Raw genomic sequence first — 57671 nt, 5'->3', positions numbered from 1 at the left:
CCTTTCTTTTAGTGTGTTAGTTTACGAACCATTGTTAGTACTTAGGATATGAAGCACTTAAAAATTAAGAGAAAATGCTAACCCGTAGTCGAGCTGAATATTCGAGACAATGCTCTGGCGCTCCCAGCTACCAAGGCGAACTCAAAAAGCGTTCATAAGCATTCATACCCTTTGTAACAGATTGCAAGCAAACCTTCACAAACAGATCACTGCACCTGAGCCAGAGTTAGATTTTCTACAGGAGCAGAACCGGGAAGTGCCACCCTTACCTTGGTTCAGTTCGACTCCCAGGATCCCTATGAAGTCATTCACCGCTTCAAGCCAATTGCCGAGGTCCCTGAGCTGACCCGCGAGACCTACGTGCCGCGAGCTTCTACTCCCTTGCTGGATGCCATGGGGCGCGGCATCATCGACCTAGAAAAGAGCCTCAGCGAACTCAGCGAGGCAGATCGCCCGGCCAAGGTTATGATGGTTGTGGTAACCGATGGGCAAGAGAATGCCAGTCGCGAGTTCCGCAAAGAGCAAATTGAGAAGATGATCAAGGGCAAGGAAGAAAGCTAATCCCTCTGCGGATAGGGCTTTGTGGGCAGGTTGACACAGGAAGCCCCTCGGATCCAGGGAAAGGGGAAGTATCGCAATGACCTCTGGGCCAGGGGGGATCCCTTCAGCGCCGTCGTCTGGAGCAGCGACGCAGTAACCAACTGGCGGCGGCCCGGTCGCCTTCATCCCATGCCAACCGCTCCACGGCCACCATCACCATCGAGGTGATTACAGCTTCACTTAAATGGCGAGAACGCAAGTGCTGCACGGCTGAAGTGGCGGCCTCTAGGTCGCGTCTGCGGATGGCGCGGAGCAGCTCATCAGACATAGACCAAGTCAACGAGCCTCACTTCCTTTCTGCCCCCTTTCTACCCCAAGAGCCAGAAACTTCCCCTTTCCTTCACCTGCTTGTCAGATAATGCAAAAGTTCGTTTTACTTTCACGAAATATCTCACAAAATGTCTTAGGAATTGTTATACTTTTTGCCCCTGAGCCGACTAGGCATGTCAGACAGCAGGGAGGACCGCAGGGGAGCACGGGATCCCTTTGATAAGCCGCTCCATTTCTGCTTGTAAATCTTGGGTGAGGGCTTGTACGGCTTGTCGGCGGTTGGCCTGGTAGGCGGGCCAGCGTTCGGAAACCGAGAGGGGATCCCCAATGCTGAAACGCGCCAGGCGGGGGCCCAAGCGGGGGGGAGCAGTTCCGACGGGATTTTCTCCTTTGATCCAAGCCAGCAGACTCCAGAGGCGCAGGGCGGTTTCCGCCAACTCGTCTAGACTTAGACTGGGCTGCTCGGGCATGGGGCGCACCGCAAACACCATCAAGGTTTCCGCCAAGCGCATGTGCCAGAGGTGAAAACTGGCCTCAGCAGCCACTCGATTGGCCAGCCCCCTTTCCAAAGCCGAGAGAGCAGCAATATCGGCAATATCTTCGCGGTAGATCCAGGCCCAGCCCGCCTGTTCGATGCGGTGCCGCCGCTCGATGAAGTCTCCTTGAGGCTCCAGACCAAAATGCTGCTCGGCCACCCGCAGGGCCAGATCTGACAAGCTTTGAAGACGCGCCAACAGATCCCCCTCTTTAACCTGGGCTCTATCTGCAGCAGGAAGAGCAGGGGCATAAAAGCGCTCATAGAAGGTCTGCATGACCTGGAGCAGGTGTTCTCCCAAGCGAAGGATACGGGCCAGCAAAAAGGCTTGACCGGCGTGAGCCGAGCGCGTGGGCGGCAGCTTGCAATCGGCCTCCATGCGGCTGAGCAATCTATTCAGAGCGGCACTGGGATCCCGCAGGTAGGAATAGCGAAGGCCTACCGGCAAGATCAGCACCTGCTCTGGCCGTCCCGCCTTGTGCAGATCCTCCACCGCCCAAAAGCTCATCTGGGCTACCCCCGGCTCCAACGGGTTGAGAAGACTGCTCATACCGTTGATCGTTCCTTCTGGAGCTACCGCCAGCGGATATCGGCCCGATACAAACTGCTCACGAGAACTTTTTAGCCCTGCCCGATCCAGACGGCCTCGCAAAATCGGGATCCCACCCAAGCGCGGCAAGCCCCAACGGGCAACGGATCCCAGCCACAGAGGTAGGCCGCGGTCGTAGACAAACAAAACGTGGGGCCGGCCCCGAAAGCGGATCCCCTGGCGTTGGGCCACCTGCGGCAGGAGATGGGCAAACAAGTACATCAAGCAGGGGGGATCATCGAGGGTCGGGTGTCGAAACGCCACCAGCAGGCGAATCTTGCCCGCCTCAAACTGCTGATAAAGCTGAGCCAAACGCTCTCCCCCCTCTACTTCAACGCGAGGGATCCCTTTGGTCCATCGCAACCAAAAGGGCAAGCCTGCTTGAGCGAAATGAACGACCCAAGGCGTCAATCGCGGCGGCAAAAACTTGAGGGGTGGCTGAACCCTCTGTTGCATAGGGATCCTTATCTAGGGTCAGCAAGATCGGTGAACCTAGGCTTTGGATCCCATCTTAAAGAGGGCAAGGCAAGAAGAAAGCCACACAGTGACAGTTCGTCAACTGGATCCCTTCTCCTCACTCCCGGCCCGGCAGCGGCTCAAGCCCCAGCAGTTTTTTTCCGGCGACCGCGAGTCGCTTTGGGGGAAGCTTCTTTACTTGGGGTTGACTCCTCCACCACCTGGCCGTTTAGCACTTGCTTGAGGTGAATGTGCTTGTAACCTAGCTGAATCTCGAACTCATCCCCGGGTTTGAGATTCATTTTTTCGGTGTAGGCCGACCCAATGATCAACTGCCCATTTTTGTGAACGCTGACCCGAAAGGTTGGCTCACGACCGCGCTTGTCCCGGCTGGAACTTGGGCTGAGACTCAGACCTTTTGCCGCCAGCACCGCGTCATAGAACTCATTCAAGTTGACGCGAGGCTTGTTGGTCTTGGTCATGGTTACATAGCCACATCGCTTTGCCGTTTCTCGGCGTGGAAGATGCCCCAACGCTTCGACCTTCTGGAGCAGAGCCTTCCCGGTTAAAGGTTGTGGTGGTATATCTGACATTTTTTAATGTCCTACATCCTTCCCCTAAGATCATAGCCTTATGGTGTACCCCTGCAACCGAAAGTCGGAGGCTTTTTTGAAGACAGGTTTTTCTCCTGTTCCTTGAGCCGGCAGCTCGGAAGGAAAAGCCTCTTCTCACTCAAGAGATGTTCCCGCTCTTGCCAAAAGGTGATGGAGGCAAAAAGAACTCAAGCGCTGAAGGCTGCTGGGGTTTGCGTGGAGGGAGCTGACAAAAGATTGCCGTTGGAATAGGGGTGGTGCCGTGGCGCAGATGCAATTGACCGCCTTTGAGAGGGGAAAGCAATTGAGACTTCACCCCATGGCCGAAGGCGCGCAGGGGATAGGCATTGCTTGGAGACAACCTCATCCTCACTCGTCAGGTGCCCCGAACTCTGATCACGTCTTCTGCAACTTCCGCCAGAAAACAGGCTCGACTTTCCAAAAAACCGCCGCTGAGATGGTGATTGCCTTGCGCAAATCGGTCGAAAAGACAGCCAGAGCGGTGTGAAGCTGGATGCCATCAGACCTAGGCCAGCAGGCATTTTTATCTCTTGGCAGAGGCCGGCTACATCTGAGTAATGGCTGAGGGATCCCCTCTTCGGCACTTCTTCAGATGGGAGCGCAGTGAGCGCGAGTTGCCCAAAGCAAGTTATTCATTCAGGATCCACTCGATTGGCTACCGCTGAGACAACGATGAGTGGCAAGCTCACCAGCAAACAAAAGCCCCATTGCTCCCAAGACAGGGGTGCTGTGTCGAAGATAATGTTGAACAAGCTCCACTGGCTGAAGAGGATCTGCAGCAGGATGGCCGCCCCAATGCCGATGGCAATGGCTGCTGTATCCATGAGGCGCTCATGGTGCTCCAATTGGCTGGCACGTCCACGGCCCAACAGGGTAGGAATGGCCTGGCTGAGGCTGAGCAAGTAGAAGATGCGCCCGATCACCAACGCTTGGATGGCCATGGTGCGGGCCAGGTTAAGGTTGCCGGTGGTTTGTTCGATGTATTCAAAAACCCCGAAGATCAAGATCCAGTTGAACACGGACACCAGCAGGATGCGCTGCAGCAGCCTAGGAGAGAGCAAGTTGGCGTTCGGATCCCGCGGCGGGCGAGTCATCTCTCGGCCTGTGCTCGGCTCAAAGGCAAGAGGCACCGTCATGGTGATGGAGTTGATCATGTTGAGCCACAACACCTGGATGGCCAAAATGGGCAGTTTGCGGTTGAGGAGGACGCTGAGGAGAAGGGTCATTGACTCCCCTCCGTTCACCGGCAGGATGAAGGCAATGGCTTTGAGCAGGTTGTTGTAAACCGTGCGCCCCTCCTCAACGGCTGCCTCAATGGAGGCGAAGTTGTCATCGGTCAGGATCATGTCGGCAGCAGCTTTGGCCACTTCGGTGCCGCCTCGCCCCATGGCAATCCCCACATCTGCTTGCTTTAGGGCCGGAGCGTCGTTGACGCCATCGCCGGTCATGGCCACGATCTGCCCCCGCGCTTGCAGAGCTTCCACCAGGCGCAGCTTTTGCTCTGGCACCACCCGTGCGAAGACGGATCCCTCATTGGCGGCTGTAACAAACTTCTCGGGGCTGAGCCGCTCCAGATCCTGGCCGCTATAGGCTTTGACTGGTTTGCCACCCCCCAGGCCCATCTGCTCGGCAATGGCTTGAGCCGTGAGCACGTGGTCGCCGGTAATCATCTTCACCTGGATCCCAGCTGTTTGACAGGAACGCACGGCGGCAATGGCCTCTGGCCGCGGCGGGTCAATCATTCCCTGCAAACCGAGGAAGATTAAACCCTCCTGCAGATCTGGGTGATCCACCCGAGTTTGGCTGCTGGGGACGGTTTTTTGGGCAAAGGCCAGAACTCGCAGCCCCTGCTGTGCCAAGGCCTCCACCTGCTGGCGAATCCGCTCCTCTTCCAGAGGCTGGATCTCCCCCTGGGATCCCATCTGGCTATGGCAGCGGGACAAGAGAGCCTCTACGGATCCCTTGACGTAAATGCAATGCTCCTCCGGCCCCAATCTGTGTAAGGTAGCCATGTACTGAAACTCGGATTCAAAGGGGATGCTGTCCAGGCGAGGGCGGCGGCGCTGCAGTTCTTCCAGATCCAGACCCCCCTTCTGGGCTGCCACAATGAGGGCAGCTTCGGTGGGATCCCCTACCACCTCCCACTGGCCGTTGTCTTTGGGTTGCAGACGGGTGTCATTGCAGAGGCAGCCGGCCAAGAGACAAGCCTGTAACGCCAGCAGCCGCTCCACTTCCACTGGATCACCCCCCTCCTGGGCCAGGATTTGTCCCTGAGGACTGTAGCCACTGCCCGTAACTTGGTAGAGCTGGGATCCGGCGTAGATGGCCTGCACCGTCATCTGGTTTTCCGTGAGGGTGCCGGTTTTGTCAGAGCAGATCACCGTGGCACTGCCCAGGGTTTCCACTGCCGGTAGCTTGCGAATAATGGCGTGGCGTTTTGCCATGCGGGAAACCCCAATCGCCAAGGTTACAGTGACTACCGCCGGCAAGCCTTCGGGGATAGCACTCACCGCCAGCGCCACTGCCGCCTCAAAGACACTGGCCGCCCCCTGTCCCTGAGCCAATCCCACCAAAAAGGTGAGCCCGGCCAAGCTGAGGATGATCCTGAGCAGCATGAGGCTGAACTCCTCGAACTTGCGAGTCAGGGGGGTTTGCAGGGATCCCCCCTTTTCGACCAACTCCGAGATACGGCCTGTTTGAGTCTGGTTGCCAATGGCCACCACCACCCCCGCTCCTTGGCCGAAGGTAACAAAGCTGCCGGCATAGGCCATGTTCTGGCGGTCCGCAAGAGAAGTCTCCTCTGGCAGGGATCCCAGCCGTTTTTCCACCGGCACCGACTCTCCGGTCAGGGCCGATTCATCCACCTGCAAGTTGCGCACGCTCAGCAAGCGCAGGTCGGCGGGTACCTTATCTCCCGAGCTCAAGAGCACCACATCCCCCGGCACCAGCTCCCGCGAGGGCACCCGCAGTTTTTGCCCCTCCCGGATGACCGTGACCTCCGTCACCACCGACTGGGCCAGAGCGGCAATCGCTTCCTCCGCTTTGGACTCCTGGATGTAGCCGATGAGAGCGTTGATTACCACCACCGCCCAGATCACGATGGCATTGCGCCAGGATCCCAAGAACGCCTTGACCGCCCCGGCAACCATCAAGATGTAGAGCAAGGATTGGTTGAACTGCTGCAGAAACTTCACCCAGGCCGGGGTAGCTGCCTTGGCCTTTAGCTCGTTGGGGCCATATTGCTTCTGCCGCTGGATCACCTCAGCTTGAGACAGACCCCGTTCCAGAAGCGCCGCCAGAGGCAGATCCACTGCAACGATTTGGCGGGCAACTTCCTCTTCGGGCAGGGCGTGCCAGGGAGCAACCGGCAATGAGCCAGCAGGGATGGATTTTGCCATCGTGATGAAGGTCTCCAGTTGAATCGCAACAGAACTTGAAGGCCAGCCGTGAACCCAGCGGCAAATCCTTCGTACAGTCCACAGCCTAGCGGATGCTGCTCATCCTCCGAGATGCCACTGCTGCCACCAGCGTCAACAAAGCCTAAGTCCCAGGCTAAGATTTGCCTCAAATTCTCGACAGCTTGAAAAAATGGCTATATTCTTATCGGGTGTTATGATTACGCTTGTTTCCCAGCTGCAACTCCTGAAGGCTGGCAATCTGCAGAGTCTTCTACGGATTGCCAGTTCGGGGTTGTTGGCTGTCATTTAACAGGTTCTTCCGCATTAAACTAAACAGCTTCTTGAGCTCAAGTTCAGTTCTGTTTGAGGAAACTGCTGTGTCAACGACTACTAAGCCAATGGAACTCAAAACCCAATCCCCACCCGCCTCCACCCAAACGAACGGGCGCCCTGGCGTGGAGGGATCCACCTCCAGAACTTCGCAACCTGTCATTCACCATCAAATTGTTGTAGTGGGAGGAGGGGCTGCCGGCATCAGCGCAGCGGCCCAGTTGCTGGAGCGCAAGCGCAATCTTGATATCGCGATTGTCGAGCCCTCCGACAAGCACTACTACCAGCCCGGCTGGACATTGGTAGGGGGAGGTATTGCCCCCCTGGCCAAGTTTATCCGGGACGAAAAAACAGTGATCCCCAAGGGAGCCACCTGGATCCAAGCACGCGTGGCGGAGTTAGATCCGGATCACAACCGCGTGATCACAGAGAGCGGGCAGATCATTCAGTATGACTACCTCATCGTTGCCCCAGGGATCCAAATCGACTGGCACTTGATCGAGGGCTTGCCGGAGGCGCTGGGCAAAGGAGGAGTAACCAGCAACTACTCCAAGGACTACGCCCCCTACACTTGGGAGACCATCCGCAACTTCAAGGGGGGAACAGCCATCTTCACGTACCCGGCTACCCCAATCAAGTGCGGTGGCGCCCCCCAAAAAATCATGTACCTGGCCGACGATGTCTTCAAAAGCAAAAGTGGGGTTGGCGTCAACACCAAGGTTCTCTTTTGCACAGCCACTCCCACTCTCTTTGCCGTGCCGGAGTACAGTGCTGCCCTGGAGAAGGTGGTAGAGCGGCGAGGGATCCAGGTGAAATTCAAGCACAACCTCAAAGCCATCCGGCCTGAGACTCAGGAAGCCATCTTTGAAGTCACCACCGACAATGGCAAAGAAGAGGTGAGCCTGCACTACGACATGATCCACGTGGCTCCGCCCATGAGCGCTCCGGACTTTGTCAAGCGCAGCCCCCTGGCCGGGCCGGGAGGATGGGTGGATGTGGATAAGGCAACGCTGCAGCACACCCGCTACCCCAACGTGTTTTCCTTGGGAGATGCCTCTTCTCTGCCAACGTCCAAAACGGCGGCTGCCGCCCGCAAGCAAGCGCCGGTACTGGCCGAAAATCTCTTGGCTGCCATGCAGTCCAAGCCCCCGGTGGCCCAGTATGATGGCTACACCTGTTGTCCCCTGATCACAGGCTATAACTCCCTAATCATGGCGGAGTTTGCCTACGGGGGGAAACTGGCTCCCTCCTTCCCGCTGGATCCGACGCGGGAGCGCTACTCCATGTACCTAGCCAAGGTGCATCTATTACCCTGGCTCTATTGGAACCGCATGCTCAAGGGCAAAAAGTTTGAGGCAGACATCTTCAAGCCCATCAACAAGTTGGTGCATCGCTACTAAGGCTCTTGGATCCCTCGCCCCTGACCCCTCTCCTCTGGGAGAGGGGAGTTTTTTTAGAGGCAGGCTTTTAGCCTTTTCAGCATCGGCAGCGCCGTGCGCAGGCCGCCTGAGTATTCGCGGAACAGCCCACCGGCAGGTGATTTTTGGCCCTTCCAAGCCGGCTGTAAGCTCCCCAACCCCAGCCACTCACCCTTTTTCGCAAGCAGAACCAAGTCTGACTGCCTCTAGATTGTCCTGGGAATTACTGAGGAAGATCGCGGACAAAGCTACAAAATATTTCTTAGTATCAATGTTTTTTGAGATGTAAGGCTTTGCCGCATAACTTTCCCCTAGTCTCCGTAAAGACCGAATAGGCTAAGTGTGAAAGTCTCATCTAAGGATGTTATCATATGTCCGACGAAGAAGAGCTAGGGTATCTCATCAAGAGGCGAAATGAAATTATAGAGCAGCAGAGAAATATCCAAGCCATTATTCAGGCTCCAAGGAATTGGCGAAAACGGGATATTTTGCGTCAAGCAAAAGAGTGGGGCTGGGAAATTGTTCAGCGACGTGCCAGACATAGCACGCAGGCTGTTCGGGGTGATTTAAGAATTCCTATTCCCGGACACGGCGGCGGAGATACTTTGAAAGTAGGATTAGCTCACAAAGTCTTATCCGAACTAGCAGAGCCTGTACTCAGAGAGCTGCAGCTTCAAGAGCAAGAGTACAGCGACCTACTTATTAGCTTTCCAGCGAATAGAGGTATTAGCTTTAGGGTTGAGGCGGGTTTACTAACTAAGCAGATTGAGTTTCTGGAAGAGCAGAACCAAAAACTTGAATTTAAAATAGTCGAGACTGAGGAAGCAGCTCTTAGTTTGCTCACCGAGAAAGAACTTGAGAATCAGCGGCTAGCCAACAGAATGAGAGAGCTTGTGGAAGAGCAGCTTCAAGCGCAAGAAGTTCTCGGTCATGCTATCGTAGCTCTGAAGCAGCTCAAGCATCTCTTCGACCAGCTTCAGAATGCGGTAAACCAAATTCCCATCCTATGGGTTAAGAGCTTATTGCAAAGTTACCTGAACAACATCAAGTCTGTTTTTGAAACCAACTTGCTCTCTGCCGGTTCTAGAAAGTTGCTTCAGGAGAAAGAACAGGAGTCTTATCAAGGGAAGTTGCCTCAGGAGAACAACCATGGGTCTCATCGAGAGTCTTGAAACGGCAATCGCGACCTCGCGGCGCAACTATGCTGAGCTTGTTAGCTTGACAGACCAACTCATCACCGAGCAACAGCAGCAAGGTCAACGAAATTGGCTGCGGCTGAATGCCAAGCCCTGGACCGTAGCGACTCTTAAAAAAACCTTTGCTTCCTTTGCAGCAGCTCGAGCTTACTTTGGCAAATGTTATGGCTTAAAGGCAAGAGGGTGGAAAACTTTAGCAGAGCAGGTCAATACCGTTGAGACGGCATTGATTCACTTGGGTCTAGCTATTCGCGAAAACCCACAAGAAAAGAGCATCTCCCCTTTCAAGAATTGATGGCTACCCATTTTAGTCATTTCAAGCCAGGTTTTTTAGAAACAGGCTTTTAGCTTTTTCAGCACCACTCGATCCAGCGTCAGCAGCGCCGAGCGCAAGCCACCCGAGTAGCCCCAAAAAAAGCCGACAGGCAGATGTCCTGGCGGTGCATCCAGGCTGGTTTTGAGCTCGCCGTACCCCAGCCAGCGACCTTGGATCCGCCAACCCACGGCTTCCCCCATACACTCTTCGCGGGGCAAGGCGGAGAAGGATCGCGATCTGCCTATTGAGGTTCCTCCGGGGTCGCATCCTTGCCACAGTTGCTTTTGAACGCTAAAGCCAAAGCGCCCTTGGCTGGCCCGCACCCACAGTTGGTCGATCAAGCGCAGCATTGGGCAGGGGAAGGCTTGAATATCCTTGGGATCAAAAAAGCCCACCTGCGAGCGCCCGCTCAGTTTTAACATCAAGGCGGTCGTCCAGCGATCCGCTTCCCCCCACTGCCCCGCTTGCAGCCGATCCCACAAACCTTGCAAGGCAGGGGCTGCTTCCCCCACCCACTCTGGCCAAGAGAGGGTTCCGGGCAGGGATCCCTCTCGACTTCCCTGCCCTTCTGGACAGACTTCCGGGAAAATCAGGGATCCGGGCCCTGTCTCTCTTTTCACCGTCGGGGGGGTGGGAGGTGCCACCAGTTGCTCTAGCTCTTCCGCCGAGTGCCGGGACAGGAGCTGTTCCAGCTCGTCTTGGGGTTGTGGAGGCTGGGCCAAGATCTGCTCCAGCTCCCTCAGCTCTTGGGTGCGGATGGCTGGCTCAAAAGCAACCGGCTTCCTCCCTTGTTGAGAGGCTTCTGCCGGTAACAGTGCCAGCCACTCGGCCATGGTTTGCGGGCGCTCTTCTGGGTGGAGAGCCATCCCTTTGAGAATGGCAGCCTCCACAACCTCGGGAATGTTGGGGTTAAGGCTGCGAGGGGTATCCAACTGGCGGCCTGTGGCCCGCACTGGCGCACACATAGGCACCATCCCCGTCAGCGCCGTGTAGAGGGTTGCTGCCAAGGCGTAGACATCGGTGAAGGCGCCGCGGCGGCGCAAGCTGTCGTATTGCTCTAGAGGAGCATAGCCATCGGTGCCGTAGGAGGTGTGGCGTTGGATCAGACCTTGGGTGTAGCCGCGAGCTAGGCCAAAGTCGATCAAAACTGCCTGCCCGGATCCCTCCCGCACCATGATGTTGGATGGCTTCACATCCCGATGCAGGATCCCCTGTTCGTGCAAGGCCATCAGGGCGGATCCCACCTCCTGCGTCAGGCGCAGGGCTTCCGGCAGGGGCAACGGCCCTTTTTGCCGCAGAAGCTGGTGCAGAGTCTGGCCGCGGATGTACTCCATCACAATACACCAGCGCTCCTGCTCCCAAATCACTTCTTCCACCTTCACCACATGGGGGTGGCGGCAGCGGGCCAGTTGCAGCGCCTCATTCATGAAGTTCTGCTGGAAGTGGGGATAGTCGGGATCCTCACGAAGGCTGTCGTTCAAAACTTTGATAACCACCTGGTCGGCACGAACGCTATCCCAGGCCCGGTAGGTGATGCCGAAACCCCCCTCCCCCAAAACGGCCTCGATGCGGTAGCGTCCCCCTTGCAATTGTTCACCAACTGCCCAAGCCATATCTGACCCCCGCCTCTAGGGCCATTGTGTCACGGGGATCAGTAACACGGGGATCAGTAAATTGACGGCACATAAAACTGCTTAGAAGTCTACGGGCAGCACTCCAGTTTTCACCTGGAAGGTGCGCGCCTGTCCATTTCGGATGACCCGCAGCGTCAGCGTATTGCCCACCCCGGCGGCTTCCACCAACTGCTGCACCTGCTCGGCATCGCGGATGGCCTGCCCATTGATTTCAGTGATCACATCCCCCTCCCGCAAGCCAATCTCCTCAGCCGGGGATCCCGAAATCACCTGCCCGATCAAAACCCCTTCTTCCACCGTCAGCGTGGTGGGGCGAGCGGGGTCGCGGTTGAGGCGGGCCACAATGTCGGGGTTGAGGGTGATCATGCGAATGCCCAAGAAAGCGTGCTCTACCCGACCATTCCGGATCAATTGCTCGGCAATGTCCATGGCGCGGTTGATGGGGATGGCAAAGCCCACACTCTGGGCCCGCTGGAAGATGGCCGTATTCACCCCAATCACGCGGCCTTCCGCATCCAGCAGTGGACCACCCGAGTTGCCGGGGTTAATGGCCGCATCCGTTTGCAGGAAAGTCACCCGCTTGTTGACAGCCCCAATTTGCCCGGAGGAGCGCCCAACAGCGCTGATGATCCCGGCAGTCACGGTATTGTCCAGGCCCAGCGGGTTGCCAATGGCAATAGCCCAATCCCCTGGTCGCACCAAGTCAGAGTTGCCCAAAGTAACCGTGGGCAGATTCTCCCCCTCAATCTTGATCACCGCGATATCGGTAACCGGATCTGAGCCCTTCACCTCTCCTTCAAAGGTGCGCCCATCCAGCAGATGAACCCTGACTCGCTCGCTGCCTTCCACCACATGGGCGTTGGTGAGGATCAGGCCACTGGCGTCGATGATAAACCCCGATCCGGTGCCTTCTTGCCGAAACTCCTGCGGCAACTGCGGTAGTTGATCCCCAAAGAAGCGGCGAAACAGGGGCTGGTTGAACAGTTCTGGGTTGACCCCCCTCGACACGGTGCGGGTGGCATCGATGCGCACCACCGCTGGGCCGACCTTTTGGGCAACGGCGGCAATAAAATTAGAAGGCCGGACGGCATCGGCGGGAGGGGCAGAATTCGCAGCCTCAGGGCGGGACTCAGACCAGGGCAAAAGGGATCCTACTCCCTCACCGGCCCGTCGCGTCCAAGTGACCAGAGGAGTTTGCTGTAACCACTCCTGCCCCGCTCGAGACGATAGCCAGACCCCACCTGCGACGCCTCCACCAAACAGAGCCATCGCCAAAAGTGTATGCCGTAGAATCCGCGCCATGATCCCTCCCAAAGCTAAGCCGTATCGCCAAGACTCAAAAGGCGTGAACCCGCTCCCCCGACTTACGCCATCAAGACCCAGTTCACTCCTGGTCTATTCTATCTATTCCTACTCTTTACTTTTGGATGTTCGGGGTATGTGTGCTTACCCTAGCAAATCTTGCGGACAGAGGCAGTGCTCGAAACGCCCAAAATGATCGGGGATCCGAGTATGCTCCATTCCTCCGAGCCACAAGGGCGGGATCCGTGGCAGCGCCACCGCGCCTGGATGCAGTTGGCCTTGCGAGAAGCTGAGCAAGCGGGAGAAGCCGGAGAGGTTCCGGTGGCCGCTCTGGTGGTGGGGCCAGGGGAAAAGTTGCTGGCTTTGAGCAGCAACCGGCGGGAACGGGATCGGGATCCCACGGCCCATGCGGAGATCCTAGCCCTACGGCAGGCAGGGCAACGGCTGGGAGATTGGCAACTGCGGGGCTGTCGGCTGTACGTCACGCTTGAGCCTTGCCCCATGTGTGCCGGGGCCATCAGCCAATCGCGGCTGGCCCAGGTAATCTACGGCGCCGATGATCCCAAGGCCGGAGCACTGCGCAGCGTGCTCAATTTGCCAGCTTCTGCCGCCAGCTTCCATTGCCCGGAGGTTATCGGCGGAGTCTGCGAGGCCGAGTGTCGCCGCCTATTGCAGCAGTGGTTTTGCCACCGGCGCGGGATCCCCTCTGAGCCGGCTGAATCCTGACCGAGGGACTGGGGGCGGAAAATTCTGGGTTGAAGTCGTGCATCTGCAGGATGTTTTTGATACTGTCATAACGGGTTCGGCTGGCCCTTGCCCGGGATCCCGCACCAGCCTCAAAAAAGGCTTTCCGAGTGCGGGATCTCTTGAGCCCAACGGTGGCCGCTTGGGTTGTTGAGGGTGCGTCGGCCCTATGCCTGGATTCTCAAAACCCGACTTGTCTGGGATCCCTCGCTGGCTATGCCCAGCGGCGGGTAGTCTTTCACAGAGGATTGGTGTGTGACTATTGCCCTCTCCTTTTCTCCTCTCCCATCAGCTTGGCTTAGGAGTATTGCCCTTCTGGTTTGGGCTTGGCTGTGCTTGACCTTTCCAGTGCAGGCACGGGTGCTGCTGCGGGTAGGTATTGCCGTCAACAAGCCCCAGGTCACCGTCGGCAGCTCTACCGGAGCCCGCCTATTGAATGCCCAGGGACAGCCGCTGGCAGAGGTGCAGGCCATGCAACCGCTGCAGGCCAGCCGTTCGGGTTCAGCAGTCAGTTTGGCCGGCCAACAGGGAGAACGTCTTTACCTACAGCCCACCACCTCCGATGGGTTAGTGTTTATCGACCAGAATTGGTACCGTGGCTTGGTGGAGTTGATCCCCGGCGAGCGTGGGGTGATTGCCATCAACCAAGTTGGCTTGGAAGACTACGTTTCCAGCGTGGTGGGCAGCGAGATGGGACACCGTTTTCCCATGGAGGCTCTTAAAGCCCAAGCCGTGGCCTCCCGCACCTATGCCCTCTACCACCGCAGTCGCCGTTCCCAGCAGCCTTTTGACTTAGGAAATGGGATCGATTGGCAGGTTTACAAGGGGGTAGCTGCCGAATCCAGCCGTACCCAAGCGGCTGCCCGTGAGACCGCCGGGCAGGTTCTCATCCACCAGGGGCAGTTGATCAATGCGGTTTTCCACTCCTCTGCGGGGGGACATACAGATGATGCAGGCAACGTCTGGTTAGAATCGCGGCCCTACTTGCAGGGGGTGCCCGATTTCGATCACCACTCACCCGTGTTTAGCTGGACGGCCACCGTTCCTGCCCAGCAGATTCAGCAGTTGGCTGCCGGGATCGGTGCCATTCGTTCTGTGGAGGTACTGCGCAGCTCCCCGTGGGGACGGGCAATCACGGTGCGCTTGACGGGATCCCAAGGGATCAAAGATCTCAATGCCGGCGATTTTCGTCGGGCTCTTGGGTTGCGCAGCACAAAGATTGCCATTAGCCCGCGCGGGGAGGCCACCACTACGGCCAGCCTGGCTCCTGTGGCAGGGACATCCCCGGCTTTCTTTGAGATTCAGGGGCGCGGCTACGGACATGGCGTCGGCATGAGCCAGTGGGGAGCGGCTGGGATGGCCAGCCAGAACTACTCCTACCAACAGATCCTCAGCCACTACTACCGCAACACCACCTTGGCAGTGGTGGAAGGACGTTAGGGCTCAACTTCAGGGAGAAGCCAACAAAATCATCGATTGGTAGCAAAAGTAGCTGCAGTTTTTAAGAGCTTATGAGAAGCAGCATTTTAATTGAACCGGAGGGGTTCCCCAAGGGTTCGTTGGGGTTCTGTAGATTTTGTTAACTTTGAGTTAACTCTAATGTTGCACCATCTCTTACGATAGACGGGCAGCTTCTAGACGGGCAGCTTCTGCCGGAATCGAAAGCTGGCCTGCCTGTGAACGCTGCTTTTGAAGGCTCCGCGCTGCTGTGGCAAGATCGGGAGAAGCCCTGGAAAATTTGGGTTACGTCCCCTGAAGATTTTGTAGAGATCTTGAATTCCCCCCTCAGAATCCTCAGGATCGGCTCAATAATAATTGAGATACGTTTACCAGCATCGACCTCTACCTCTTCTTTTTCGAGCCCATAACTTTAACCCCAGGTATCTGTCCTATGTCCATTGCCACCTTAGCTCCTGCTTTTCCCGAACGTTGTCCGGTGCTGCCGGAAGCGCTCACGCCCCTGTGCGAGATCGCCCGTAACTATTGGTGGACTTGGAACCCGGATCACCTCACCATTTTCCGGGAAATGGATCCCGCCCTGTGGGAAAAAACCTCCCACAACCCGGTGCGCATGCTGGAGGAGGTTTCCTACTTGCGGTTGGCAGCCTTGGCCACTGATGTGAACTACCTCAACACGTTGAACCGGATGGTGCAGTCCTATCGGAAGTACATGGCGGCTGAGGATACCTGGGCCAAGCGCACCATGAAAACCTACGACTGGCAGCGTCCTATTGCCTATTTCTGTGCCGAATACGGCTTGCACGAGTCTTTGCCCACCTACTCTGGCGGGCTGGGTATGTTGGCCGCCGATCACCTCAAGTCGGCTTCAGATTTGGGGGTGCCCCTGGTGGCCATCGGGTTGCTCTACCGTCAGGGCTACTTCCAACAGCGCCTGGACAACAATGGCTGGCAGGGGGAGCTTTACGAAGACTCTGAGTTTGAGTCTCTGCCGTTGACTCTGGTGCGCCAGCCGGATGGCAGCCCTCTGTTGGTGGAAGTGGCGATGCGGCAGCGGTTGGTGAAGGCGCGGGCCTGGCGGGCGGACGTGGGCCGGGTACCTCTTTTTCTGCTGGACACCGACCTGCCGGAGAACGACCCCATCGATCGCTGGATTACCGCCCACCTCTACGGGGGCAGCACCGATACTCGCATTGCCCAAGAGTGCATCCTGGGTATCGGTGGGGTGCGCCTGCTGCGCCAGTTGGGTTTGGATCCCATGGTTTATCACATGAATGAAGGGCACGCTGCTTTCCTGACGCTGGAGTTGCTGCGGGAGGAAGTGGCGCGGGGCACCCCCTTCGAGACGGCGGAGGCCAAGGTGCGGGAAAAATGCGTGTTTACCACCCATACACCAGTGCCGGCTGGCCACGATGCCTTTAGCCCCAATGAAATGGATGCGTTCTTTGCCTCTTTCTGGCCACAACTGGGGCTGACGCGGGAACAATTTTTGGCTTTGGGAGCTCGGCGCACTGGGGATCCCTGGGAGCGCTTTAACATGACGGTGCTGGCTTTGCGGTACGCGCGGGCAGCCAATGGCGTAAGCAAGCTCCACGGACGGGTTTCTCGCGAAATGTGGCATGTGCTCTACCCTGAGCGATCGGTGGATGAGGTGCCCATCAGCTCCATTACCAATGGGGTTCACGCCCGTACCTGGGTTTCCCCCCTCTTCTGGAATCTCTACGACCAGTACTTGGGCCCCGATTGGCCGGAGCGGGTGTCAGACCCGGAACTGTGGGCCAAGGTGGAAGAGATCCCAGATGAAGAACTGTGGCGGCGCAAAGAAGCTCTGCGGGAGCGGCTGGTGTCTTTCACCCGTCACCGAGTGTTGCGGGCCCGGCGCAATCGCGGCGAAAGCAACGAACGCATCCAAGCGGTCAACCAGTTGTTGGATCCCAAGGTCTTGACGATTGGGTTTGCCCGCCGCTTCAGCACCTACAAGCGAGGAGATTTGATCCTGCGAAATCTGGAGCGAATTACCCGCATCTTCACCAACAAAGAGTACCCTGTGCAAATTATCTTCGCCGGCAAGGCCCATCCGCGGGATGAAGGGGGCAAGCGCCTGATCCAGCGGGTGGTGGAATGGTCGAACCGGCCTGAGGTGGCCAACCGGGTCGCCTTCATCGAAAACTACGATGCCTATGTCGGTCGCAATTTGGTGCAGGGGGTCGATGTGTGGCTGAACAACCCGCGACGCCCTCTGGAAGCCTCTGGCACCTCAGGGCAAAAGGTGGGCTTCAGTGGGGGATTGAATTTGTCGGTACTGGATGGCTGGTGGCCGGAGGGTTACAACGGTCGCAATGGCTGGGCTATTGGCCAAGAAATCGAAGGTCTGGATCCCGCTGCCCAAGACGACTTGGACGCCAACTCCCTCTACGACTTGTTGGAGTATGAGGTGATCCCCATGTTCTACGACCGGGACGAGCAAGGGATCCCACGTCGTTGGATTGCCCGCATGAAGGAGGCGATCCGCACGCTCAACCCCGTTTTCAACACCGACCGCATGGTAGCGGAGTACGTGCTGAAAATCTACGAGCCTCAGCCCCTGGAAGCAGAGGCGAGCCGGACTTTGTTGGGTTCGGCTGTTGCCGGCTAGGGTGGACTCCCCCTCTCCCAGCGCAAATCATACAAAACATTGGGATCCCTCTCTCCTCAAGAGGAAAAGCAGGGATCCCAAGTTTGAGCTTGGGGAAAAGAGACTAGGCGCCAGCGTTGACGGCCATAGGAAGCGTCAGCGGTTCTGGCTCCTCTTCGGGGGGCAGCATCACCACCTCAGAGTTGTCGATGATGGCCTGCAGCTCTTCCCCATCGATGGTTTCGGCCTCTACCAGGCGGCGGGCAATCCGATCCAAGAGGGCACGGTTTTCTCGAATCAAGTAGGTAGCCCGTTGGTAGGCCTCGTTCACCAGCCGCCGCACCTCTTCGTCGATGAGGGCCGCTGTTTCCTCCGAGAAATCCCGTTCTGCGGCGATTTCCCGGCCCAGGAAAATGTTGGTGTACTGGCGACCTAGGGCTACATTTCCCAGGCGATCGCTCATACCGAAGCGGGTCACCATGTTGCGGGCGATGCGGGCCACCTGTTGCAGGTCGCTGGCTGCCCCCGTGGTGATCTCCGACTCTCCGTAGACCACTTCTTCGGCCACGCGCCCACCCAAGGCAACGGTCATCATGTTCTTCAGATGGGCACGGGTGGTTAGTCCCATGTCGTCATCGCTGGGCATGAACCAGGTGAGGCCACCTGCTTGTCCCCGGGGGATGATCGTCACTTTTTGGATGGGATCGTAGTTGGGCAAGAGGGATCCCACCAGGGCATGGCCCGCCTCGTGGTAGGCCACCAATTCCTTGCGCCGCTCGCTCATCAGCCGATCCTTCTTCTCTGGGCCGGCCAACACCCGATCCACCGCGTCGTTGATCTCGTCCATGGAGATCTCGGTGAGGTTGCGGCGGGCTGCCAGAATGGCTGCTTCGTTCAGGAGGTTGGCCAAATCGGCACCGGTAAACCCAGGAGTACGGCGGGCCAATTTCTCCAGATCCACATCGGCAGACAGAGTTTTACCGCGGGCGTGCACCTTGAGGATCTCCAGGCGGCCTTGGAAGTCGGGGCGATCCACCGTAACTTGGCGATCGAACCGGCCAGGCCGTAGCAGCGCTGCATCCAGCACATCCGGTCGGTTGGTGGCCGCAATGACGATAATGCCGGAGTTGCCCTCAAAACCGTCCATCTCGGTGAGCAGCTGGTTCAGGGTCTGCTCCCGTTCGTCGTTGCCACCTCCCAAGCCAGCTCCCCGCTGGCGACCGACTGCATCAATTTCATCGATGAAGACGATGCAGGGAGCATTTTGCTTGGCCTGCTCGAACAGATCCCGCACGCGAGAAGCGCCGACCCCGACAAACATCTCCACAAACTCAGAGCCAGAGATGGAGAAAAAGGGCACACCTGCTTCTCCGGCTACGGCGCGGGCCAACAGGGTCTTACCGGTGCCGGGCGGGCCCACCAGCAGCACCCCGCGGGGAATCTTGGCTCCCAAAGCGGTGAAGCGCTCTGAGTTTTTCAGGAAATCCACCACCTCTGCCAGCTCCAGCTTGGCCTGATCGATGCCGGCCACATCGTTGAAGGTAATCTGGGTTTTCGGCTCCATTTGCACCCGCGCCCTGGATTTGCCAAAGTTGAGAGCTTGGCTGCCTGGGCCATTTTGAGCCCGCCGCAGCAGGAAAAAGAGCCCCAGCAAGAGCAAAACCGGCAGGAAGAAGGTGCTGAGAATGCGCCCGAGTAGCCCCTCCTCTTGGACAGGACGCACGGCCAGCTCCACCCCGTTGGCAACCAGGGTGTTCTCAAACTCGGGGGTAAGGGGGGGCAGATTCACCTGCACTTGGGTGGCGCGGTTGTTGATTTCTGCCTCGGCGATGGCAACCTGGCGACCATCCGGGGCCGTCTCCACCAAAACTTTGCTGACCTCGCCCCGTTCGACGCGGCTGATCAGGTCGGAGTAGCTGATCTCCAAACGCTCAGGCGGGCGAGTACCCAAGAAGGTGGTGGCTAAAGAGATCAAGACGATGGCCAGTAGCGCATATAACCCCGCGCTTCTCCATTTCTTGTTTTTACCTTTCTGACTCACGGAAGTGTTTCCTCCCAAAGGGTGTTTTTGAATCGAACTCGCAGATGGTGACCTATGGGTAACAATCTGGGGTCGGGTGGGTTCTTGCAGCAACAGACTGTTAATTAATATTAACCTGACTGAGAGGGTTGCCGGGGATCCCTGCAATTCCCCTCTTCTGGCCGGGAGTTTGGGGATAGGATTGAGAGACCAAGGCTGGACCGTCAGCCAGGATAGGTGGTGTTTTTTCCATTCTCATTCCAGCTTGCCCAGGGATCCCTATGCTGACTCAACTGCGCGAACTGAGCATCGCTGCCGACGGACGGTATCTCAGGGATGAGGAGCTGCAGTTCATGGAGACCTACCTAGCCTCCTTTGACCTTCGCCTGAGCGCCTATCGCAAGATCCAGGCGGCGGAAGCCCAGATCATCCGGGATGTGGAGATGAAAATGCGCGCGCTGGATCCCTACTTGCTCATGCGAGGGGTGGAAGACTTCAGCAACAAGTGGAAGGCTGACACCGTTCGGGTTCTGCGCCTTTCGGCCTTAGCCATGCTCTTGGATGATGAGCAGCGCTACAAAGATCGATTTCTCTACTGGTTCCAAACACTGATGCGAGCCTTCCGCACCCAACGCAGTTGCGAGGCCACCTATCGCTTCCTACAAGAAGTGATAGCCAATTACCTCACCCCCGAAGAAACCAAGTTGATCAGGCCGATTCTGGAAACCAACCGCACGCTGTTGGGCCTCAACTAGGCAGCCGTCTCAGCAGACTCTCCAGAACCAGCCGACTCCACCACCTCCAGCTCATCAGCCTGGAGATGGGCACGGAACTTGTTGTCAAACTGCACCTGAAAGGGAAAATTGGCGCTGATCGGGCGGCCATTCCAATCTCGAAGCACGGCCTTCAGCTCCCCTTCCATGCCTTTGAGGTCGAAAGGTTGATTGCGATGTTCCGGGTGGTGATAGACGATCACGCTGGTACGCACCCGCACCCGATCTCCAACTTTCATGTCTTGCCCTCCTAACAAGGCGGCCCACCACAGGAACCCACTGGAAACACTCTAGCTCAATCTCTAAGCAAACCTTCGAGATGTGGAGAAGTATGTGGAAACTGAAACAGTAGTTTGTATTTTCCTCAGGGTCATCTTCATGTTGGGAAGCCCCAGAACATCCCCTCAAAGTCAACCCAGAGAAAGCCCGTCTCAACCAATGGGATCCCTCTGGAGCCAACAGCGCCGCTCACTGGATCCCTGGATTGTATAGATGGGATCCCTATTGGGCAGGAGGCTGGTTTCGCCGGAAAAAGCTGCGTCTAGCCAATCTCAGCTTCCACCGGGATCTGGGAAAGAGAGAAGGCGACCTTTTGTTGCTCCACCAAGCGGTCGAATTCTCGCTCGAAGGTGACCAAGGCCCGGTTGGTTTTGCCCCCCAAGTAGAGCCCCGTCTCCGTTTGCAAGGCCCAGACTTGGCTGTAGCTGAAGTAGCTCATCACCACCCCCACCATCAACAGCCCAAATCCGAGATACACCGCAGGGATCCCCGGATCCGATTTAATTTGCAGTCCGGTAGCGCCGATCACCTCATCCAGATGCAGAGTGAGCGGGTTGGGGAAGCGTTGGGGAGCGATTTCGTCGAGGGCCAAGCTCATGCCTTGGCGCAGGGATCCCATCCATTGCCCTTCAGTGTCGTAGAGCAGGGCTGTCCCCTGCAAATCCGGCAGCAGCAGCGTGAGTCCCTGGCTCATGTCCGGCTGGGTGGGCACAAAAGCGCCCCAGAGTTTGTTGCCTGCCTCGGTACGCACCGGCACCACCGGGATTTGAAAAGTGGGGCTGTTGTTGATGCGGATGCGGATGCTGTCGATGCTCCAATCGGCTTGGTAAAGGGTCACACCCCGGTAGGAGAGAGGATGGTTGACGGAAATGGTCTGACGTTTGACCTCCTGACCCTGATCCAAGATCGAGAGGTCGGAATAAAACTGCTTGACACGGCCATCGGGAGCGTAGTCAATCCAGAAGCGATTGGCCCGAATTTGCCAGGTAGGCAAGTGAGCGCGAGCCAGATCCCCTGCTCCGGTCAAGTGTTGAATGGAAGCCACGCTGCCGCTGGGAATGAGTTCTTGGGCCTTGAAGCCGCCAATGCTGCCCCAAATGGCCCCCAGCAAGATCAGCAGCATGCTGACATGCACCAAGATGGGGCCGATCCTGCCGATTAACCCCTTGCGGGCGTAGAGGTAATGGCCCTCCTGAAACACCAGATAGCCCTGTCGACGTAACTGCTGCGGCAGCCCTTGTAAGGATTGTTGGGGCAGATAAGTCCAAAAGGGCAGGCGCTGAAAAGACTGCGGGCGGGTGAGATAGCTCCAACGGCGGGCCCCCTTCAACATCGGCCATTGGCGCGTCAGGGAACAGGCGGCAAGGCTGCTGCCGAACAGGATCAAAATGGCCAGAAACCAAGGGGTGCGGTAGACGTGATCCAATCCCAAGCTCAGGATCACCCGCCAGGTGAGAAAGCCAAACAGGGCCGGATGCTCTGGATAGTGAGCCTGATAAAAAGCCGCCGTTTCCTCTTGCTCGATCACCGTGCCGGTGGCGCTCAAGACCGCAATTGCCAACAAAAGGCCAATGGCCAGGCGCAGATCCGCCAGCAGCGGCAGCAGCTCATGACGAAAGTACCGCCGCAGCGAGGAAACCCAGCGGGCAAGCGGGAGAGAGTATATGACCATGAGAAGTTTGTCGGCTCAAGATTCAGATCGCCGTTTTTGCCAGGCAAGGCGCAGTTTTCAACAGGGTGCTGTAGGTGTAGCCCCATCTTAGCCTGCAGCAGCAGGGATCCCTTAGGCCCAAGCCGACAAGATTGTTACGCTGCCGAACCCCACCAACACCACCCCACTGGCATAAGTGAGCCAGCCCGACCAGCGCCGCAAGGCCAACAGTTGCTTCACCGCTCCGGTAAACACCCCCGCCAGGAGCAGGGGAAAGGCCAACCCCAGCCCGTAAGCCAGCAACAGCCCACCCCCTACCCATGGCTGCCCTGTGGTGGAAACCCAGGCCAGCAAAGCCACCAAAACCGGCGTACTGCAGGGAGAGGCCACCAGGCCAAAGGTTAACCCCAGCAACACTGCCCGGCCTAACCTGGGCCATTCTCCGGGAATCTCGAGGCGGTTAAACCCATCGGGAAAACGCAGGGGGATCACCTCTAACAAGTTCAGCCCCATCAAGATGGCAATTCCCCCCGCCACAACAGGCCCGAAGGATCCGGTTTGTCCGTAAACGCGACCCAGCAAAGCTGCCGACAAACCCAGCAGGGTCAGGGTAAAAGCCACCCCAGCCGCAAAACCCAAAGATTGAGCCCAAACTTGCCGCCGCCCTTCCCCAGTCGTTTCCTCAGAAGCGGGGGTGTAGCCGCCGATGTAGCCGATGGTCACCGGCAGCATAGACAGCGTGCAGGGGGAAAGACTGGTGAGCAAGCCGGCCAAGCCCACCACCAGCAGACTGACGGGAGAAAGGTGCTGCAGTTGAAACTGCACCAGCTCAGTTGCCCATTGTTCCAGTTGGTAAAGCCAAAGCTGAGCCGTGCTCAACATAAGCTCGATCTGTCCACATAAGCTCAAGGTAGCATGTAAGGATCCCCGAGCCCGTTCAAGATATCTTTGCTATCCATTCCCACCGCCCAGGTTGTGGAGAATTTCGCGAGGATGGTTGACCGGGAACTGCTGCCATTCTTGTTGAGTTCGTTGCAGCACCCGGAGCAATTCGTCCCACTTTTCGCCATCGATCAACCGCTCTATCTGTCGTAACTGGGCTTGGTAGCTGCTCAGGGCAGTCAGCAGCGCCTGCCGGTTGTGGCGGGCCATCTCCAAACCCAATTGCGGGATCCCTCCGCCAACACGGCTGGTATCGCGGAATCCGCTGCTGGCCAAAGTGCGGGCCAATTCCAGAATCGCGGGATCCCCTTCTTGGCTAACCGCTGCGATCAAACTGGCGCTGACCATAACTGGCAAATGGCTGATCCAGGCCACCGCTCGGTCATGGCGTGCGGGATCCGTGAGGACAGCTTCTGCGCCAACAGCAGCAATCAGTTCTTTCACCGCATCGAGAGCCTGAGGTTGGGTCTCGGCGATGGGAGTGAGCACGTAGGGCCGCCCCCGAAACAAGTCAGCTTCTGCCGCTTGGATCCCTTGCAGGCTTTTGCCGGCCATGGGGTGCCCCCCCACAAACAAGGGCCACAATTCGGTTGCCGGAGCAACGATGGGCTGCTTAACCGAGCCGACATCGCTCACCACGGTTTCTGCCGACAAATAAGGCAACAGGGCGGCTAGCGTGGTCAACACCTGCTCCAGAGGGGTACAGATCAGCACCATTTGCGGATCAAAGCGAGCCAACTGGGCCAACTCGGTTCCACAGCCTTGGACAGCACCCCGTTCCAGAGCCTGTTTGCAGGTGGCCGGGTTGCGGCTTATCCCCCAGACGGGATATCCCTTTTCGGTCAGTTTGAGGGCCAGGGATCCGCCAATCAACCCCAACCCGACAATGGCAATGCGCATAGTATCTCAGTAAGCCAGTGAAACTCCTTTTTGGACACCACCAACAACCGCTTCCAGGTGTAGTAGGAGGCTGCTCCCGTAGCTCAGCGATACTCGCCACCGGCGGGCAAGCCTAGTTCCTTCCGAAGCTCCCGCCGCAGCAGCTAAATTCTCGGCCAGGGACTGTCCACTTGTCCATTTTTAAGTCAATATAGGGGTAACATCCGGGCTTGCTTGCCCTGCGGATTCGTGGTAGCCAAACTGGCCTCCGACAGGAAAAACAAGGGCAGGCCTTGGATGTATTGGCAGGAGCTCGGCCCGCTGTAGACTGCTGTTGCGCCGAAGGGATCCCAGCCTTTCGTGCCGGCTCAGCGCAGTTCTTCTTCGCTTACTCAAGAGCAGGTGTCCCTCTTCTCAGCGATTCTCCAGAACTGTACCCATCGAGCCACTTTCACAGCGGGCTCGGCTTTTGGCCTGCGAGTTCCCGCTTTAACCCCCGTTGGGGAGCACTCTGTCGTTTAGGAGATTCTATGCCTAGTGAACCCAAAACCCGCAAGAGCCGTGAAAGCACTAACCCGCGCCCGCGCGACCGTCGTCGTGAATCGGCCAAAGGGAGCAAAGGGGCAGTCTCAGCCACCCATCTCTCCTTGCCGAAGTTAATTCAAGAGAATGCGGTGCTCCAATCTCGCAGCCAGTTGTTGTTGATGTACAGTGACTTCCAAACCGAAATGCCCAACGATGGCAAAACCGGTGTGGGCACCTGGCTACAGTCTCGACTCAAGGAGCACGGCATGCCCAGCCTGCTGCGTTTTGGCCCCCGCTCCCGCCCCCAGGTTTTCCGCCGCGATGAATTTTCCGAGTGGATTACGCTGGCTCTGGCCTCTGTTAACCCCAACAGCGATACTGCCCCCCAAGAGCACCTGAGCTAGGCCGGAAGGGGAAGTTGAGCGGTAGAAGCAGAGGTTGCTGGCCCAGGGATCCCGCCACGCCCGTTGAGGGAAGAGGGTGAACTGGGCTTTTCTGTATCCGGCAATAGCAGGTCGCGGATGAGGCGAGCTGCCGAGCGTTGCAACCAGCGGGAGGCCAATTGACGGCCCAGTTGTTGAGCTTCCGGTTTGGCAGCCACCTTGGCAACAATCGGCAGAAGCTGCAGCGGCTGAAAGCTCGGGTTGCTGCTGAGGAGTTCCCACAGACGCTGCAAATGAGCCAAGCCATCTGAGCCACCCTGGGATCCCGAGCTGGAAAAGAGCACATCCACTAGGCGCTCCCGCAGGAAAGCGCCCCGCTCAGAAAAGATAAAATCAACGGCCTTTTCCAGGGATCCCTGCAGGTCAAAATCCTCGCTGTTGACGGCGTTGCGCAGCAGGTTCTCCAGGCGGTTCCAGCGAAATTGCCCCTGGTTAAACAGCAGCTCCCGCAGAGATACGCGCAGCTCCGGGGCCGGGTCGGTGAGCAGGCGCTGAGCCACGTAGGGATAGGCCACGCTCAACACCTTAAAGTTGGGATCCAGGCCGATGGCAATCCCTTCCAGGGTGAGCAAAGAGCGGATGATCAAGGCGTAGTAGGCGGGAACTCGAAAGGGAAAGTCGTACATCACCCCCGAGAGCCGATCGGTGATGCTCTTGAAATTCAGTTCGGAGACCGATTTGCCCATCGCTTCGGCGAAGACAGCTTCCAGAGCAGGGATGATGGGAGTCAGGTCGGTATCTGGATCCAGGAACTCCAAGTCCACGTAGTCTTGGGCCAGCCCGGCGAAGTCTCGGTTCACCAAATGCACAATCGCCTTGATCAGGCCGTAGCGCTGATGGGGCGCGATGGTGCTCATCATGCCGAAATCGATATAGGCCAGCCGCCCGTCGTACATGGCCAAGAGGTTGCCCGGGTGGGGATCGGCGTGGAAAAAGCCATTTTCCAAAAGCTGCTTGAGGGAGCAATTGACACCGATCTCGATCAAGTGCCGTCCATCCAGCCCCGCAGCAGCGATTTTGTCAACCTGAGTCAGCTTGATGCCATCAATCCACTCCATCGTCAGCACCTTGGTGCGGGTGTACTCCCAGTAAATTCTGGGGGCATAGATGGAGGGGTGACGGTACAGGGCCAGGAACCGCTCGGCATTGCGGCCCTCCTGGGTGTAGTCCATCTCTTCGTAAAGGCGCCCGGCGAACTCATCGACGATGCCTACCAGGTCGCTGCGGATGCGGCGGAAAGTTTTTTTGGCCCACAGCGCCAAGCTGCGAACAATGTACATGTCGAGAGAGATGCGCCCGATCAAATCGGGCCGCTGCACCTTGACGGCGACTTTCTCTCCGGTATGCAAGTAGGCTTGGTACACTTGCCCCAAGCTGGCGGCGGCAATCGGTTCGGGGCTGATTTCTCGAAAGATTTTGTCTACGGGTTTGCCGATTTCCGACTCGATGAGGGCAAAAGCGATGGCATTGTCAAAGGGGGGCAGCTCATCCTGCAGTTTGGCCAGTTCCTCCAGAAACAGGGGCGAAACCAGATCGGGACGGGTGGAGAGGGCTTGGCCGATTTTGATGGCTGTCGGCCCCAATTCCGTGAGGATCTCCCGTAGCCGGGCCGCATGTTTCGGGCGATTCTTCAGTTCTACTCCCCGCCAGCGATCCCAAAACACCCAGGCCAACAAGCCCAAAAAAGGGGTGATCAACTGAAACAGGCGCCGCACCACCAGATCCCAGCGCCCTCGATATTGCTTGGCCAACTGTTCTGGGTCATAACGCAGGCTCAACTCCGGTGCCACTCCCAGATTTGCTGGCGGGATGGTCATAACCGGAGAGTCCGCCGCTGCGGAACCCAAGTTATGCTGCCTCGCTGCTGTTGTCACTACCGGTGTTGACGGTGTTGCGCCCATAGATGCCCCAACGGATTCCGTAACACATCTTAACTTGCTGGCTCAGCCTGGCGACTCTTGGAGGCGGCCACCGGCCTGCTCGATTGGGCTTGAAAAGGCCAGCCAAACCTTCAGAAAAGGATCTTCATCCTCTCCCGGAGAAGGTGACAGCAGCCCACCTACGGGGATCCCCGCCAAACCTAAAATGGGAAAACCGCGATCTCTGCCTTTGTGTCTGGATCCCCCCCTCTGCCGCCTGCCGAGCCGAGTTCGACCGGATTTGCAGCCCTTAAGGCGCGCCACCTGCTGTTGGCCTTCTTGGTGATCAACCTGGGCGTGGGTTTGGGAGCCGTGGCTTTGGCCCAGATGTTGCATCTCCCACCGGATGATCCACTGCTGGCCTACCTGGTCTATTGCTCCACTTTTGTCCTCACCTGTATTTGGAGCTGGCGGCGGGGGCAGCAAGCCCATCTGCAGATGAGGCGGCTGTGGGGCAACTGGCGGGCTGCTATTCCCTGGGGATCCCTGCTGCGGGTGGTGCCGGCTTTGCTGGTGCTCTCCCTGGGCACAACTTTGTTGATGCTCTACCTGGTATCCCTGCCTGCGCCGGAGCTGGCGGAGTCGATGCTGCACTCACTGGGGGAAGAGGATGGAGAAATGGCCTGGCCGCAGGTGTATCAGGGGTTGCGCTGGCTCTCGATTGGGGTGGTGGCCCTCATAACGGAGGAGTGGCTGTTTCGCGGCATCTTGCTACACCGCTGGGGCCTCAAGTGGGGCCTCTCCAGAGGGCTACTGGCTTCTTCTGTGGTGTTCGGCCTGCTGCACCCCAACCCAGTCGGGTTGACGGTGTTCGGCTTGGTGATGGGCCTGTTCTACTTGCAGACTCGCTCCCTGACCTTGCCTGTCTTGGCTCATGCCTTGAACAATCTCTTGGCCTTAGCGCTGGGATCCCTAGGAGGGGGAAGGATGGAACCAGCTGATCCAGTCGGGGCTTTCCACCTCTACTTTGGCCTGTTCTGTCTGGGGATAGCTAGGTTCATTTTGGTTCCCTTCGTCCGCTTCCATTGGCCGGAGCGTGGGGCTTGCTTGCCCTATTTCCTGAACCGCTGAGTATTGACTTCCTCACACTTTCCCTCCTGTCTGACGGACTTGTCTGACAGAAGAGCGCTGCCGTGGGATCCCCATGGGAAGTAGCGGAGGTTTGATTGATAAGGAATGCAAAGAAAACGCCAAAAACTGTCACTCGATCTCGGGAAAAAGCTGTGTGGATGGGGATATCCTGAAATAGGCAGCAACAGATTCCAGTGCAAAGTTTAGCTGTGGCTCGCTGGCCGATGGGGTAGTCGTTGGGCCGGGGGTCAACCCAGAGGGTCAACATGGAAAGGCGGTCTTTTCTGCAAAAACTCCTCCTGGTTGCTGCCGGTCTTGGCCTGTCCCCTGGCTGGTTGAGGGGCCGGGCTGAGCGATATGGGCAAGCTTTGGCGGCTGGCTCCCGCAAGCTGGCTGTTCTCATCGGTATTAACCGCTACCTTGGTGAGGGATCCGCGCTACAAGGGTGTTTGACAGATGTGGAGTTGCAGCGGGAGCTACTCCTCTATCGCTTTGGTTTTGACCCGGCAGACATTCTCACCCTTACCGATGGGGCAGCCACGCCGGCTGGGATCCAATCGGCCTTTGCAGAGCACTTGGGGGGTCAAGGTCACACGGCTGAAACGGTAGTGGTGCAGTTTAGCGGCTATGGCCAGTGGCGGCTGGGATCCGCGCCCAACTGTTGGCAGCCGGTGCTGCTGTTGTCTAGCTCTGAGGGAGTGGCAGCAATGGAGCTAGACAGCTTTTTCCGGCTTTTGGAAGGCTTGGGCACTGCCCAGATCACCACCCTTCTGGACTGTGGCTTTACCTATGTCTCGCCGTCGGTGCGAGGCAACTTGCAACTGCGTTCCCGTCCCCCAGCCGCGATCTCGGACTCCTCGGAGCCGCAGCGGGTTTGGCCGTCTCCGCCCAAGGGCTTGCTGATTTCGGCCACCACTCCCCAGGACTTGGCAGCAGAAGCCGCTTGGCCAGGATTCTATGCTGGGGTACTCACCTATCTGCTGACGCAGTACCTGTGGGAAACCACGCCTGCCACTCGTCTGCTGGTGGCCTTTAACCAAGTGGTTAGCCGGCGAGAGCTGGGCCTATTCGCCTGCCAACGCCCCACCTTGGAAGGCCAAGACACTGCCCGACGCATTCACCCCTATTTTCTTGCGCCCACGCAGGCAGGGGTGAGCGGGGTAGTCCAAGAAGTGAAGGGGAATCGGGCTCAGGTGTGGTTGGGCGGGATCCCATCGGCGGCCCTGTGTGGTTTGCAGCCGGGTACTCTTTTGGTTCCCATTCCCGCCGATCCTTCCGCCTCTTCGCCGACGCCGCTGCTCATGCGTTCTCGCAGTGGGCTGTTGGCTCAGGTTCAGATGGCCAGTCCGGAAGGGCAGCTTCCCCCTGTGGGCACACCTTTGCGGGAGCAGCTGCGCGGCCTCTCCAGCACGCTCAAGCTTTTGGTTGGCCTAGAGGAGAACCTGGGCCGCATTGAAAAGGTGGATCTGACCAATGCCATTGCCGGCTACAGCTGGATGGAAACGGCCAACCCCCGCGAGCGACAGGTGGACTGTTTGTTGGGCCGCATCACCCCGGAAATGGCCACTGCTTTTAGGACTCCGTCCCGCTGGCGCGAACGGTCGGATACCCTGCTCAAGCCTCTGGAAGTGAACAGCTACAGCCTGTTCTGGCCGGGGCGAGAATTGCTCCTGAATTCCTGTGGCCCAGCAGGAGAGGCTGCAGCAATGGCCGTCCAGCGGTTAGCTCCCCGTCTTGCCCATCTGCTGGCTGCCAAACGTTTGCGCACCACTCTCAATGCGGTTTCCTCTTCCTTGGCAGTGGTGGCGGAGTTGGCTGTCAAAGGTAGAGCTGCCAATCGCGCCAGCGGGACGGAGTCCTTAGCTCCCCCGTTGGCGGCACGCCTTGTCCAGTCCGCAACTTCCGCTCCTGCTGAGGTGGGTATGCAGCGGTTTACGCGAGGGGATCCCTTGCATCTCACCCTTTGCAACAACAGCGAGCAGGATCTCTACGGCTACCTGTTGCTGATCGACCCGACCGGACAACTGCACCTGCTGGCCCCCCTGCCTCAGGACAACTTCACCACACCTCTTCGCTTGGAAGCCAAGAGCAGTTTAACTTTGCCACCCTTGCCGGAGGTCGATGGCGAGCTGCGCTCTGCTGTGAGCTCTGACTTGCTCACCTGTCATGCCCAAGGGCTGACGGAGCTGTTGTTTGTGGCCAGCACCCGCCCCCTGTCCGCCAGCTTGGAAGCCCTCAAGGCTATGGCCCGCAAACTGGGGGTAGCCCGTTCGCCGATGTTGCTCAATGGGCCGCTGGAATGGACGCAAACGCTCCTCGAGGAGTTGACTCAGCGTGCCTCCGATCGCGCCAGCGGGACGGAGTCCTTAGGGGATCCCGACTTGCGTTGGCTGGATCCCGCCCAATCCATCACCCTTTCCCTTACCTATTTGCTGGTTTAGCTCAGCAGCAGGGCAAACAAGCCACAGAGGGCAATACCATCGAAAACCCCGGCCCCGCCAATGCTGAGAATGCCTGAGCAATTGCGCCGCAACACCTCCGGCAAGTGCAGGAGATCCGCCCCGATAAGGGTACCCAAAACCCCGCCGGCAAAGGCCACCGCTGGCGCCTGATCCCCAGCCCAGAACAAAGCGGCCAAGGCTGCTGTAGCTGGGGCAATTAGAGGATTCATCTGAATGCCGATCGCGCCAGCGGGACGGAGTCCTTTCCCGGGCACCACGTGGGAAGCATAGTAGCTGACCAAGGTTACCAGCGCCGTTACCGCCAGGATCAGCACGCTATCGGCCCGCCCAAATTGGTATAGGGCCAAGAGCACCGGGATCAGCCCCCCGCCCACGTTTAAGGCAATCACCGTCTCCTGGGAAAGCTTGGTCAAAGGGATCCCCCAGAACTGCCGCATCCACAAGCTAGCTAGGTCTTCTACCAGCGTCACCTCGCATTTCACTCGATAGAGGGGAATATTGACCGAGCTGCCCACCAGGATGGCCAGCAGCAGTAACAGCGCTCCCTCCCGCGAGAACCCCAGCTTTCCCACCGCCAGCGCCACCACATCCACTGCCAGCCCCAGCCAGAGGAAAGGCAGCAGCAACACCAGCATGAAAAACAACAGCAGCGAGACCGGCAGGTAGAACATGGCAGGGATCCCTGGCGCTCGGGTGTCAGCTCCAGCCTATCAAGACTGAGTGTGATTTTTTCGGGCAAGGTCTGTAACCAGTGGGATCTCTATCCTTTGAATGAGAAATAAGTCTGCAATCGGCTTTACTCAGTCTATAGGCCGAAGATTTTGTTGCGAATATCATGAGCGATTTCAAGACCGGCACGCCAATCTCCAGCAGTCTTAGACAGGGTAATCAAATAACGTCGATCCCCATAAAAGCAAATCTTGATGTGAGGGGATTCTGAAACAAGCTCAAAACCAAAATTCTGAAGCTCTTTTTCGGCACGATTACTCCATTTTCGGTAGTCACAAAACCAGTGGTCTACGAATTCTCTAATGCTTTGGCGGCAACTGTCGCCCTCACATGCATCGTTACTCTGGATTAAGTCTTTAAGGATATGCTGAACTCGACTTTCTTGGTGCACTTGGTTAATTGCCCTGCGTAGAATTTCCAGGATAAAGCTCTTAGCCTCTTGTGGGTAAAAGTCTCTCTCATTTTCTAGCCTTAATACTATATCACATTCTGATAAGATCTGCTCTCTGTAACGTTTATCCCCTTTGCATTGGTACTGCACAGACAGAGTCTTTTGAAAACCTTCTACACTTAAATTAAGAAAATCTCTCTCCTCTTCAAGACTCTTGATCTTTTGGTTCCGGTCTTCTAGTTCTATCTCTAATTCTTGTAGTTTTTCATCTTTCTGTTGAAGCTGGCGTCGCAGATCTGAAAGCTGCCTTTCGTAACTTTGCCGCCACTGTTCTTTCTCCTCAATTTGCTGAAAGAGATCCCTAGCTCTTTGCTCTTGGAGTTGGAGCTTCTCAATCAGGCAGTTTTGCTCAGCTACCCGAGCTTCCAGGCTTGTGACTTGCTCGTTCTTCCGCTGGAGCTGAGCTTGTAGTTCAGAGAGCTGGCTTTCGTAATTGCGTAGTTGCTGCTTCCTTTCTTCTATTTGCTGAGAGAGATCCCTGATTCTCTGCTCCTGGAGCTGAAGCTTTTCAATCGAATGAGCCTGCTGAGCCAGTTGCGCTTTCAGAGCCTGGATTTGCTCATTGCTCTGCTGAAGCCGAGCTTGTAGCTGTGCAAGTTCGTCTTGCTTACTACGCAGCAGATGCTCTTTTTCCTGAACTTGCTGAGACAAATTTGTAGCGGACTGCCGCCATTTTTGCAGATCCACTAACAGTCTTTGGATCTCTTCCTCTTTTTGTGCAGCTTGATTCCCCGGTTCCAGGTTCTCTGCCTGAGCGCTTCGTAGCTGCTCTGGTGCCTGTCTCTGGGTTTCCTCATCCTTCTGTAGAAGCTGATCCTCCGTTTCCTGAAATTGCTCAAAGGAAGGACGAGGCAGCTCTAAGACAACCTGACCTCTTTGAGCCTGGGATCCTGCCAGTGATTTGTTACGCTCTACTTTCTGAGCCGCTACACTGCCAGCTCCTGCTACAAGAGCCACCGTGAGAGCTCTCCTAAAAGCTGGCTGAGGCAGAGAGGCAATGGCGGCAGCCGCGAGAGCAGTAACGATGTGGACGTTAAAGGGCTTAGCCATGACAACAGAGAGCGTTGGGCGAGAAGGAGTTGGAACTAAGGATAACCGCTGATGCCAGAACCGTGAAAGAAATACAAAAATTCTATATAGTATAATATTTTGAGGAGGAGTCCTTTGGAGCTTTGTTAAGTTTCAAAAAATCAGAAGGAAAAACAACGAACTTCACCGTTGCCGCATTTGCGGATCCAAGGCATCTCGCAATCCATCCCCGACAAAATTGATGCTCAGCACGGTCAAAAAAATCATCAGTCCGGGGAAGAAGGCCATGTGGGGCGCTTGCTCCAGGTAATTGCGGGCATCGAAGAGCAATCTGCCCCAAGTGGGCACATCCGGCGGGAACCCCAGCCCCAAGAAGCTCAGCGTTGACTCGGTGATGATCGCCGTCCCTACTGATAGCGTCGCCGCCACAATCACAGGGCTGAGCACATTGGGGAAAATATGCACCCAGATCAGCCGACGGGCCGGAGCCCCAATGGCGCGAGCCGCCAAGACAAAATCCATTTCCCGCACGCTCAAGAAGCTGGCCCGTACCAGCCGCGCCACCGACATCCAATTCAAGCTGCCGATCACCAGCACCACCAGGATAAAAATCCCCGTTTCTGGCCCTGCCAAGCGTCGCAAGCTCTCTCGAAACAGAAAGATCACCAACAACAACAGCGGCAATTGCGGCAAGGAGAGAAACAAATCCGTAAACCGCATCAGGGCCACATCGATCCAACCCCCATAAAACCCCGATATCGCCCCGATCAAGGTGCCCATCGTAATGGCCACCAGCATTGAGGTAATGCCCACTGAAAGCGATACTCGCCCGCCGCGCAACACCCGCGCCAAGACATCTTGTCCCAGGTCGTTGGTGCCAAAGGGATGGGCCCAACTGGGGGGCAGTTGAGAACGAGAAAAGTCGATCTGGCTGGGGGAAGCTGTGTAGATCAGCGGGCCCACCACACATCCCAAGATGATGAGCAGCAAGGTGGCCGTCCCAAACAGGGCCAGCCTATCCCGACGAAAGCGCCGCCAGGCATCCCCCCACAGGGTACGCGGGGGGCGTTCCTGAACGTTGGCTTGAGGGGGAGCAGGGATCGAAGCAGACATCGGACACCTCTAGAAGTTTGAGGGTGAAAGATTGTTGAAGAGCCGGATCCCTAGCGGGTATACTGCACCCGCGGATCCAAAATGCTGTAGAGAATATCCGCCACCAAATTGAAAATCACGATCAAGATGGCGTAGATAAAGGTGATGGCCATCACCACCGGCGTATCGCCCCGGAAGATGGAATCCACCAACAAAGCGCCGATCCCAGGTACGCGAAAAATCTGCTCTGTAACCAGCGCTCCGGTAAACACGGATGGAATATCCAGGGCCACCAGGGTTACCACCGGGATCAAGGCATTGCGCAAAATGTGCCGATTCACCACCACCCATTCTTGCAAGCCTTTGGCCCTGGCCGTCCGTACGTAATCCCGGTTCATTTGCTCCAGCATTGAGGCTCGCACAAAGCGCATCAGCACCGCTGCCTGGAACAACACCAAGACTGTCACAGGCATGATCGATTGGCGCACCTGGGCCACAAAACTTGCCCAATCGGTTACCCGCAGCGTGCTGTTGTAGATGAAGGGGAACCAGCGCAGTTGCACACTGAAAATGATGATGAACAAAATACCCGTAAAAAAGGTGGGCAAGGAAAAGCCAACAAAAGCCAGCGTCGTCACCACTTGGTCGAAGAGGGTGTAGCGCTTCAGGGCAGAGATCACGCCCAAAGGCACCGCCAGCAATGCGCCGATAATATATGCAGTGCCAACTATCCAAAGAGTGGTGGGCAACCGTTGCAAAATCAAGTTCAACACGGGGCTGCGGCTGGTAAAAGAAAAGCCCATATCCCCCTGCATAAAAGCCCACAGCCACTTCACATAGCGGATGTAAATCGGCTGATCTAGCCCCAAAGAACGGCGAATGTTCTCCCGTACTTCCGCAGTGATGGCAGGATTGGTGGCAAATTCTGCCATGGGATCCCCAGGTGCCAAAGCCAAGATGGCAAACACCACGATGCTGATGGCCAGCAAGGTGGGAATGGAGATCAACAGGCGATTAATCAAGTAGCGCGTCATAAAAACAAAGAGACAAAAATGAAAGCAATGCCATCATGGTAGGGATGTTGGCAGCAAAATGTTAGGGGAAAGCCTTTCTTGCCCAGAGAGGAAAAAAAGAGGCAAGGGATCCCTCCCTCACCCCCTCCCCTCCCCGACAGGATCCCCTAGGACTTGCGAGTCCAATCTTTGATGTTCCAAGGTTCCAGATCCCAGGGGGTGAGATCGATCCCTTCCAGGCTGTTGGCCGCTGCCGCCGGGCTGGAGCGGTCGATCAAAGGAATCACCGCCACATCTTCTACTGTCAGGAAGTTGTTCATTTTCTTGATCTGCTCCTCCCGTTCTTTGGCATCGGTCATCGCCACCAGCTCGGCAAACATGGCGTCGTAGGTGGGGTTGCAATAGCGGGAGTCGTTGGACTTGGCCCAGTTGTTTTCTTTCTGGGCAATCTCCTCGCAAAGGTAACGGCGCAGGTAACTCGTCGGATCCGGGTTATCGTTGCCAGTGGTGTACATCTGTAGGTCAGCGTAGAAGTGGCCCAGGTTGTCGGGGTTGTTGGGTTCGCTGTCGAAGAAGATGCTGGCATCGATGCTCTTCAGCTCCAGGTCGATGCCGATCTTGCTGAAGTCTTGCTTGATGATCTCCTGAGTTTTCTGGCGCACCGGGTTAACAGAGGTTTGGAAAACCATGCGCATCTCTACACCACCTTTGTCCCGAATGCCGTTGTTGTTGCTATCTACCCAACCGGCTTCATCCAGCAGCGCTGCAGCTTTCTCCAGGTTGAATTCCCAGGGAGCGTTGGCCCGCAGGTTTTCGGGAGATAACACGTAGTCATTGGTGGGGGTACCGGCCACGCCGTAGATCTGATCGGCGATGGTTTGCCGATCCACAGCCAGGCTCAGGGCTTTGCGCACGTTCAAGTCCGTCAGGAACGGATGGGGCACATCCTTGTGGGAGCGTTGCCCGTCTTTCTCTACGTTGGGGTCGGAGAAATTGATAACGATCCGCTCCATGCTCGGGCCAGGCTTGGGAATGACCCGACCAATGCCTGTAGCCTCTAGCTGAGCGAGCACTGCAGCTTCTACCTGGGTGTTCCACGCATAGTCGGCATCGCCGGTTTGCAGCACCGCCCGTGCCGCAGAGGTGGCATCTCCACCTCCCTTCAATTCCACGCGCTTGAAGAAGGGCTTGCCCTCTTCCCGAAAGTTCTTGTTGGCCACATAGACGATCACATCCCCTGGCCTCACCTCTTCGGTAATGTAGGGGCCAGTGCCAATGGGGGCCAGGTTGGCAGGGGCCTCGCGGGAGTTAGGGCCGTTGTAGTCTTTGAAGATATGTTTGGGAATGATCATGCCGTTGCTGCCGACAAAGGGCACAAACCAAGCCACCGTCGGCTTTTTGAAGGTGATTTTCACCGTGGTCGGATCCACAGCTTCCACCGAGGCAACATCGGCATAGTATTCGGAGGTAATCGCTCCCACTTCTGGGTTGGAAACGTACTTGTAGGTGAAGACCACATCTTCAGCGGTGAAGGGTTCTCCATCCGCCCAAGTGACCCCGCTCTTCAACTTCCAGGTGACAGAGGTCAGATCTTTGGCAACGCCGCCGTTTTCAATGCTGGGGATTTCTGCTGCCAAAAAAGGCACCATTTCACCACGGGCATCAAAGCTGGCCAGAGGCTCATAGACCAAGCGGCTGGCTTCAAAGTCTTTGGTTCCTGTGGAGAGGTGAGGGTTAAGCAGAGTTGGCGCTTGCCAGTACAGCAACCGCAGGGTGTCGTCGGCTTGGGCCTGGACGGGTATCCAATGCTGGTGAACCAGCAACCCTCCCACCACAAACAGGGGAATCAACCACAGCCGCAGCTTGACCAGCCGCAGTCTCAGACGTTGGAAAGGATGAAAAGACATTTACACTTACCTCTTGTAAACAGACTCAGCTAGGGGACTGGCGCTATGGCCTCCAAGTCATCCCAGAGATTTTCAGCCTTTGACTGGCAAGAACCGGGTAAGGTTCCCCCCCGGCGGTCCGATTGAGGTCAACTTTGTTGGATGAGGGTTTGCCTCAATCAAGACCTCTTTTAGGTTTAGGTTTCAGCAGGGTAGCAGATGGACGGGATTTTTCTGTAATTCGTTACACAGTATTGCCAGATCCCGCTTGCAGAGCCCTAGAGGGTTGGATTGCTGGGAATGGGGTTCCCCCGTTTGGTGCAAATGGATACGCAAATGTCTGTAGAGATGAGCAAGAATGGTGGCAGGGTTTCGTCAACCCTTAGGTGCTGCTCCTCTTTAGGGTTGGACTTGAACTCGGTCGGGATTGAGCTTGAATTGGTTTGTGTCTAAATGGTTCTAAGGGATGCTGGATTTTTCTGGAAAAATTCGCCATATAAGGGGAAATCCTTTTCCTTTGCTGTAGCGGTGACAAGGATCCCAGGAGCATGGCGCGATTGTTAGAAGTATGGCGGCTGGAAACGCGGTTCTATACCCAGGATGGAGTGGTGAAGGCCGTCAACGGTTCCAGCTTTCACGTGGACGAGGGGGAAACTCTGGGCATTGTGGGGGAATCGGGATCCGGCAAAAGTGTCACCATGCTCTCGGTGATGCGGCTGATCCCAACACCGCCGGGCAAAATTGTGGGGGGCGAGGTGCTGTTTGCCGGCCAAGACCTGCTCAAGCTGAAAGAATCGGAAATGCGGCGCATCCGGGGCAACCAGATCGCCATGATCTTTCAAGACCCCATGACCTCCTTGAACCCTGTCTTGCGAGTGGGCCAACAAATTGCCGAGGCTCTGCAGTTGCACCTGGGCATGACTCCTGCCCAAGCACGGCAGCGGACTATTGAACTGTTACAAATGGTTGGGATCCCGGCAGCAGCCGAGCGGGTGGATCACTATCCCCACCAATTCTCCGGGGGGATGCGGCAGCGGGTGATGATTGCCATGGGCCTGTCCTGCCGCCCAAAGCTGTTGATTGCCGATGAGCCCACCACCGCCTTGGATGTGACGATCCAAGCCCAGATTGTGGAGTTGATCAAAGCCTTGCGCGAGGAGATCGGCATGGCGATTATCTGGATTACCCATGATTTGGCCTTTTTGGCGGGCCTGGCCGACCGGATCTTGGTTATGTACGCCGGCCAGATTGTGGAAGAAGCTCCGTTGCACCAGCTTTACAAAAATCCCCGTCATCCCTACACCATCGGCCTGCTGCAGAGCATCCCCCGCCTGGATGAGCGCCGCCGCGAAAAGCTGCAGCCCATTGAGGGCATGCCCCCGGATTTGGTCAACTATCCCAAGGGTTGTCCGTTTGCGGCCCGTTGTCGCTTCGTCATCGACCGCTGCTGGAGCGAAAATCCAGAGCTGGAGTCCGTTGGATCCCAGCATGCGGTGGCTTGCTGGGTAAAGCCGGAAGGAAAAGCCCATCTGCGGTCAGTGGCCGGTGTCGGCGGGGACGGTGAATCGCTGGAGAGGACGGCCCATGATTGACCCCCCTTCTTTCCCGGCCAGCGCCTCTGTCGATGCTTGCCCACCTGAGACCGGCCAAGCCACCTTGGTGCGCGTCGAAAACCTAAAAGTGCATTTTCCCATTCGGCGGGGGCTAATCCTGCAACGACAGGTGGGATCCGTCAAGGCGGTGGATGGGGTGAGTTTTGCGGTGCGGCGGGGAGAAACCCTGGGGCTGGTGGGAGAATCGGGCTGTGGCAAGAGCACCCTTGGGCGAGCCATTTTGCAGTTATATCGGCCCACCGCCGGGAACGTGTATTTTGGGGGTGTCGATCTGACCCAGCTCAGCCCGGAAGAGCTGCGCCGCATGCGGCAACGCATGCAGATGGTGTTTCAGGATCCCTATGCCGCTCTGAATCCCCGCCAGACGGTGGGGGCAATTGTGGGGGAGCCCCTGACAGTCTTTAGGGTGGCCGGGGGCAAAGCGCAGCAGGAGCGGGTCAGGGAGCTGCTGGAGGTGGTCGGCCTCAATGCCAACTTTGTCAACCGCTATCCCCACGAGTTTTCGGGCGGGCAACGGCAGCGGATTGTCATTGCCCGTGCCTTGGCTTTGAAGCCGGATTTTATTGTCTGTGATGAGCCGATCTCGGCTTTGGACGTGTCGATTCAGGCCCAGGTGATTAACTTGCTGCAGTCTTTGCAAGAGCAGTTCGGCCTCACCTATCTGTTCATCGCCCATGACCTGAGCGTGGTGCGCCACATTTCCGACCGGGTGGCGGTGATGTACTTGGGCAAGGTGGTGGAGCTGGCGGATCGCGACGAGATTTACCAAAATCCTCTCCATCCCTATACCCAGGCACTGCTCTCGGCAGTTCCCATTCCCGACCCGGAAGTGGAAGCCAGGCGCAAGCGGATCATCCTCAAGGGCGATGTGCCTAGCCCGGTCAACCCGCCCAAAGGATGCAACTTCCACACCCGCTGCCCTTGGGTAACAGAGGCGTGCCGTCAAGATCCACCCCCGGCCTTTCGCGAGGTGAGCGCGGGGCATTTTGTGGCTTGTCACCTGGTGCCCTAGGTAGCCCTCAAGGGATCCCGGCCACGCCGGTTTGGCGGGCAGCCTGGATTACCGCAGCGGCCACCTGAGGAACCACCCGCCCGTCGAAGACCGAGGGGATGATCCACTGGGGATCCAAATCCTCAGGTGGGATCAAAGCCGCAATGGCTTGAGCGGCAGCCAGGCACATCTCGGTGTTGATCTGCTTGGCGCGGCAGTCGAGGGCGCCGCGAAACACGCCCGGAAAGGCCAGCACGTTGTTGATTTGGTTGGGGTAGTCGCTGCGGCCCGTGGCCATCACTGCCACCCGATTGCCCACCAGCTCCGGCTGGATCTCGGGCACCGGGTTGGCCAGGGCAAAGACGATGGGATCCGGTGCCATTTTTTCTACCATCTCCACTGTCAGGGCATTGGCCACGCTCACCCCAATAAACACATCCGCTCCCACCAAGGCTTCCGCCAGGGATCCCTTCTCCTCGACGGCAATGGCCGCCTTCTCGGGGGTGAGATCGGAACGGGAGCGGCTGAGGATCCCTTGGCGGTCGCAGACCAGGATGTGGGCTGCCCCGGCCCGCCGCAGCAGTTGCGTCACGGCAATGCCAGCTGCCCCGGCCCCGTTGAGGACAATGCGCACCTCGTCTAGGCTCTTTTTCACCACTTTCAGGGCATTCAGCAGCGCCGCCAGCACCACAATGGCGGTGCCGTGCTGATCGTCGTGAAACACCGGCAGGTTGAGGCGGGCCTTGAGCTGAGACTCAATGGCAAAGCAGCGAGGGGCGCTGATGTCTTCCAGGTTAAAGCCGCCAAATCCCGGCGCCAGGCGCACCACCGTCTCTACAATTTCCCCCACCTCCTGAGTGGCCAGGCACAGAGGAAAGGCATCGATATCGGCAAAGCGCTTGAACAGCGCCGCCTTCCCCTCCATCACCGGCAAAGCTGCCTCCGGGCCGACATTCCCCAAGCCCAGCACCGCACTGCCATCGGTTACAATGCCTACACTGTTGCCCTTGATGGTGTACTCATAGACCGCGGCGGGGTTGGCAGCAATTTCCAGAGAAACCCGCCCTACCCCCGGCGTGTAGGCCATGGCCAGATCGGCGGCGCTCTCCAGGGGGCTTTTGGCCACCACTTGCAGTTTTCCCCCTCGATGCAGCTCAAAGGTGCGATCTACCACCCGCTCCACCTTCACATTGGCCAAGGAGGCAACGGCGGCGTAAATTTGCTGAGCATGCTCGCTGCTGACGGCATCTACACAGATTTCTCGCACCGTTTCTGCTGCCGATTGGTGGATGAGATCGATCTGGCTGAGGCTGCCTCCCACTTCCGCAATGGCCTGGGTGACGCGGGCTAGGGCTCCCGGCTGGTTGAGCAGGCGAATGCGCAGGGCAATGCTATAGCTAGAGCTGGGGGTAAGTTTTGTCATAGCTCCCTATGGTAGACGAAAAATCCGCTTCCGACTTGCACACCCTGGCCAACTGGCTGGAGGGCTACTACAGCAACCGCACCCAGGCGATGGCAGAGCCGGTGTGGTTTGTGCCGGTCAGCCTTTGGTACGTGCGCCTTCCCCACCTGTTCTCGGAGGGGATCGGCTTTTTTACCGAGCAATTTAACCAGCACACGCCGGGCCAGTTTTATCGCAGCCGGGTGCTCCAGGTATTGGGGGATCCCTTGCGGATCGAGAACTACAAATTGCGGGATCAAGCAGCTTGGGCAGGTGCCTCTCAGGATCCGCAGCGCTTGGCGCAGCTCTCCTTGGCCGACCTGGAGCATTTGCCCGGTTGTCGCATTTTGGTGGAAAAGCGCCCAGACTGCTACCACGGCGAAATGCTGCCAGGTGGAGAATGTCGTCTGAACCCCGGGGATAGCACCTATATCCACATCGAGTTCGACCTCACCCCCAGCGAATTCATCACCTGGGATCGGGGCTTTGACGCCGCCACTGGCCAACAAACCTGGGGATCCCGCGCCGGACCCTACCGTTACCGAAAAGGGATCCCACCGGCCTCTTCCCCTCGCCCTTGGGGAGAAAGGGACAGGGGGTGAGGGCCAGAAAACAGTCAGGGGAACAAAAAAGGCAACAGATCTCGAAATCCTTTGCGCAGCCTGAGCAAAAAGATCAGCCGTTCCACCTCGGGGGAGACGGATCCGGTTTCGGGCCGAGCTGCCAAGGCTTCCTGGAGTTCCAGAGCCTCGGCGGCGGCGAGGGGCTGATTATCGACCGGAGAGCGAGCCCGCAAGTCGGGCTGGGCCCGCAGCACCTCCTCAGGGATCTCATCGGCAGGGGGCAGTGCCCAAGCTTCCGGCCAAAGCAGCAGCAGACCCGCGCAGCAGCCCAGTCCTGCACTCCAGAGCCGTTGGCCCATCCGACCGGTTCTCCTAGCGTTGTCCACTGAACTCCACCCCTTGAAGGGATCCCTCCCAACCTTTCCCAACCCCTCGACCTGTTGCTGGGGGAAAGGGGGGGATCCCTTTAGCTGGCCATGGCTTCCGAGCGCTCTTGGATCACCCGATCCACGATGCCGTAAGCCTGAGCTTCCGTGGCCGAGAGGTAAAAGTCTCGCTCCACATCCCGCTCGATTTTCTCCAGCGGTTGGCCGGTGGTTTGCGCCAAGATCTCGTTCATGCGCCGTTTGACTCGCAGAGTTTCGCGGGCGCGAATTTCAATGTCGCTGGCTTGGCCTTGGATCGTGCCCAGCGAAGGCTGGTGCAGCATGATGCGGGAGTGGGGCAGGGCAAACCGTTTTCCCTTAGTGCCGGCAGCCAACAAAAAGGCTCCCATTGAAGCTGCTTGGCCCACGCAAACCGTAACGATATCTGGCTTGATGTGGTTCATGGTGTCGTAGATGGCCATGCCCGCCGTCACAGAGCCACCGGGAGAATTGATGTACATCACAATGTCCTTTTGCGGATCCTGCGAGTTGAGGTAGAGCATCACCCCCACGATGGTATTGGCCAAGCTATCGTCAATGGGCTCGCCGATAAACAAAATCCGCTCTTGGTACAGGCGATCGTCAAGGCTAATCCACTGGCTATAGGGCTCGCCGGGCAAACGGTAGGGAACCCGAGGCACTCCAATCGGCATAAGTTTCTCCTGGCAAAGTATGAAACACAGAACGACGCGCTTGTAAGATATCTTCCGCGCTCAAATCCAGCTGGGGCAAAACCGAGGAAACAATGCGTCCAGATCCAGTTTTGACCTCGCCTTCGTATTCTCCGCCAACCCAGCGCACCGCGGAAACGGACTGCTTGGCTGGATCCACTGGGATCCCACGGGCAGCGTAATCTTTGCGCTTGTCTTGATCATCGTGTTTTTCATTGTCTACTCCGGGGGAAACGACTTCCACCACCAACAGCGGCAGGGGCATGTGCAGGCAAGGATTCCGCAACCGTTTCCCAGCAAGCTCACATAGCGGGATGCAAAGCCATCACCTCTGGATTGCGCAACCGAGCCTTGGCTGCGGGCACTTCGACCTCAACTTGGCCCAAGCTCAGGCGTTGGATGGGCAAAAACTTGGGCAATTCCGCAACCAGAAACAGCTCAATGAGGGTGTTCATACGCTCCTCGGCTTCCCGAATGGACCCGTCTTCAGGTTCAACCCGTCCTTCATAAAGCCCGTCCGTGAGGTAGAGGTACTCCTCCGCCGTTAAAGGCTGTACGGGAACTTGAACCATGGACGGATCCCTCTGCTTCAGTTTTTGGCTGTTGCCAACTTCGGCACGCCTTTGGAACTGGTCAGCACCTGATCGATGAGGCCGTAGGCTTTGGCTTCCTCTGGTGTCATGAAAAATAGCCGCTCCGTGTCCTTCTTGATGCGCTCCATAGGCTGGCCCGTGCTGCGGGACAGTTGCTCCAGCATCATGTTGCGCAAAGTCAGAATCTCGCGGGTGCGAATTTCGATGTCGCTGGCCTGTCCACGGGTGCCCCCATAGGGCTGGTGGAGCACGATCGTGGCATTGGGCAGACTGGCCCGAAATCCTTTGGCTCCTGCTGCCAATAACATGGCCGCCATCCCAATGGCATTGCCGATGCAGATAGTATGCACAGGCGGCTTGATGTAGTTCATGGTGTCCAGAATGGCAAAGGCCGCTGTGTCGTAGTTATAGGTGCCCGTCGAGTTGATGTACATCTTGATCGGCTTTTCCCGATCCTCGTACTGCAGATACAGCAGTTGCTCGATGATCAGCTTGGTGACGTTGGCATTCGACTCCTCTGCAAGGGGCAAGCCCAGGTAGACAATGCGCTCCTGCAGCAGCAGCGAAGCCAAATCTGGGGGTGGGGTACGAACCGGAGCGCCGCCATAGTAGTAGTAGGTCGATTGCACCATGCCAGAGATCTCCTACGCCTGGGTCTGTTCAACTGAAAAACACCAGAAAAACAACACTTGAGGACCACAAGGGATCCGCAGCATCCCAACGGATCCCTTGCAGTCTGAGGACCTCTCAAAGCCAGCTTTACTCCGCCCCTTGAGGCAAGAGAACCCGCTCCGGCTCCGTGACCAGCACCTTGGGCTTGCGCTCCTCATCCACATCGATGAGCACCTCCGATCCCTCCCGGACATGCCCAGTCAGGATCTCTTCCGCCAGGATGTCTTCCAGCAGGCGTTGGATGGCGCGGCGCAGCGGGCGCGCCCCGTAGCTGGGGTTATACCCCTCCTCCACCACCAAGTCTTTGAAGCGGTCGCTGACCGTAAGGCGGATTTTCTTCTCCGTCATGCGGTCAAACACTTCCTTGAGCAGGATGTCGGCAATCTGCTTCACCTCATCCTTGGTCAGTTGCCGGAAGACGATGATCTCGTCCACGCGGTTGAGGAACTCCGGACGGAAGTACTGCTTCAGCTCCTCATTCACCAGGTTGCGGATGCGGTTGTAGTTGGCATCCTCGTCGTTGGTGTTGAACTCGAAGCCGAGGCTGCCGCCGCCCTTCTCGATGACCTTCGAGCCGATGTTAGAGGTCATCACGATCAGGGTGTTCTTGAAGTCCACCGTGCGGCCCTTGGCATCGGTCAGGCGGCCATCCTCCAGGATTTGCAGCAATAGGTTAAACACATCCGGGTGCGCCTTCTCGATCTCATCGAAAAGCACCACCGTGTAGGGGCGACGGCGTACCGCCTCGGTGAGCTGACCCCCCTCGTTGTAGCCCACATAGCCCGGCGGGGATCCGATCAGCTTGCTGACCGTGTGCCGCTCCATGTATTCCGACATGTCGAGGCGGATCATGGCTGACTCGGAGCCGAAGAAGTAGGCTGCCAAAGCCTTGGTCAGCTCGGTTTTGCCCACCCCTGTTGGGCCGGAGAAGATGAAGCTGGCGATGGGGCGGTTGGGATTTTTCAGCCCCACCCGAGCGCGGCGGATGGCCCGGGAGATGGCCCGCACCGCTTCGTCTTGGCCGATGATGCGCTGGTGCAGGGTTTCTTCCATGTTCAGCAGCTTCACTGACTCGCTCTCGGTCAGCTTGGCCACCGGCACCCCCGTCCAGGCGCTGACCACTTGGGCCACGTCCTCTTCGGTTACCTCAGGCATTTCGCTGCGGCTGCTCTCCTCGGCTTTTTTGGCAGCGGCAATGGCGCGGATCTGCTGCTTGATCTCCATCTCCCGATCCCGCAGCTCACCAGCCTTGTCGAAGTTCTGGGCCCGCACCGCAGCGTCTTTCTCCTTGAGCACTCGCCGCAACTCTTGATCCAGCTCCCGGGCCGCCGGGGGCAGTTGAGAGTTGATCAGGCGCACCCGCGAAGCAGCCTCGTCGATCAAATCGATGGCCTTATCTGGCAGGAAGCGGTCGGAGATGTACTGGTCGGCCAGCTTGGCTGCCGCATCCAAGGCGGCATCGGAGATCTTCAGCTTGTGGTGCTGCTCGTAGCGCTCCCGCAGGCCAAACAGGATCTCGATGGTCTCGGAGACCGTCGGCTCGCCCACCATGATGGGCTGGAAGCGACGCTCCAGGGCGGCATCCCGTTCGATGTGCTTGCGGTACTCATCCAGGGTGGTGGCGCCGATGCACTGCAACTCGCCACGGGCCAAGGCAGGCTTGAGGATGTTGGCGGCATCAATCGCCCCTTCCGCAGCCCCGGCCCCGATCAGGGTATGCACCTCGTCGATGACCAGGATGATGTTGCCGGCATTGCGGATCTCATCCATGATTTTCTTGAGGCGCTCTTCAAACTCGCCGCGGTACTTGGTGCCGGCCACCAGCAAGCCAATATCCAGGCTGATCACCCGCTTGTCGGCCAAAATATCGGGCACATCCCCCTGCACGATGCGCTGGGCCAAACCCTCGGCGATGGCGGTTTTGCCTACCCCCGGCTCGCCAATGAGGACGGGGTTGTTCTTGGTGCGGCGGCCCAGGATCTGGATCACCCGCTCGATCTCCCGCGTCCGACCGACCACCGGATCCAGCTTGCCCTCCTGGGCCAGTTGGGTGAGGTTGGAGCCGAATTCGTCCAGGGTGGGCGTTTTGGTGCGGCTGGAGGATCCCCCCCCCGCCGTCACTTCGGCGGTCTCGCCCAACATGCGGATCACCTGGGTGCGCACCTTGGAGAGATCCACCCCCAGGTTTTCCAAAACGCGGGCTGCCACCCCTTCCCCTTCTCGGATTAGGCCCAGGAGCAGGTGCTCAGTGCCGATGTAGTTGTGGCCGAGCTGGCGGGCCTCTTCTAGGGAGAGTTCCAGCACTCGCTTGGCGCGGGGAGTGAAAGGGATCTCGACGGCCACAAAACCGGATCCCCGACCGATGATTTTCTCGACTTCAATGCGGGCGTCCTTCAAGTTCACTCCCATGGACTTGAGAACTTTGGCGGCGACCCCAGTGCCCTCGCCGATTAACCCCAACAAAATTTGCTCGGTGCCAACGAAATTGTGACCTAACCGTCTGGCTTCTTCTTGGGCCAGCATGATCACCTTGATGGCTTTTTCTGTAAAGCGTTCAAACATGATCCTCGGGCTCCCTACGCCTGCATCAAGGCGGACTTGATAGGGGTAATCCTAGCACAAGTTCTGGCGAAACCAAGGGACGGTAAATACCCCAGACGGAAGCTGTCTGGGGCCAAAACGCGCCTGGAGAGATTTGAACTCCCGACACCGTGGTCCGTAGCCACGTGCTCTAGTCCACTGAGCTACAGGCGCAAAAGGGGCGGGCCAACCACGGTTGACTGTCTGTCCATACTATCTGTCCATAGTTACTCAGATACTATCCAGTACTATCCAGAGACAGAGATGGACATCTATCAATGTGGCTTAGGCATTCTAGCACAAGAGCGTTCTTTGGAAAGTCCAGCGGGGGTGTAGATATCCGCCAGCGTTAACATTGCCCTTGCCAAGGTTGCCGGACTTCTCCCCCCACTTCGAGGCCGGCTTGGGGGCTGGTGGCCTTGAGCACCGGCGTCCAGACTTGGCCGTTGCGCTGCCAAAGCTGTAGGTGCAGATGCCCTGCCAGGGTATCCCGACAGTTGCGCTGCATCCCTTCTGGGCCAGGGGCGAATACAGTTTGGCCAGGCCGCCGCGTGTGCCCTTCCAGCCGAATACACCAGAGGGCGCTCTCTCCCCGGATTCGCCAAGATCCCCAGGGATCCACTTGCCAGGTCAGCCGAGCGGATCCGGGTCGCCATTCCAAAAAGGGCTGGGATCCCCACCCATGCAAGCTGATCAGGGCCACTTCTTCGGGGCGGGTGAGCACCTGCCGCTCAGCTCCGGCACAGGTGAGGCTGAGACCGGGATGCTGGGGAAAGGCGTTGCACTGGATCCAAAACCAGCGGCGAGGAAAGCTTTGGCCCCAATTTTTTTCGGCATAGGCAGGAGCCTGCTGAAATTCATAGCGCCTGCCTCTCCACTCCACCCAGCCGGTGGCCAAGCCATGGCTCATGAGGATCTGCCAGCCCGGCTCAAAGATGGGCAGATAAGACCAGGCTCCCATGGTGGCTTGGGGTGGGATCCCATAGGCAAAACGAGGCTGAATGCGGTAAAGCCAGCGAATGGGCTCAGAGACCAAGGGATCCGGCAAAATCCCCTGATTGAGGTGGGCGGTGTATTGGTAGCCACTGGCGGTGCGCTGGAAGAAGGTGAAGGGATCCTGAAGGCCGCGACAGCCAGGGTCTGGGATCCCTGAGTGCCCCAAGGCCAGATGGGTTGAGCTGGCCCAAAAGCGGCGGGGATTGGGGAAGGTGCGCCAATGCAGCTCCTCCTCTGGCCCCAACACCTGAGCCATGCCCCCGCGCTTGGGATCGATGGCGTACATGAAGGCAAAGCTAATGGGCGGATCCCCGGGCAAGGTGACGCGGCTGTACCAGCCCTCAAAAAACCGCTCTGTGCAGCCATCCCAGTGATAGCCGGCATGGGGCAGGGATCCCCAATCTGTTGAGTTGTTTTGCCCAGAGCAAGCCGCCGTTGGAGGAAACGCCATTGAGACCTAAGCCATCGCAACAATGATAAACGGAAGTCTATGCTTACCAAAATAATAATTGTATTGTTTCTATATTTATTTGCCCTTAGGATATCAACCAAGCTGAGATTTAAGGATTTCTTGAGATTTCACGAAGGAAATCCGTGGGTCAGGCGACTTGAACTGGAAAGCTTCCTTCTTGCCTTCACATATCCTTTCGATGAGGTGAGCATGACGTCACGTCGTAACTTTTTGCTGTCTGCGGGTGCGGCCACCGTGGGTGGACTCGTGAGTGGCAGCTTAGCACGGGCCAGCACAGGCTACTGGGTTGCCCAGGCCAGCGGCCCAGAAACCCCCAATCTCAGGTTAGGCTTTATACCGATTGTGGAGTCTGCCCCCCTGATCATCGCCAAGGAAAAGGGCTTTTTCGACAAGCATGGCATGACCGGTGTAGAGGTGTTGAAGCAGGCCAGTTGGCCGGCAGCCCGTGACAATGTGGTCATCGGCTCAGCGGGTGGGGGAATCGACGGTGGCCAGTGGCAGATGCCGATGCCTCACATGATCCACATTGGCGCCATCACCAACAATCAGCCGGTGCGCATGGCAGTTCTGTGTCAGTTGATCACCCAAGGCAACGGAATTGCCATTGCTGGAATGCATGTTGGCAAGGGTTTGGGGCTGGATATCTCGGGAGCCGCGGATTACATCAAAAATTTCAGCGCCAGCAACGGACGCAAATTCAAGGCCGCTCATACCTTCCCCAACGTCAATCAAGATTTTTGGATCCGTTACTGGTTTGCTGCTGGGGGGGTAGATCCGGATCAAGACATCGACCTGTTGGCGGTTCCCTCTGCCGAAACGGTGCAGGGAATGCGCAATGGCACCATGGATGCTTTTAGCACCGGGGATCCCTGGCCCTACCGGATTGTGGCCGATGGGATCGGGTTTATGGCGGCCCTTACCCAACAGATTTGGCCCTTTCACCCCGAAGAATACTTGGCCATTCGCGCCGATTGGGTAGAGCAAAACCCCAGGGCCACACAAGCCACTTTGATGGCGGTGATGGAAGCGCAGCAATGGTGCGACGATCCGGCCAACCGAGAAGAACTGACACGCATTCTCTCAGGGCGTGCCTACCTGAATGTGCCGGTTGAAGTTCTCACCCCTCCCTTTCAAGGCAACTACGAATTGGGAGACGGCAAGCCAGCTGTTCAAGATTTCAATGCCGGGCCCTTGTACTGGGAAGATGGCCGGGGCAGCGTCTCTTACCCCTACAAGAGCCATGACCTTTGGTTCCTGACGGAATCCCTGCGTTGGGGCTTCCACGCTCGCTTCCTTCCCGATCTGGATACTGCCCGTCGTCTGGTGGATGAAGTGAACCGTGAAGATCTCTGGCGTGAGGCCGCCCAGGCACTGGGGGTGAAGAACATCCCCAACAACACCTCGCGGGGAACAGAGCGTTTCTTTGACGGTGTGGTGTTTGACCCACAGGATCCGCAGGCTTACCTGAACAGCCTGAAAATCAAAAGGGTCTAGCTGAATAGCTTGATTGGGCCAAGTTCCTCACCTTCTTTCGCAGGAAGTCCATGGCTTACCGTTTCCTTGTTCGAATCTCTCGCGCGACAGGGATCCTGCCTACCTGTGGGATCCCACGAGGTCGAAAAAAGCGGTGCCGAGCTTTCTGCCCAAACGATGGAAAGTTGATGGATGCTATGAGCCTCGCACTTTTTGAATAACTTTAAATGCCATGTTGAGGATCGGCTATGTTGGCTCTACTTCACGTTCCGCGCGAACTCTTCAGGGATCCTCCTTTTGAGAGGCCGGCCCGGCCTCGCTGGGACAAGCTCATCCTTTCAATAGCCGTAGGAATCCTGAGTTTTCTGATTGTCGTGAGAGTTTTGTTGAGTTTGCAATCCCTGTGTTTGCCCATCCAAAGAAAAGGCAAGGCCAATCCCAGTTCATGCTCTGTTTCCAACACGTTGTAGAACCCTGCGGTTGGAATGTTCTGAGAGCGCGACAACAGAGAACCTTGTAAAACCCTATCCTCTCCAGGAGCTATGACGACGACACTTTCTTCTCCGGCAAAGTCTTCGGCAGCGAAGCTCGATTTGGCGAAGTACCGAGATCAGATTCTCCCCCCTGTGGTGGGTATTGTTGGATTCCTGCTCATCTGGCAGATCTTGGCCAGTGCCAACCTAATTCGGCTGCCGGGGCCCTGGGATGTGTGGATGGATGAGCGCAGCCGATATCTGATCCTGCATCCTTTGTATCGCAACAGCGACCTCGACCAAGGGCTGCTGCGCCAAACCTTGGCCAGCTTACAAAGGGTGGCCATCGGCTATTGCAGTGCCGCTTTGGTGGGCATCACGTTGGGCATTTTGGTGGGAAGCAGTGTGTGGATCAACCGAGCTTTGGATCCCATTTTCCAATTTTTGCGCATGGTAGCTCCCTTGGCTTGGGTGCCCATATCTTTGGCTGCTTTGCAACGCAATGAGCCGGCTGCCCTGTTCGTTATTTTTATTACCTCAATTTGGCCCATTCTCATCAACACGGCTGTGGGGGTGAGACAGATCCCGGAAGACTACATCAACGTCTCCAAAGTGCTCAAGCTCTCCAAAGTGGACTTCTTTTTTAAGGTGTTGCTGCCCTCAGCCCTGCCCTACATGTTCACAGGTCTGCGCATCGGCATCGGCCTGTCTTGGCTGGCCATTATTGCCGCAGAGATTGTGATGTCGGGTGTGCCGGGGATCGGCTTTTTCATCTGGGATGCCTACCAGCAGAACTACGTTACGGAGATCATCGTTGCCGTCATCTACATCGGAGCGGTGGGATTGCTTTTGGATCGCCTGATGTCTATTTTGCAAAACAAGATAGCCAATCAATGATGTGTTGTCAGTGCGTGGTTGGCTTAAGGCTAGATGAGTGATAGGTTGGGAGGTTTTCTGTGTCTGTATTGGTCAGTGTAGAGCAGGTGGAAAAATCTTTTCCTCTGCCCGGAGGGCAGGAATACCTTGCTCTGAAAGGGATCGATCTGCAAATCCATCGAGGGGAGTTTGTCTCCTTAATCGGCCACTCCGGCTGTGGCAAATCCACCCTATTGAACATGGTGGCGGGGCTGTCTTTGCCTACGGGGGGGATCGTAGCTTTGGATGGACATACCATTACGGCTCCCGGCCCCGATCGCATGGTGGTGTTTCAGCATTACTCGCTTTTGCCTTGGCTAACGGTTCGGCAAAACATTGCGCTAGCGGTGAATGCCGTTCTTAAAAACCATTCTCCGGCGGAGCGTCAGCAGATCGTAGAAGAGCACATCGATCTGGTGGGTTTGCGCCATGCCGCAGATAAGCCCCCAGCCCAATTGTCCGGGGGGATGAAGCAGCGGGTGGCCATTGCCCGTGCCCTGGCTTTGCGGCCCAAAGTGTTGTTGTTGGATGAGCCATTTGGCGCTTTGGATGCGCTCACGCGCGGGAACTTGCAAGAGCAGTTAATGCGCATCTGCGAAGAACATCAGATGACCACTCTCATGGTCACCCACGATGTGGACGAAGCGGTTCTTCTGTCAGATCGTGTGGTCATGCTCACCAATGGGCCGGGATCCCGAATTGGGAACATTTTGACCATTGACATTCCTCGGCCCCGCCGTCGGCTGGAGGTGGTCAACCATCCCAGCTACTACAGCTACCGCAGCGAGATCATCTACTTTTTGAACCAACAAAAACGCATCAAGCAATGGCGTGCTCGCCGCAGCACTGTGGTGGCCAGGCATGGCTTGGAAAAGATCAACCTGGAGATTGGCTTTGTGCCCCTCACTGCCTGTGCTCCGTTGGCTGTGGCCAAAGAAAAAAGGTTTTTTGCCAAACACGGCTTGGAAGAAGTGAATTTGGTGCGGGAAACCAGTTGGCGAGGGATCCAAGACGGCATTCAGGGAGGTTATCTGGATGCGGCCCAAATGCCCGCCGGTATGCCGGTGTGGATGTCCTTGGGTGGAGGGGATAACCCGCCTCAGCCGGTGGTTACGGCCCTCACCTTGACCCGCAACGGCAATGCTATCACCTTGCACAAGCGGTTCTATGAGCAAGGGATCCACACCCTCAGCCAGTTGAAGGCTTACATCCTGGATAGTCCCAGCCGTCGGCTCACCTTTGGAGTGGTGCATCCCAGCTCTATGCACAATTTGCTGTTGCGCTACTGGCTGGCAGCCGGCGGGATCCACCCGGATCATGACGTGGTACTGAAAACGCTGCCTCCGGCCCAGATGGTGGCCAACCTAACAGCCGGCAACATCGATGGGTACTGTGTGGGAGAGCCCTGGAATTTGCGGGCAGCCTTAGAGGGCAGTGGCTTTACGGTGGCTACAGATCTGGAGATTTGGCTGGGCCATCCCGGCAAAGTGTTGGGGGTGCGAGAAGATTGGGCCAGAGCCTACCCCAACACCCACATTGCCTTGGTGAAAGCGCTGTTGGAAGCCTGCCGCTACTGTGAAGACCCGGCCCATCACGACGAGATTCGCGAGCTGCTCAGCCGCCGCGCCTACCTGAGCACCGACCCATCCTACATTCATCTGGGGGATCCCCAGCGTCTGATCTGTGACTTGGACAGGCCGATGCGGGAATATGCCCACCACCGCTTCTTTCTGGGAGCCGGCAACCGTCCCAGCCGCACCGAGCATCTGTGGATGATGACCCAAATGGCCCGCTGGGGGGATCTGCCCTTCCCTCGCAACTGGGTGGAGATTGTAGAGCGGGTGTGTCAGGTGGGGGTATTCAGTACGGCAGCCCGCGAGCTGGGGCTGGATGTCTCCTACCAAAGGCAGCCCATTCAGTTGTTCGATGGGATCCCCTTTAATGGCGAGGATCCCCTGGCCTACCTCAACAGTTTGGCGATTAAGCACGATATTTATGTAGCCGAGGTTGCCTTAGATCGTCGTCCTGTGTTGCTCTAGATACCCACTTGGGCGCCCTTGCAAAAGCACATTCCCCGTTGTGAGAAAATCATGAATTGGAGCACCCTACGATGACTGCCCTCTTGACAACCTCTACCCCAGCGAACGTAGCCGCAGAACCCTACCTAAGCCTTGAGAATGTCAGCAAGACCTACTCAACTCCCAAGGGGGATTATCCCGTCTTGCGAGATATCAACCTCAGTGTGAACGAGGGAGAGTTTGTCTGCTTGGTTGGGCATTCCGGCTGTGGCAAAACCACCCTGCTGAATATGGTTTCCGGATTTGCCCAGCCCACCAGTGGCTCGGTGAAGCTGAAAGGGCAGCCGATTACAGCTCCTGGCCCGGAGCGCATGGTAGTGTTTCAAGGGTATGCCCTGTTGCCTTGGCTCACGGTTTATGAAAATGTTTATTTGGCCGTTCGGTCGGTATTTCCCCAAAAGAGCCAGTCGGAAAAGCATCGAATTGTGGAAGAACATTTGGATTTGGTGGGGCTGGGGGAAGCCGCTCAGAAATATCCCTCGCAAATTTCGGGAGGGATGAAACAGCGGGTAGCCATTGCTCGTGCGTTGGCCATCCGTCCAGAAGTGCTGATTTTGGATGAACCCTTCGGGGCCTTGGATGCCATTACCAAAGAGGAGCTGCAAGAGGAGCTGTTGCGCATTTGGGATGAACATCGCTGCACGGTTTTGATGATTACCCACGACATTGATGAGGCGCTGTTTTTGGCCGACCGCCTGGTGCTGATGACCAATGGCCCTGCAGCCACCATCGGGCAGATTGTGACCATCCCCTTCCCGCGCCCTCGGGATCGCGAGCGGATTCTTGAAGATCCGCAGTACTACCGCCTGCGCAACTTGGTTCTCAGCTATCTCTACGGCCATGAAGCCAACCCAGAGGCGGCTTGCCGGTAAATCCAACCTGGAGCAGTTGACGGAGCGAGAGGGCGACAAGGCAACCCAAAACCCAAAAACCACACACCTTGGCCATCAGGTGCAGCCCCTGGTCAGGCGATCCGCAAACCTCTCTTGGAACTCGCACACAACGCCGTGCAACCGCTCGTCCAAAACGGCCAGCGTCCGGGATGCGATATATGCTGACCCGCCCCTCCAATTCTGAACCTGCAGCTCTAGTGAATGAGGCGGCGCACCGCCCGCAGCAGCTCCGCGGGGGGAGGAGAGTTGGGATCCCAGCGAATTTCCAACTCAGGTGAGTCTTTGAGCACTTGAGGAGGGCCGGGCGAGGTGTGCAGGATGGCCACACAGCGCAAATTGCCCCGGTCTCGACAAAACTCGTGCCAGAGAGGGATAGCCTCGGGATCCCGGCTGACCACCAGGTAGTGGGAGCAGGCTTCCAGGATCGGCTGCTTTTGCGGATCCACCTTGCCGCCCACATCCACAATCACCAAACTCTTTTGCCGGCGCAAAGCCAGAATGGCCTGGGCATGGAAGCTGAAAAATTCGGGGGTAAAAGAGCCCCGGTACTGGTGCTTGAGGATCTTCGCCTCTTCTGGTGGCAAGTCTAAAGTCCAATTGCCTTCCCCATCCCAATGGGCCCGTTGCAGATAAATATCGGGATGCTCCGGCAGCAGAGCTTCGAAGAGGGCGCGGGCAAGACGGCTTTTGCCACTGTCGGGGGGGCCCACCACCATCACCGCCGCTGCCAATTCTGTTCGCGTCAGCGGGCCGTAGGCCTTGCCCGGCCTTCCCTGCACCCAGGGGATGACCTGGCCCACCCGCACTTCGGGGGTATGGCTGGAGACCACCACCGCGCCCAAGCGTGGGTCATAACAGGCCACCCAACGGGTGAAGTGGCACTCATGCACCAGCCAGCCATACAGCCAAATGGGGGCCCGCCCCGTCAGAACCACCCCCAGCTGGGCATTGATCCCGGCAGGCAGCTGAAGCTGAGCCAAATCCTCTGGAAAAACCAAGCGATCCGGTCGGGTCAGCTCAATTTCGATGACCTGAAAAGACAGTTCCGAAGAATGGGATCTTCGAGGGTCCAAGGACTCCGTCCCGCTGGCGCGAAAGGACTCCGTCCCGCTGGCGCGAAAGGACTCCGTCCCGCTGGCGCGAGCGGCCAGACAGCCGGAAAGCAAATGCAGTGCCACAGCAGCCATGGGCAGATTTGACGAGACAGGTTGACTTCAGTATGGAAGAGATTGGAAGTGGAAGGTTCCAACTCATGTCAGAGTGGTCAGGCTCTCACTTGCGCCTTGCTCCAAGAAAACCCCTGGCCTGGAGTGCCATCAACTGGTTGACCTAAGAACCGAGGGAACTGTCGGATGAGCGGATTTGAGCTGCCTTTGACGGTGGAAGTGTTGCGTTGGTTAGCGGGCGGTCAGTTGGCGGAGCGCCTGGAGCGGGCCGTGCGCCTGTGGGTACTGCTCCACTGCCTCTATGGCGAAAACCGCTGGCCAGACCTGCCGGAAACCTTTGGCTACACCCACATCCGGGATCGCTTGCTCTCGCCGTGGCATCCCAAGCAGGATCTGGCAAAAGGGATCCCTTCACCCTGTCCTGATGTTGACTGCATTTGCTGGAAACCCTTGAGTTTTTGGCTGAAGGATGCCAACCTATTGGCCGCCTTAAAAGCAGAAGTTCCGGATCTGGAAGCGCTGCTATCTGCTCAACCCTTTCACAAGACCCATCGCACACTGCGCAAAGAGCTGGATTACCTGGCTGCCCGGGGTTGGCTGCAACAAATTCAGGCCAACTCTAGGCGGAGAGATAATTTTCGCTGCCGTGCGCCGGGGGATCGTCCTCAACTGCCCGTATCTTCATCGGCTTTGACCTTATCGGGCCATCAACTGGAACAGATCTATCACATCCTCAGCGATGTGGCCTTTGTACATCCAGATGTGCAGGTTTTGCTGGATGAAATCTGGGCCAACCAAAGGACTCCGTCCCGCTGGCGCGATCAGCACTCGCAGCGGCGGCTGTTTGTGTGGTTTGAGTACATCCTCTCAGACGAACAGCAAGAACGGGTGGATGAATATCAAAGCCAGCTAGAAGCCCTTTGGGCCAACCCAGAAGCAGGGGTGATCGGTTTTGACTACGCCACCCGCCAACATGGGATCCGACACGTTCTCACTTACCCAGTCTGTTTGTTCTATGCCCGCCGCGCCAAGTATTTGGCAGCCTTTGGCCAGCTTCCCACCCCCGAAGGATCCCTGGGCTGGCACAATTTTCGGCTGGATCGGATCCAGTCTAAGCGCCTGGCGGTGATTCCCTGGGACGCTCCTTCCATTCCGCCAGAGCTGGCAACCCGCAAACGGCAAAAGAAGCTGCCCAGCCCAGAGGAAGTCCAAGCAGCATGGGAAGAAGCCTGGGGATCCGATTTTTACTTGCCCAAGGCTTTGTTGATCCTTCGATTTTCCCCGGAGTTTGCCCGTCGCTACGTGGAGAGCACAGTGCGACATCCCACCTTCCAGCCCATTGCCTACGAGCGGATCCCGGCTTTGGTGCAACGGGCAGTGGCGGATGCGCGGGAGCGCGAACAGATTTTGAACATTGTCCGGCAAAGACCAGCCAGCGACCGGTACTTCCGCGCCTGGGTACGGGTGGGAGATACCAATTTCACCATGCGCCTGCGGGATTGGCGGCCCAACGGCGAGGTGATCGCTCCCCCGGCCTACCGGGAACAGATGGCTCGAGAAGCTCAGGCAGAGCTGCAGTTTTATCGCCCCGACCTGAAGCTTTCTTGACCTTCCTGCCCATGACCACCCTCTACCTAACCGAGCCGGGGACTGTGGTTCACTGCCAAAACCAAACCCTGCTCATTCGCCGCCGTGGTCAAGAGCAGCTTTGCCGCCTTGCGGAGGTGGAGCTGGTGGTGGTGTTGCCCGGGATCCAATTGACCAGCGCAGCTTTGGCCCAACTGCTGGATCGAGGCATCGAAACCATTTTTTTGCGTGCGGATGGCGGTTTTCGCGGTCGCCTGCAGGGATCCTTCTCCACCAACTCTGAGATCCGTCTGGCCCAGTATCAGCGGGCCTACTCCCCCTGGGGGCTGAGGTGGGCCAAGGTGATTGTGCGCGGCAAGATTCGCAACCAACGGGCAATTCTACAACTGCACAACCGGGCTACCCGCGGCCAAATTGCCCCCATACAGGAGGGTACTGATGTTATCGCCGCCTACCTGCAACAGTTGGATCGCTCCACCGGGCCGAAATTGTAAAGTTTTGTGCGCGATCTGTCGGGGCGAGCCATCACCAGCCTGACTCTGCCGGCACAAGATTTTAAGGGAAACTTTAGATCTTTTGCCCCGATTGGCCCAAAAACGTGACATAATGGCCGTAGCAAGCTCAATTTCCCCGCTTGCGCTTGGCCGCGAGGACAATGTTAATATCTGTGTCGAGGAATCTCCGTACTCCCTCGCGAACGCACCTTGAAAACCTCATGAATTCAGGCTTTTCCGAGGGTAGGGTTGATCCCTACCTTTTCCCCGCAAGGGGACGGAAACACCTCATCTGCTACAGCTCTGTAAGTACCAAAGTTAGCACGGTTGATCCCTACCTTTTCCCTGCAAGGGGACGGAAACATTGTGCAGTACGGGTACTGCACCGGAGGAATAGGTCCGTGTTGATCCCTACCTTTTCCCCGCAAGGGGACGGAAACGTTTAAAAGAGAAAGTTACTTACTCGTTACTCCCGCTGAGCCGTTGATCCCTACCTTTTCCCCGCAAGGGGACGGAAACCATACCCCCTTGTCTCAACCAACCTTTCTCTATAAGTGTTGATCCCTACCTTTTCCCCGCAAGGGGACGGAAACAGCATAGTATCGACCTCCTCCTGAGTATACAGTGTGGTTGATCCCTACCTTTTCCCCGCAAGGGGACGGAAACCCTCTCTGCGTAGTCGGAGTAAAAAGTCCAGGGACCCAGTAGTGTTGATCCCTACCTTTTCCCCGCAAGGGGACGGAAACTGTAGGAGATAAACAACACCCAGGTGTGGTGCACCTGGGTGGTTGATCCCTACCTTTTCCCCGCAAGGGGACGGAAACCCAAAGCGGCGGGCGACCCCCTCTAACACACTTTGCGTTGATCCCTACCTTTTCCCCGCAAGGGGACGGAAACCCAAAGCGGCGGGCGACCCCCTCTAACACACTTTGCGTTG

The 57671-nt window shown here is 57.4% G+C and carries 47 protein-coding genes, 1 tRNA gene and 1 CRISPR repeat array; of the genes, 21 read left to right on the top strand and 27 right to left on the bottom strand.

Features of this window, described 5'->3' with window-relative positions; translation table 11 throughout:
* Window positions 1-270: 270 nt before the first annotated feature.
* A complete protein-coding gene (locus NW870_RS05200; RefSeq protein ID WP_414374267.1) occupies window positions 271-561 on the top strand; it encodes a hypothetical protein in 291 nt (96 codons plus the stop codon).
* 103 nt (window positions 562-664) lie between these two features.
* Here NW870_RS05200 and NW870_RS05195 read toward each other — a convergent pair whose 3' ends face one another.
* From NW870_RS05195 to NW870_RS05185, 3 genes are all read right to left on the bottom strand, one after another.
* Window positions 665-868 carry a hypothetical protein gene (locus NW870_RS05195; RefSeq protein ID WP_041436260.1) on the bottom strand — a complete coding sequence of 68 codons (204 nt, stop codon included), beginning with the start codon at window positions 866-868 and terminating at the stop codon, window positions 665-667.
* A 178-nt stretch (window positions 869-1046) separates the two neighbouring features.
* On the bottom strand, window positions 1047-2450 hold the full coding sequence (locus NW870_RS05190) for a 1-acyl-sn-glycerol-3-phosphate acyltransferase (RefSeq protein WP_414374264.1): 1404 nt from the start codon (window positions 2448-2450) through the stop codon (window positions 1047-1049).
* A 140-nt stretch (window positions 2451-2590) separates the two neighbouring features.
* Window positions 2591-3043 carry an AbrB family transcriptional regulator gene (locus NW870_RS05185; protein ID WP_011432404.1) on the bottom strand — a complete coding sequence of 151 codons (453 nt, stop codon included), beginning with the start codon at window positions 3041-3043 and terminating at the stop codon, window positions 2591-2593.
* Window positions 3044-3314: 271 nt separating this feature from the next.
* On the opposite strand from NW870_RS05185, the gene NW870_RS05180 reads away from it, so the two are divergent.
* Window positions 3315-3551: a hypothetical protein gene (locus NW870_RS05180; RefSeq protein WP_414374263.1), complete on the top strand. Its 237-nt coding sequence runs from the start codon at window positions 3315-3317 to the stop codon at window positions 3549-3551.
* A gap of 145 nt (window positions 3552-3696) precedes the next feature.
* Here NW870_RS05180 and NW870_RS05175 read toward each other — a convergent pair whose 3' ends face one another.
* Window positions 3697-6462 carry a cation-transporting P-type ATPase gene (locus tag NW870_RS05175; RefSeq protein WP_414355636.1) on the bottom strand — a complete coding sequence of 922 codons (2766 nt, stop codon included), beginning with the start codon at window positions 6460-6462 and terminating at the stop codon, window positions 3697-3699.
* A 377-nt stretch (window positions 6463-6839) separates the two neighbouring features.
* Here NW870_RS05175 and NW870_RS05170 point away from each other — a divergent pair, with 377 nt between their 5' ends.
* From NW870_RS05170 to NW870_RS05160, 3 genes are all read left to right on the top strand, one after another.
* Complete coding sequence (locus NW870_RS05170; protein ID WP_414374260.1) at window positions 6840-8192, top strand: FAD/NAD(P)-binding oxidoreductase; 1353 nt, start codon at window positions 6840-6842, stop codon at window positions 8190-8192.
* Window positions 8193-8581: 389 nt separating this feature from the next.
* Window positions 8582-9382 carry a hypothetical protein gene (locus tag NW870_RS05165; protein ID WP_414374258.1) on the top strand — a complete coding sequence of 267 codons (801 nt, stop codon included), beginning with the start codon at window positions 8582-8584 and terminating at the stop codon, window positions 9380-9382.
* Entirely contained in the window at window positions 9360-9701 is a 342-nt protein-coding gene (locus tag NW870_RS05160; protein WP_414331053.1) for a hypothetical protein, read from the top strand. The genes NW870_RS05165 and NW870_RS05160 overlap by 23 nt, the downstream gene beginning before the upstream one ends.
* Window positions 9702-9736: 35 nt before the next feature.
* Here the strand turns inward: NW870_RS05160 and NW870_RS05155 are convergent, their stop codons facing one another.
* The gene (locus tag NW870_RS05155; protein ID WP_414374257.1) at window positions 9737-11335 is read right to left on the bottom strand and encodes a serine/threonine-protein kinase; all 1599 of its coding nucleotides are present in this window, start codon (window positions 11333-11335) and stop codon (window positions 9737-9739) included.
* Window positions 11336-11416: 81 nt separating this feature from the next.
* The gene (locus tag NW870_RS05150; RefSeq protein WP_414374254.1) at window positions 11417-12658 is read right to left on the bottom strand and encodes an HhoA/HhoB/HtrA family serine endopeptidase; all 1242 of its coding nucleotides are present in this window, start codon (window positions 12656-12658) and stop codon (window positions 11417-11419) included.
* A 210-nt stretch (window positions 12659-12868) separates the two neighbouring features.
* Here NW870_RS05150 and NW870_RS05145 point away from each other — a divergent pair, with 210 nt between their 5' ends.
* The 3 genes from NW870_RS05145 (at window position 12869) to glgP (ending at window position 17495) form a co-directional block, all read left to right on the top strand.
* Complete coding sequence (locus NW870_RS05145; RefSeq protein ID WP_414374253.1) at window positions 12869-13384, top strand: nucleoside deaminase; 516 nt, start codon at window positions 12869-12871, stop codon at window positions 13382-13384.
* Window positions 13385-13738: 354 nt separating this feature from the next.
* Entirely contained in the window at window positions 13739-14842 is a 1104-nt protein-coding gene (locus tag NW870_RS05140; RefSeq protein ID WP_414374251.1) for a SpoIID/LytB domain-containing protein, read from the top strand.
* Between the two features lie 451 nt (window positions 14843-15293).
* Window positions 15294-17495: an alpha-glucan family phosphorylase gene (gene glgP / locus NW870_RS05135; RefSeq protein WP_414357455.1), complete on the top strand. Its 2202-nt coding sequence runs from the start codon at window positions 15294-15296 to the stop codon at window positions 17493-17495.
* A gap of 103 nt (window positions 17496-17598) precedes the next feature.
* Here glgP and ftsH read toward each other — a convergent pair whose 3' ends face one another.
* Complete coding sequence (ftsH, locus tag NW870_RS05130) at window positions 17599-19515, bottom strand: ATP-dependent zinc metalloprotease FtsH (protein WP_414343378.1); 1917 nt, start codon at window positions 19513-19515, stop codon at window positions 17599-17601.
* Window positions 19516-19775: 260 nt separating this feature from the next.
* Here ftsH and NW870_RS05125 point away from each other — a divergent pair, with 260 nt between their 5' ends.
* A complete protein-coding gene (locus tag NW870_RS05125) occupies window positions 19776-20249 on the top strand; it encodes a hypothetical protein (protein ID WP_011432275.1) in 474 nt (157 codons plus the stop codon).
* Here the strand turns inward: NW870_RS05125 and NW870_RS05120 are convergent.
* From NW870_RS05120 to NW870_RS05105, 4 genes are all read right to left on the bottom strand, one after another.
* Window positions 20246-20506, bottom strand: a complete 261-nt coding sequence (locus tag NW870_RS05120) for a ferredoxin-thioredoxin reductase variable chain (RefSeq protein WP_414349997.1) — start codon at window positions 20504-20506, stop codon at window positions 20246-20248. The two genes, NW870_RS05125 and NW870_RS05120, sit on opposite strands and share 4 nt — an antisense overlap.
* Window positions 20507-20808: 302 nt before the next feature.
* Entirely contained in the window at window positions 20809-22218 is a 1410-nt protein-coding gene (locus NW870_RS05115) for a cytochrome c biogenesis protein (protein WP_414374249.1), read from the bottom strand.
* Between the two features lie 111 nt (window positions 22219-22329).
* Window positions 22330-23079: a cytochrome c biogenesis protein CcdA gene (locus NW870_RS05110; protein ID WP_414374248.1), complete on the bottom strand. Its 750-nt coding sequence runs from the start codon at window positions 23077-23079 to the stop codon at window positions 22330-22332.
* Window positions 23080-23148: 69 nt separating this feature from the next.
* Entirely contained in the window at window positions 23149-24039 is an 891-nt protein-coding gene (locus tag NW870_RS05105; protein ID WP_414374246.1) for a prephenate/arogenate dehydrogenase, read from the bottom strand.
* Between the two features lie 509 nt (window positions 24040-24548).
* Between NW870_RS05105 and NW870_RS05100 the strand changes: the two genes are divergently transcribed.
* Window positions 24549-24947, top strand: coding sequence for a hypothetical protein (locus NW870_RS05100; RefSeq protein ID WP_414330450.1), 399 nt, complete (start codon window positions 24549-24551; stop codon window positions 24945-24947).
* Here the strand turns inward: NW870_RS05100 and NW870_RS05095 are convergent.
* Window positions 24944-26887, bottom strand: coding sequence for an ABC1 kinase family protein (locus tag NW870_RS05095; protein ID WP_414357462.1), 1944 nt, complete (start codon window positions 26885-26887; stop codon window positions 24944-24946). The two genes, NW870_RS05100 and NW870_RS05095, sit on opposite strands and share 4 nt — an antisense overlap.
* A gap of 210 nt (window positions 26888-27097) precedes the next feature.
* On the opposite strand from NW870_RS05095, the gene NW870_RS05090 reads away from it, so the two are divergent.
* Window positions 27098-27976 (top strand): lysostaphin resistance A-like protein, encoded by an 879-nt coding sequence (locus NW870_RS05090; RefSeq protein ID WP_414374244.1) that lies wholly within the window; start codon window positions 27098-27100, stop codon window positions 27974-27976.
* Between the two features lie 266 nt (window positions 27977-28242).
* Window positions 28243-30417: a caspase family protein gene (locus NW870_RS05085; RefSeq protein ID WP_414374243.1), complete on the top strand. Its 2175-nt coding sequence runs from the start codon at window positions 28243-28245 to the stop codon at window positions 30415-30417.
* Here NW870_RS05085 and NW870_RS05080 read toward each other — a convergent pair.
* From NW870_RS05080 to NW870_RS05060, 5 genes are all read right to left on the bottom strand, one after another.
* Window positions 30414-31109, bottom strand: a complete 696-nt coding sequence (locus NW870_RS05080) for a DUF1614 domain-containing protein (RefSeq protein WP_414374241.1) — start codon at window positions 31107-31109, stop codon at window positions 30414-30416. The two genes, NW870_RS05085 and NW870_RS05080, sit on opposite strands and share 4 nt — an antisense overlap.
* Window positions 31110-31243: 134 nt before the next feature.
* Window positions 31244-32668, bottom strand: a complete 1425-nt coding sequence (locus NW870_RS05075) for a hypothetical protein (RefSeq protein ID WP_414374240.1) — start codon at window positions 32666-32668, stop codon at window positions 31244-31246.
* Window positions 32669-32830: 162 nt separating this feature from the next.
* A complete protein-coding gene (locus NW870_RS05070) occupies window positions 32831-33760 on the bottom strand; it encodes an ABC transporter permease (RefSeq protein ID WP_414358445.1) in 930 nt (309 codons plus the stop codon).
* Window positions 33761-33810: 50 nt separating this feature from the next.
* On the bottom strand, window positions 33811-34773 hold the full coding sequence (locus NW870_RS05065; RefSeq protein WP_414358333.1) for an ABC transporter permease: 963 nt from the start codon (window positions 34771-34773) through the stop codon (window positions 33811-33813).
* A gap of 146 nt (window positions 34774-34919) precedes the next feature.
* Complete coding sequence (locus NW870_RS05060) at window positions 34920-36659, bottom strand: peptide ABC transporter substrate-binding protein (RefSeq protein WP_414374239.1); 1740 nt, start codon at window positions 36657-36659, stop codon at window positions 34920-34922.
* Window positions 36660-37186: 527 nt separating this feature from the next.
* Here NW870_RS05060 and NW870_RS05055 point away from each other — a divergent pair.
* Both NW870_RS05055 and NW870_RS05050 read left to right on the top strand, forming a co-directional pair.
* Window positions 37187-38230 carry an ABC transporter ATP-binding protein gene (locus NW870_RS05055; protein WP_414374237.1) on the top strand — a complete coding sequence of 348 codons (1044 nt, stop codon included), beginning with the start codon at window positions 37187-37189 and terminating at the stop codon, window positions 38228-38230.
* Window positions 38223-39263, top strand: coding sequence for an ABC transporter ATP-binding protein (locus NW870_RS05050; protein WP_414374235.1), 1041 nt, complete (start codon window positions 38223-38225; stop codon window positions 39261-39263). Before NW870_RS05055 ends, NW870_RS05050 begins: the two co-directional genes overlap by 8 nt.
* Window positions 39264-39270: 7 nt before the next feature.
* Here NW870_RS05050 and NW870_RS05045 read toward each other — a convergent pair whose 3' ends face one another.
* Entirely contained in the window at window positions 39271-40665 is a 1395-nt protein-coding gene (locus tag NW870_RS05045) for a malic enzyme-like NAD(P)-binding protein (RefSeq protein WP_414374233.1), read from the bottom strand.
* Window positions 40666-40673: 8 nt separating this feature from the next.
* Here NW870_RS05045 and NW870_RS05040 point away from each other — a divergent pair, with 8 nt between their 5' ends.
* Window positions 40674-41285, top strand: a complete 612-nt coding sequence (locus NW870_RS05040; RefSeq protein ID WP_414374232.1) for a chromophore lyase CpcT/CpeT — start codon at window positions 40674-40676, stop codon at window positions 41283-41285.
* A gap of 14 nt (window positions 41286-41299) precedes the next feature.
* Here NW870_RS05040 and NW870_RS05035 read toward each other — a convergent pair whose 3' ends face one another.
* The 8 genes from NW870_RS05035 to NW870_RS05000 all read right to left on the bottom strand — a co-directional run bounded on the left by NW870_RS05035 (window position 41300) and on the right by NW870_RS05000 (window position 47634).
* Window positions 41300-41605 (bottom strand): hypothetical protein, encoded by a 306-nt coding sequence (locus NW870_RS05035; RefSeq protein ID WP_414328714.1) that lies wholly within the window; start codon window positions 41603-41605, stop codon window positions 41300-41302.
* A gap of 107 nt (window positions 41606-41712) precedes the next feature.
* Entirely contained in the window at window positions 41713-42324 is a 612-nt protein-coding gene (locus NW870_RS05030; RefSeq protein WP_011432257.1) for an ATP-dependent Clp protease proteolytic subunit, read from the bottom strand.
* Window positions 42272-42628, bottom strand: coding sequence for a Uma2 family endonuclease (locus NW870_RS05025; RefSeq protein WP_414374230.1), 357 nt, complete (start codon window positions 42626-42628; stop codon window positions 42272-42274). The genes NW870_RS05030 and NW870_RS05025 overlap by 53 nt, the downstream gene beginning before the upstream one ends.
* A gap of 16 nt (window positions 42629-42644) precedes the next feature.
* Window positions 42645-42914, bottom strand: coding sequence for a hypothetical protein (locus NW870_RS05020; protein WP_414374229.1), 270 nt, complete (start codon window positions 42912-42914; stop codon window positions 42645-42647).
* A gap of 17 nt (window positions 42915-42931) precedes the next feature.
* Window positions 42932-43567 (bottom strand): ATP-dependent Clp protease proteolytic subunit, encoded by a 636-nt coding sequence (locus NW870_RS05015; RefSeq protein ID WP_414349574.1) that lies wholly within the window; start codon window positions 43565-43567, stop codon window positions 42932-42934.
* Window positions 43568-43694: 127 nt separating this feature from the next.
* Window positions 43695-46169 carry an ATP-dependent Clp protease ATP-binding subunit gene (locus tag NW870_RS05010; RefSeq protein ID WP_011432255.1) on the bottom strand — a complete coding sequence of 825 codons (2475 nt, stop codon included), beginning with the start codon at window positions 46167-46169 and terminating at the stop codon, window positions 43695-43697.
* A 118-nt stretch (window positions 46170-46287) separates the two neighbouring features.
* Window positions 46288-46361 (bottom strand) — tRNA-Arg (locus NW870_RS05005).
* Window positions 46362-46536: 175 nt separating this feature from the next.
* A complete protein-coding gene (locus tag NW870_RS05000; RefSeq protein ID WP_414374228.1) occupies window positions 46537-47634 on the bottom strand; it encodes a tocopherol cyclase family protein in 1098 nt (365 codons plus the stop codon).
* 204 nt (window positions 47635-47838) lie between these two features.
* Between NW870_RS05000 and NW870_RS04995 the strand changes: the two genes are divergently transcribed.
* From NW870_RS04995 to NW870_RS04980, 4 genes are all read left to right on the top strand, one after another.
* A complete protein-coding gene (locus tag NW870_RS04995) occupies window positions 47839-49149 on the top strand; it encodes a CmpA/NrtA family ABC transporter substrate-binding protein (RefSeq protein ID WP_414374226.1) in 1311 nt (436 codons plus the stop codon).
* Between the two features lie 521 nt (window positions 49150-49670).
* Window positions 49671-50498: a nitrate ABC transporter permease gene (gene ntrB, locus NW870_RS04990; protein ID WP_414374225.1), complete on the top strand. Its 828-nt coding sequence runs from the start codon at window positions 49671-49673 to the stop codon at window positions 50496-50498.
* Between the two features lie 59 nt (window positions 50499-50557).
* Window positions 50558-52555: a nitrate ABC transporter ATP-binding protein gene (locus tag NW870_RS04985; protein WP_414374224.1), complete on the top strand. Its 1998-nt coding sequence runs from the start codon at window positions 50558-50560 to the stop codon at window positions 52553-52555.
* A 71-nt stretch (window positions 52556-52626) separates the two neighbouring features.
* Window positions 52627-53466, top strand: coding sequence for a nitrate ABC transporter ATP-binding protein (locus tag NW870_RS04980; protein WP_414374223.1), 840 nt, complete (start codon window positions 52627-52629; stop codon window positions 53464-53466).
* A 215-nt stretch (window positions 53467-53681) separates the two neighbouring features.
* On the opposite strand, the gene crn3 is transcribed toward NW870_RS04980, so the two are convergent.
* Window positions 53682-54674 carry a CRISPR-associated ring nuclease Crn3/Csx3 gene (crn3, locus tag NW870_RS04975; RefSeq protein ID WP_414374222.1) on the bottom strand — a complete coding sequence of 331 codons (993 nt, stop codon included), beginning with the start codon at window positions 54672-54674 and terminating at the stop codon, window positions 53682-53684.
* 165 nt (window positions 54675-54839) lie between these two features.
* Between crn3 and NW870_RS04970 the strand changes: the two genes are divergently transcribed.
* Window positions 54840-56261: a TIGR03985 family CRISPR-associated protein gene (locus NW870_RS04970; RefSeq protein ID WP_414374221.1), complete on the top strand. Its 1422-nt coding sequence runs from the start codon at window positions 54840-54842 to the stop codon at window positions 56259-56261.
* Complete coding sequence (gene cas1 / locus NW870_RS04965) at window positions 56258-56734, top strand: CRISPR-associated endonuclease Cas1 (protein ID WP_414374220.1); 477 nt, start codon at window positions 56258-56260, stop codon at window positions 56732-56734. Before NW870_RS04970 ends, cas1 begins: the two co-directional genes overlap by 4 nt.
* Window positions 56735-56982: 248 nt before the next feature.
* Window positions 56983-57631: direct repeats of the CRISPR family, unit length 37 nt; unit sequence GTTGATCCCTACCTTTTCCCCGCAAGGGGACGGAAAC.
* Between the last annotated feature and the right edge of the window lie 40 nt (window positions 57632-57671).

It is taken from the genome of Synechococcus sp. R50.1 (assembly GCF_047462115.1).
In the GTDB taxonomy this organism is placed as follows: Bacteria; Cyanobacteriota; Cyanobacteriia; order Thermostichales; family Thermostichaceae; genus Thermostichus.
Note: the sequence above shows the minus strand (reverse complement) of the source record. Positions and strands in the feature narration are given on the sequence as shown.

Excerpts from the sequence above, each read along its gene's own strand:
- NW870_RS05195 (WP_041436260.1), bottom strand. The coding sequence starts at position 868 with ATGTCTGATGAGCTGCTCCGCGCCATCCGCAGACGCGACCTAGAGGCC.
- NW870_RS05190 (WP_414374264.1), bottom strand. The coding sequence starts at position 2,450 with ATGCAACAGAGGGTTCAGCCACCCCTCAAGTTTTTGCCGCCGCGATTG.
- NW870_RS05185 (WP_011432404.1), bottom strand. The coding sequence starts at position 3,043 with ATGTCAGATATACCACCACAACCTTTAACCGGGAAGGCTCTGCTCCAG.
- NW870_RS05180 (WP_414374263.1), top strand. The coding sequence starts at position 3,315 with ATGCAATTGACCGCCTTTGAGAGGGGAAAGCAATTGAGACTTCACCCC.
- NW870_RS05175 (WP_414355636.1), bottom strand. The coding sequence starts at position 6,462 with ATGGCAAAATCCATCCCTGCTGGCTCATTGCCGGTTGCTCCCTGGCAC.
- NW870_RS05165 (WP_414374258.1), top strand. The coding sequence starts at position 8,582 with ATGTCCGACGAAGAAGAGCTAGGGTATCTCATCAAGAGGCGAAATGAA.
- NW870_RS05160 (WP_414331053.1), top strand. The coding sequence starts at position 9,360 with ATGGGTCTCATCGAGAGTCTTGAAACGGCAATCGCGACCTCGCGGCGC.
- NW870_RS05155 (WP_414374257.1), bottom strand. The coding sequence starts at position 11,335 with ATGGCTTGGGCAGTTGGTGAACAATTGCAAGGGGGACGCTACCGCATC.
- NW870_RS05150 (WP_414374254.1), bottom strand. The coding sequence starts at position 12,658 with ATGGCGCGGATTCTACGGCATACACTTTTGGCGATGGCTCTGTTTGGT.
- NW870_RS05145 (WP_414374253.1), top strand. The coding sequence starts at position 12,869 with ATGCTCCATTCCTCCGAGCCACAAGGGCGGGATCCGTGGCAGCGCCAC.
- glgP (WP_414357455.1), top strand. The coding sequence starts at position 15,294 with ATGTCCATTGCCACCTTAGCTCCTGCTTTTCCCGAACGTTGTCCGGTG.
- NW870_RS05125 (WP_011432275.1), top strand. The coding sequence starts at position 19,776 with ATGCTGACTCAACTGCGCGAACTGAGCATCGCTGCCGACGGACGGTAT.
- NW870_RS05120 (WP_414349997.1), bottom strand. The coding sequence starts at position 20,506 with ATGAAAGTTGGAGATCGGGTGCGGGTGCGTACCAGCGTGATCGTCTAT.
- NW870_RS05115 (WP_414374249.1), bottom strand. The coding sequence starts at position 22,218 with ATGGTCATATACTCTCTCCCGCTTGCCCGCTGGGTTTCCTCGCTGCGG.
- NW870_RS05110 (WP_414374248.1), bottom strand. The coding sequence starts at position 23,079 with ATGTTGAGCACGGCTCAGCTTTGGCTTTACCAACTGGAACAATGGGCA.
- NW870_RS05105 (WP_414374246.1), bottom strand. The coding sequence starts at position 24,039 with ATGCGCATTGCCATTGTCGGGTTGGGGTTGATTGGCGGATCCCTGGCC.
- NW870_RS05100 (WP_414330450.1), top strand. The coding sequence starts at position 24,549 with ATGCCTAGTGAACCCAAAACCCGCAAGAGCCGTGAAAGCACTAACCCG.
- NW870_RS05095 (WP_414357462.1), bottom strand. The coding sequence starts at position 26,887 with ATGGGCGCAACACCGTCAACACCGGTAGTGACAACAGCAGCGAGGCAG.
- NW870_RS05085 (WP_414374243.1), top strand. The coding sequence starts at position 28,243 with ATGGAAAGGCGGTCTTTTCTGCAAAAACTCCTCCTGGTTGCTGCCGGT.
- NW870_RS05080 (WP_414374241.1), bottom strand. The coding sequence starts at position 31,109 with ATGTTCTACCTGCCGGTCTCGCTGCTGTTGTTTTTCATGCTGGTGTTG.
- NW870_RS05075 (WP_414374240.1), bottom strand. The coding sequence starts at position 32,668 with ATGGCTAAGCCCTTTAACGTCCACATCGTTACTGCTCTCGCGGCTGCC.
- NW870_RS05070 (WP_414358445.1), bottom strand. The coding sequence starts at position 33,760 with ATGTCTGCTTCGATCCCTGCTCCCCCTCAAGCCAACGTTCAGGAACGC.
- NW870_RS05065 (WP_414358333.1), bottom strand. The coding sequence starts at position 34,773 with ATGACGCGCTACTTGATTAATCGCCTGTTGATCTCCATTCCCACCTTG.
- NW870_RS05060 (WP_414374239.1), bottom strand. The coding sequence starts at position 36,659 with ATGTCTTTTCATCCTTTCCAACGTCTGAGACTGCGGCTGGTCAAGCTG.
- NW870_RS05055 (WP_414374237.1), top strand. The coding sequence starts at position 37,187 with ATGGCGCGATTGTTAGAAGTATGGCGGCTGGAAACGCGGTTCTATACC.
- NW870_RS05050 (WP_414374235.1), top strand. The coding sequence starts at position 38,223 with ATGATTGACCCCCCTTCTTTCCCGGCCAGCGCCTCTGTCGATGCTTGC.
- NW870_RS05045 (WP_414374233.1), bottom strand. The coding sequence starts at position 40,665 with ATGACAAAACTTACCCCCAGCTCTAGCTATAGCATTGCCCTGCGCATT.
- NW870_RS05040 (WP_414374232.1), top strand. The coding sequence starts at position 40,674 with ATGGTAGACGAAAAATCCGCTTCCGACTTGCACACCCTGGCCAACTGG.
- NW870_RS05035 (WP_414328714.1), bottom strand. The coding sequence starts at position 41,605 with ATGGGCCAACGGCTCTGGAGTGCAGGACTGGGCTGCTGCGCGGGTCTG.
- NW870_RS05030 (WP_011432257.1), bottom strand. The coding sequence starts at position 42,324 with ATGCCGATTGGAGTGCCTCGGGTTCCCTACCGTTTGCCCGGCGAGCCC.
- NW870_RS05020 (WP_414374229.1), bottom strand. The coding sequence starts at position 42,914 with ATGGTTCAAGTTCCCGTACAGCCTTTAACGGCGGAGGAGTACCTCTAC.
- NW870_RS05015 (WP_414349574.1), bottom strand. The coding sequence starts at position 43,567 with ATGGTGCAATCGACCTACTACTACTATGGCGGCGCTCCGGTTCGTACC.
- NW870_RS05010 (WP_011432255.1), bottom strand. The coding sequence starts at position 46,169 with ATGTTTGAACGCTTTACAGAAAAAGCCATCAAGGTGATCATGCTGGCC.
- NW870_RS05000 (WP_414374228.1), bottom strand. The coding sequence starts at position 47,634 with ATGGCGTTTCCTCCAACGGCGGCTTGCTCTGGGCAAAACAACTCAACA.
- ntrB (WP_414374225.1), top strand. The coding sequence starts at position 49,671 with ATGACGACGACACTTTCTTCTCCGGCAAAGTCTTCGGCAGCGAAGCTC.
- NW870_RS04980 (WP_414374223.1), top strand. The coding sequence starts at position 52,627 with ATGACTGCCCTCTTGACAACCTCTACCCCAGCGAACGTAGCCGCAGAA.
- crn3 (WP_414374222.1), bottom strand. The coding sequence starts at position 54,674 with ATGGCTGCTGTGGCACTGCATTTGCTTTCCGGCTGTCTGGCCGCTCGC.
- NW870_RS04970 (WP_414374221.1), top strand. The coding sequence starts at position 54,840 with ATGAGCGGATTTGAGCTGCCTTTGACGGTGGAAGTGTTGCGTTGGTTA.